The organism is Streptomyces sp. NPDC033178, from assembly GCF_055577685.1.
Genome location: NZ_JBVIPT010000027.1, coordinates 1 through 56,466, shown reverse-complemented (window position 1 = coordinate 56,466; position 56,466 = coordinate 1). Strand labels below are relative to the sequence as shown.

Genomic DNA, 56,466 nt, shown 5'->3' with positions numbered 1-56,466 from the left:
CTTCACGGCGCCGTCGAGGGCGTCGGTGACCTGCCGTACGACGGTCTGTCCTGCGCGACGGCCGGGGGTGAGCAGTTCGTACTCTCCCACCGTCCGCCCCGTCACATCGGCGACGGCGGCGAGGATCCGCTCGGGCGTCACGTCGAGTCCTGCGGCGTAGGCGGCGGCCGGGTTCACCGCGTACAGCTGTGCGTTGGGCCCCGGCCGGCCCTCGCTGGTGCCGGTGACGAGGACGAGCCCCGCCGCCTCCAGGCGGGCCAGCAGCTGCGAAGCGGTCGGCTTCGACAGGCCGGTCAGCTTGCCGATCCGGGTCCGGGACAACGGCCCGTGCTCCAGCAGGAGATCGAGAGCGGCACGGTCGTTCATGGCGCGCAGAACGCGAGGGGTGCCCGGCGTACCGGCGGTTCCTGCCATGAGTGTCGACACCTGCCTTTCGGCTGCACAGCTTCCCAGTGGTGCCACCGCGAAGTCCACCGCGGAATCACTGTTAGGAAACTTTCCTATCGGTGGGAGGAAGGTAGGCCCGGGGTGGGGGACGCGTCAATACCGGCCACTGGCGGGCAATGAAGTCGTTACCCGGCGGACGGTGCGGGGACACGCGCGGGGGACGGCACCCGGAGCGACACGCGCGCGGGACGGCATCCGGGGAGCGACATGCGTGTCAGGCGGCACCCGGGGAGTGGCACGGGTGTGGGGCGGCACCCGAGCGACACGTGTGTGGGGCGGTACCCGGAGTGACCCGGATACCGCCCCACGGGGCCGTGCGCGTATGAGAAAGCTCTCGCCTCTACTTCGTCACATTCGTCGGGACCGCCGCCGGCGCGATGGGGGACGCCGTCTGCGACTGGGGGGACGCGGAGTTGGAGTAGGCCGACGGGGCCGCCATGCCCGCCGTCGGATCGGGGGCCGGGTCCTCGTCCGACGGGGCGGGGAGGCCGCCGACGATGCGGATGCCGGCCCCGTCGAGGGCGTGCTTGATGCGCCAGCGGAGCTCGCGCTCCACGCTGAGCGCCTTGCCGGGCATCGTCTTCGCGGCCACGTGGACGACCATCGAGTCGAGCAGGACGCTGTCGAGACCGAGGACCTCGATGGGACCCCAGAGCCGTTCGTTCCAGGGCTCGGCCTTGCTCATGTCCTCGCCGACCCGGTTGAGGACGGTCTTCACCCGGTCCAGGTCCTCCGAGGGATGGACCGTCACGTCGACACCGGCCGTCGCCCAGCCCTGGGAGAGGTTGCCGATGCGCTTGACCTCGCCGTTGCGGACGTACCAGATCTCGCCGTTGTCGCCGCGGAGCTTGGTGACACGCAGGCCCACCTCGATGACCTCGCCGGAGGCCACGCCCGCGTCGACCGTGTCGCCCACCCCGTACTGGTCCTCAAGGATCATGAAGACACCGGAGAGGAAGTCCGTGACCAGGTTGCGGGCGCCGAAACCGATGGCCACGCCCGCCACACCCGCGGAGGCCAGCAGCGGGGCCAGGTTGATCTCGAACGTGCCGAGGATCATCAGCGCGGCCGTGCTCATGATCGCGAAGGACGCGACCGAGCGGAGCACCGAACCGATGGCCTGGGAGCGCTGGCGGCGGCGTTCGACGTTGACCAGGAGGCCGCCGAGGGCCGTCCCGTCGACCGCCTGGGCCGTCCGGTTCATGCGGTCTATGAACTTCGTGATCGTCCGCCGTATGACCACTCTCAGCACGGCCGCTATCACCAGGATCAGCAGCACGCGCAGGCCGATGCTGAGCCATGTGGACCAGTTCTGCTCGACCCAGCTGGCGGCGTTGGTCGCGCCTTCCTGGGCGTCCTGGAGCGTTGGCGCCGTCGGTTCCTCGGTGGGATCGGCGGCCGACAGGACGGACAAGAACACGGCAGGTACCTCCAGGCGTAGCGGTCCGCCCGCGGCAGGGACATCGGGAAAGGGGCACCGACGGGCAGAACCACCACACTAACGGGGCACCATGTGCGGATCGTTGCAATGTTCGAGGGAGAGACTGTGCTCACCTGGGGATGAAGAAGGTGTGGTCGAAAACACTCCCAGCCCGTTACCGGGACATGGTGGCGCTTCCACCAGGCATGAGGGGAGACTGACTACAGATCGTCCCGGCGCGAGCCACGCGCCGCCGGCGTACAAGGAGGCCATCCGTGCCGCATGTCCTGGTCCTCAACGCGTCGTACGAGCCCCTCGGCGTCGTACCGCTCCGCCGCGCGCTCGTCCTCGTCCTCGAGAACAAGGCTGTCTGCCTCGAGGAATCCGGCGCCTTTATGCATAGTGCAACCGTTACTGTCCCCGCACCCAGCGTGGTCCGGCTGAAGAGGTTCGTACGGGTCCCTTACCGGGGGCCCGTTCCGCTGACCCGTCGGGCGCTCTTCGCCCGCGACGGCGGCCGGTGCATGTACTGCGGTGGCGTCGCAACCAGCGTCGACCACGTCATCCCGCGCAGCCGCGGGGGTCAGCACGTCTGGGACAACGTGGTGGCGTCCTGCCGCCGCTGCAACCACGTCAAGGCCGACCGTCACCTGGTCGAGATCGGCTGGCGCCTGCGCCATAAACCGGCCCCGCCGACGGGGCTCGCTTGGCGCATCATCGGAACCGGGCACAGGGACCCGCGCTGGCTGCCATACCTGCAGCCGTACGGCGCGGAGGACGCGATGGCCCGGATCGACGGCATTTCCGCCTGACGATCCGGGCCTTCGTCTTGCCTTGTGCGAGCCGGTTCCGCTTCTTTCGCGCGGGCCGGTTCGCCGCTTTTTCCGGCGCTCCGGGAAGTCCCCTCGTGCCTTCCGGAGCGCCGGAGTCCTGTCGTGCGCCGGGCGGCCCGGCGCGGCTACGCGAAGCGCAGCTCCGCCGGATGCACCGAACGGCGCAGCAGCGGCAGGGAAGTGGCGGCGGCCAGGAGACAGGCCGCGTAGACGGCCACCGGCACGAGCAGCGGCACCAGAACCGGGATGGTCTCGGCCTCCACGGCGCTTCCGTACGCGATGTACACCGCCGCGCCGCCGAAGCCCGCGAGCAGCATCGCCGGGGCCAGCGGCAGCGCGGTCTCCAGGAGCAGCGCCCGGCCGAGCACCTTCTGCGGTACGCCCGCCGCCGTCTGCGCGGCAAGTCCCCGGCGCCGGTTGGCGAGCGACTCGGCGGTGCCCACGGCGAGACCGCCCAGGCTGATCAGCAGCGCCACCAGGACGGCGACGCCCGCCAGATTGACGCCGGTGGTGTAGAACGCCAGGTCCTCGGCGCTGTGGGGCAGGCCGTGCCGCGGGTGATGCACGGCGTCGAGGAACATCTGACGCACGCCCATGAAGCCCACGCCCACGACGGACACCAGGAGCACCGCCGCGTTGGTGCGCGCGGTGGCCCACGGGTCGGCCTGGAGTCGTTCGGCGGCGATCAGGACCGCGGGGTTCTCGGTCCGGGCGGCGAGCCGCCTGCCGATGGCCCGCGCGGTGAACCCGGCAACCGCCACCGAGCCCGCACTGGTCAGCGCCACCGCGGAGAACACCAGCAGGGGGAACGCGGTGGCCCCCGGCCCGGTGCCCCGCATCACGATCAGCAGGGCGGCCAGGCCCACCAGCACCGCCGGCACCACCAGGGCGAGAGCGGCGACCCGGCCGTGGCCCGGCCGCACCCGGCGCACCCAGCCGAGCGGCGAGGCCACGACCCGGCGCAGCGCGACCACACTCACCAGCACGGCGAGCAGCGGCACGGCGAGCGCCACCAGGGCGAAACCGCCCCAGGCCCGCAGCGGAGGCCGCTGCTCCAACAGGTTCACCATGAGGAGCGCGGAGAACACCGCGGCGACCACCGCCCCCAGCAGACAGGCGAGGCCCGACTCCAAGGCCGCGATGCGCCGCACCTGCCTCGGCGTCGCCCCGGCGAGCCGCAGCCCGGCCAGCCGGCGGTCGCGGTGCACGGCGCCGATGCGCGCGCACTGGGCGAGGAAGCCGAGCACCGGCACCCACAGGAGCACCAGCGTGACGACCACCCCGGCGCGCTGCCCGGGCTGGTCCAGGAGACCATGGAAGTACGAGATGGACACCCGCCCCTCCACCGAGGCGATCGCCACCGCCGCGAGCCCGAGGCCGGTGGCCAGCGCGGCCCCCACCGCCGTCAGCGTCACCCGCCACCACTCCCGCCGGTCCGAGCCCCGGGTCAGCAGCAGCGCGAGCCGCAGGTCGGCCCTCATCGCGACATCTCCACGACGGCGTCCGCCCCGGAGACGACGACTCCGTCGCGTATCTCCACCTCACGGTCCGCGTACGCCGCGACCTGCGCGTCGTGCGTGATCAGCAGCACCGCCGTGCCGGACTCCCTGGCCGTGTGCACCAGCGCCGTCATCACCCCCTCGCTCGCGAGGGAGTCGAGTGCGCCGGTGGGCTCGTCCGCGAAGACGACCTTCGGGCCGGTCACCAACGCCCGTGCCAGCGACACCCGTTGGGCCTGCCCGCCGCTCATCTCCCCGGGCCGCAGCTCCCCCTGGCCGCGTACGCCGAACCGCTCAAGCCACTCGCCCGCCCGCTCGTGGGAATCCTTGCGGGAGGCCCCCGCGAGCAGCAGCGGCAGCGCGACGTTGTCGAGCGCGGTCAACTCGGGGATCAGCTGCCCGAACTGGAACACCACCCCGAACTCCGTACGCCGCAACTCGCTCAGCCGCTCTTCCGGCAACTGGTCGAGGCGCTGCTCGGCGTAGACGACCGAGCCCTCGTCCGGGCGGACGATGCCCGCCAGGCAGTGCAGCAGTGTGGACTTGCCGCTGCCGCTCGCGCCGGTGACCGCGAGGATCTCCCCCGGGCGCAGTTCGGCGGAGGCACCCCGTAGTGCCCGGGTCATGCCGTGTGTCTTGGCGAGGCCGCGGGCCGTCAGGATCGGCAGGGCCTTGTGCGTACTGCTCATGGGCGGGCTGCTCATGCTCCGTCGACCTCCGCGGTCAAAGTGGTGAGCCGGGCCGCGGTGGTGGTCATCCAGCGCAGATCGGCGTCGAGGTGGTTGAGGGCGTAGTCGGCCGAGAGGACCGTCGCGAGATCGGCGCCGGGCGCCGTCTTGACCGCCGTGAGCTCCCGCATGCGCGCCATGTGCGCGGCGCGCTGGGCGCTCAGGTACCCGGCGGGGTCGGCCGAGGCGAGGATCGCGCAGACGACCTTGGCGAAGATCTCGTTCGTCACGAAGGGCGCGGGCGGGGTGATCTCGCCCGTCCACGCGGCGAGTTCCTTCGCCCCCTCGTCGGTGGACCGGTACAGCGTCCGCTCCGGACCGCCGTCCGAACCGGTCCCGTCGACCTCCGCGAGACCGTCGCGGACCAGGCGCTGCAACGTCGTATAGACCTGGCCGTAGGCCAGCGGGCGGGCTTGCGGGAAGCGTTCGTCATGGCGTCGCTTGAGGTCGTAGCCATGGCTCGGCCCTCCGGCGAGCAGCCCCAGCAGGATGTGGCGGGTGCTCATGGGCGTCATTATGTACTCAGTATATGTAGTGAGTGAATAGTGGCAGCGGAAAAACCTCGGCCGCGCTCCGGGGAGGGGCTCCGGGGAGGGGCTCGGGTGAGGGGATCTCGCGGGAGAGACGGGAGGGAGAGAGGGGGGCTTGATCGCGGGGGGTGGTCGTCCAGGCGCCCTTGGTCACCTGGCGCATCCGGGACAGAATGTGAACAAGGGCACGCTGTCCGGGCTGTCACGTCTGCGCGCCCGCCCACTGGGTAGGGCTGCCCTGACCCGCCGTACGGCTACCCGGGACGGATGCCGTACGGCAACCCGCGACGACCAAGGAGGCCCCCGTGGCCGCATCAGCACAGCTTCTGCTCTCGGCCCTCTCCAAACGCCCGGCGGACCAGCCCGCCGACCTCGACCCGTACATCTGTGTCTTCACCGCCGAAGGACCCTGCGCGGAGGCGCCGCTCACCAGCGAGCCGCCGCTGCCCGACGCCGCCCCCCTCACCAGCGAACCGCCTCTCGCCGACGCCGCGCCCCTGACGAGTGAGCCCACCTCCACGGGCGCCGCCGCGGGCCTGGACCCATCGGGGGTCTGATGCCGCTCTCCCGGCTCGCCGCGCTGCACGGCGTCGCCACCTCCTTCAGCCCGTCCCCCGGGCGCACGGTCGCGGCCTCGGACGCCGCGGTCGTCGCCGTCCTCGCCGCACTGGGCGTCGCCGCCGGCACACCGGATGCCGTCCGCACGGCGCTCACGGCCCGCGAGACGGAGCTACGGGAACGACTGCTCCCACCGACACTGGTGTGCTGGAGCGGGCCGACGACGGCCGCCGGGAGCGACCACGGTCCCGGGGCGCACGAATCCGCCCCGGGGGCGGACGAGGACGAGCGCGCGCGGGGTGAGAACCGCTCCGAGCCGGACGAGGCCCGCTCCGAGCCGGACGAGAACGGGCACGGGGCGGGGGAGAACGGGCACGGGGCGGGCGAGAACCCTCCCGGGCCAATTGAGGGCCGACCCGCGCCCGACGGGGATGCGCCGGTGCCGGGCGACTCGCCGTCCGCGGCCCGTGCGTCCGCAGCCGACGGTTCCGGTGGCTCCGCGCCCGCGCCGGGCGACCATGACCCGACCAGCCCGACCAGCCCGACCAGCCCGACCGGATTGCCCGGATTGCCCGGATTGCCCGGAGACTCCTCGCTCGTCTCCGTCCTCGCCGCGTTGCCCGCCGGGACCCGGCTGCGGATCCGTACCGAGCAGGGGGAGACGCGTGCCTCCGCCGAGCAACTGCCCCTCGGTGTCCATGAGTTGGAGGCCACGGCTCCCGACGGGCGGACCGCCCGCGCCCATCTCGTCGTCGCGCCGACGCGGCTGCCCGCGGCACCGGGGCGTACGTACGGGCTGCTCGTGCAGGTCTACTCCCTGCTGTCGCGGCGCTCCTGGGGCATGGGCGACCTCGGGGACCTCGCGGAGCTGACGGCCTGGGCAGGACGGGCGCTCGGCGCCGGGTTCGTACAGGTCAACCCGATGCACGCGGCCGTGCCCGGCGCGCCCACCGACCCCTCCCCGTACCGGCCCTCGTCCCGCCGCTACCCCGACCCCGTGTACCTGCGCGTCGAGGACGTCCCCGAGTTCGCGTACGTCGGCGAGCGGGACCGCGACCGCGTCCGTACGCTCCTGGAGCGGGCCGAGCGGCTGCGTGAATCCGTGCTGGACAAAGGCGCGTTGATCGACCGCGACGCCGTGTGGGAACTGAAGCGCGAGGCCCTGGAGCTGGTACGGGACGTACCGCTCGGACCCGGACGCCGCGCCGCCTACTGCGACTTCCTCGCCGAGGAGGGCGAGGCACTGGAGGACCACGCCACCTGGTGCGCGCTCGCCGAGGTGTACGGCTCCGACTGGCAGAAGTGGCCGGCCGCCCTGCGCGACCCCCGCTCGGCCGAAACCGCCCGCGCCCGGGGCGAGTTGATGGACCGCGTCGACTTCCACAGCCGCCTCGCCTGGCTGACCGACGCCCAGCTCGCCACCGCCCAGCGCAGCGCGCGCGACGCGGGCATGGGGGTCGGGCTCGTGCACGACCTCGCCGTGGGTGTCCACCCGGGCGGCGCCGACGCCTGGGCGCAGCAGGAGTACTTCGCGGCGGGCATGTCGGTCGGCGCGCCCCCGGACGCGTTCAGCGTGCAGGGCCAGGACTGGGGGCTGCCGCCGTGGCGCCCGGACCGCCTCGCCGAGTCCGGCTACGCCCCCTACCGCCGCCTCCTGCGCGCCCTCTTCCGCTACGCCGGCGCCCTCCGTATCGACCACGTCATGGGCCTCTTCCGCCTCTGGTGGATCCCACAGGGCCGCCCGGCCACCGAGGGAACGTATGTCCGATACGACGCCGAGGCCATGCTCGCGATCCTCGCGCTGGAGGCCTATCGCGCCGGGGCGCTGGTGATCGGCGAGGACCTCGGCACCGTTGAGCCGGGCGTCCGGGAGAAGCTGCACCAGCACGGCGTACTCGGCACCTCGGTGCTGTGGTTCGAACGCGACTGGGACGGTACGGGGCTGCCGTTGCCGCCCGAAAGCTGGCGCGCCGACTGTCTCGCCACCGCCACCACCCACGACCTGCCGCCCACCGCGTCCCGCCTCACCGGCGACCACGTCGAACTCCGCGACCGGCTGGGCCTGTTGACCCGCCCCGTGGAGGAGGAACGGGCCGAGGCGGCCGCCGACGTGGGGGAGTGGCTGGCGCTGCTCGCCCGTCTCGGACTGCTCCAAGGCGCGGCCGGCGGGCTGTCGGAGGACTCGGAGGAGGCGCAGATCCAGGCCCTGCACCGGTTCCTGCTGCGCACGCCCGCCCGCATGATCGGCGTCTGGCTCCCGGACGCGGTCGGCGACCGCCGCCCGCAGAACCTGCCCGGCACCTGGGACCAGTACCCGAACTGGCGCCTGCCCGTCGCCGACTCCGAGGGCCGCCCCGTCACCCTGGAGGAACTCGCCGCCTCACCCCGGCTGTACGCCCTCATCGACGTGGTGCGCGCGAGCCGGGCGGTGGGCGGATGCGCCCCGAACGCGGGAGTTTCCCGGTCGGACGCCGGAGTTTCCGTCCCGGACCCGGCGGAATCCGGGACGGATCTCGCAGAATCCGGACCGGACTCGGGAGGCGCTCCGCCCCGTACGGCACCCCCGGGCGCGCGGCCGGATTAGGTGTTCGCTACGTTTGCACCGTGGACAAGAAGAACGCCCTGCGCGCCGGCGCCCTGGCTGCCGGTACGACGCTGATGATGCTGCTGATGTCGTCCCCCGCGCTCGCGGTGACGCCTGACGACGGCGACGACCCCGGTCCGGGCCTGAGCGTCATCGAGACGCTGGGGCTCTTTGTCGTGGCGCCGATCGGGCTGTTCCTGCTGATCGCCGGTCTGGTCTGGGTTCTCGACGGCTCGACGGACCGTCACCCGAAGGCGAAGGCGAAGGGCAACGCCAAGACGAAGGCGGCCGTGAAGGCCTCCTGACCTCGGCCCGCTCCGGCCACTGAGGTTTTCTGCGGCCACTGAGGCTTTCTGTTTCGAGGGCACCGTCTTCGTGTACGTATGGCAGTCGTCGTACGTGCCCGAGGACGGTGCCCTTGACGTGTTCCCGGCCGGTACGGGCACCGTGTTCGGCGGCTTGCGGCCGCGGCCGCGGTTGCGGTTGCGGCTTCAGCGGGAGGGCCCCGGGTGCGGGGCCGTCAGATAGCGCTGGACCGTCGGTGCCAGCCAGGCCACGATCTCCTCGCTGGACAGGTCCACGGCGGGCGGCAGGCGCAGGACGTACCGGGTCAACGCCATGCCCAGCATCTGTGACGCGACGAGCGCGGCGCGGGCCGGGACCTGCTCGGGGTCGGGGCAGACGCGCAGGGCCACCGGCACCAACTGCTCCTTGAAGATGCCCTGCATGCGCTCGGCCCCGGCGGCGTTGGTGACCCCGACCCGCAGCAACGCCGTGAGCACCTCGTCGTTCTCCCAGAGCGCCACGAAATGCTCGACGAAGATCCGGCCGACCTCCTCCTTCGGCACCTTCTCCGGTACCGGCAGCCGCAGATCGATGTCGACGGCCGCCGCGAACAGGCCCTCCTTGTTGCCGTAGTAGCGCATCACCATCGAGGGGTCGATCTTCGCGTCGCGGGCGATGGCGCGGATGGTCGCGCGCTCGTATCCGTCGGCGGCGAAGCGTTCGCGCGCGGCGGTGAGGATGGTGGCGCGGGTGGCGTCGGAGCGGCGGGCGGGCTGCGGGGACTGTGCGGGCCGGGTTGGCTGCGCGGGGGAGTCGGTGTCGGTCATGCCAACAAGCGTAGGCCAACAGTTGTTGACGGGCCAGGGGTGTCGCTCTATGATGGCAAACGGGCGTTGGCCTACAAGCGTTGGCCAACGAGTGTTGGCACCCGGACCGCCCGGTGCTTGCTTGCCAACAGCCCTTGACCAACAACCGTTGGCACCAGGAGGCCGTCATGACAGGTACGACCGGCACGACCGACAGCAACGGCACCCCCCGTACCTCCGTCGCCGGTTCCCGCGACGTCATCGTCGTCGGCGCGGGCCCCACCGGTCTGCTGCTGGCCGGCGACCTCGCCACCGCCGGCATCCCCGTCACCCTCGTCGAGAAGCGCCCGCACAGGACCAGCAACCTCTCCCGCGCGTTCGCCCTGCACGCCCGCACGCTGGAGCAGCTCGACGCCCGAGGTCTCGCCGACGAACTGGAGAGCAAGGGTCAGACGCTCGACCGGCTCCGGCTCTTCTCCCGCCTGACCATCGACCTGACCACCCTCCCCTCCCGTTTCAACCACCTGCTCGTGCTGCCGCAGTACGAGGTGGAGCGCGCGCTGGAGCGGCGGGCGGTGGAGGCCGGGGTGCGGTTCGCGTACGAGACCGAGGTGACCGGGCTGGTCCAGGACGCGGACGGGGTGACCCTCCGGGTGCGCGCGACCGCCGGGGCCGAGCGGGCCGACGGGGAAGCGCGGGAGCTGCAGGAGTTGCGGGCGGCGTACGTCGTCGGGACGGACGGGATGCGCAGTGCCGTGCGGGAGGCCGTGGGGCTGCCCTTCCCGGGGCGTTCGGCGATCCGTTCCGTCGTACTCGCCGATGTCCGGCTCGCCGAGGAGCCGGAGACGCTGCTGACCGTGAACGCGGTCGGGGACGCGTTCGCGTTCCTCGCGCCCTTCGGGGACGGCTACTACCGGGTGATCGGCTGGGACCGCCGACGCGACGTCCCCGATGACACGCCCCTGGACCTCGAAGAGGTCAAGGAGATCACCCGCCTCGCCCTCGGCCGTGACTTCGGCATGCACGACGCCCGCTGGATGTCCCGCTTCCACAGCGACGAGCGGCAGGCTCCGGCGTACCGGGTGGGCCGGGTCTTCCTGGCCGGGGATGCCGCGCACGTGCACACCCCGGCCGGTGGCCAGGGCATGAACACCGGCCTCCAGGACGCCGCCAACCTGAGCTGGAAGCTGGCGGCGACGCTCAACGGCCACGCCCGCGCCGACCTGTTGGACACCTACCAGTCCGAACGCCACCCCGTCGGGAAGTCCGTCCTCCGCAGCAGTGGCGGACTCGTACGGCTCGCGATGGCCAAGCGGCCCTGGACGCTCGCGGCCCGCACCCTGCTCACCACGTTCGTGAACCGCGCCCGCCCGGCCCGCACCCGCATGCTCGGCCAGATCGCCGGCATCGGCTACGCCTACCCGGCCCCACGCGGCGCCCACCCCCTCACCGGCAAGCGCGTCCCGGATGTGGCCCTTCAGGGCGGCCGCCTGTACGAGGCACTGCGCGGCGGCAGGTTCGTACTCATCACCCCGTCCGACGCACCCACGGACCTCGACACCGGGACCCGCAAGGACCGCCTCACCGTGGCGAGTTGGGCGAGCCCCCGCCGCACAACCCTCCTCGTCCGCCCGGACGGCTACACGGCCTGGGCGGCGGAGAATCCGACCACCGGGGAACTTGAGGCGGCACTGACGGCATCGATGGGGCAGGACTGACCACCCCCCCGGCCCTCGCCACCACCCGGTAAGGGGCGCGGTGAACTGCGCGCCCAGCCACGCCGACCCGCAGGCGGCAACGAACGGGAACCCCTCTCCGGCGAGTCGGCTAGTGACTCGTCCGGCCCGTGGCGGCGAGCAACTGACGCAACAGGTCGGCCAGTTGGCCGGCCTGTTCCGTGTCGAGGGACGACAGCACCTCCGTCTGGACGGCGAGACCGGCCCCGACCGCCTCGTCGACGAGCGCCAACCCCTTGTCCGTGAGCGTCACTTGGAGGGCGCGGCGGTCGTGGGGGTCGGGGGACCTGCGGAGCAGACCGGCCCGTTCCAGCTTGTCGAGGCGGCCGGTCATGCCGCCCGTGGTCAGCATCAGCGTCGCCGAGAGCTGGCGGGGCGAGAGGGCGTACGGGTCGCCGGACCGCCGCAGGGTGGCCAGTACGTCGAACTCGCCGCGCGAGATGCCGAGCCGCGCGTACGTCTTCTCCATCCGGTCGCCCATCGCCCGCGAGAGCCGGAAGACGCGGCCGAATACCTCCATCGCGGCCGTGTCCAGGTCGGGCCGGACGGCGGCCCACTGGTCGATGATCGCGTCGACGGGGTCCGCGGGGGTCCTGGCGGCCTTGGATGTGCTCATGGGGCGAGTATCCGCACCGTATCGCCCGGCTGCAAGAAGGTGGCTTGACGATAAGTAGCTTAGCGCTAAGCTAATTACTACCAAGCGACCCCGCGCGCCACCTCCCCCATGGAGCCGGTCATGAACCGCAGCACCGTCATCGCGCTCACCGCCCTGGCCCCCGTCTCCTGGGGCAGCACCTACGCCGTCACCACGGAGTTCCTGCCGGCCGACCGACCCCTGTTCACCGGTCTGATGCGCGCACTGCCCGCCGGGCTCGTCCTGCTCGCGCTCGCCCGCACGCTGCCCCGCGGGGTCTGGTGGTGGAAGGCGGCGGCCCTGGGCGCGCTGAACATCGGCGCCTTCTTTCCGCTGCTCTTCCTCTCCGCGTACCGGCTGCCGGGCGGTATGGCGGCGGTCGTCGGTTCCGTCGGCCCGCTCTTCGTCGTGGGCCTCGCGGCGGCCCTGCTCGGCGAACGCCCGACCCTCCGTACGCTCCTCACGGGCATCGCGGCGGCCCTCGGCGTGAGCCTGGTCGTACTGAAGGCGGCCGGGGCGCTGGACGCCGTGGGTGTGCTCGCCGCCCTCGCCGCGACCGCGTCGATGTCCGCGGGCACCGTGCTGACGAAGAGGTGGGGGCGTCCCGAGGGGGTCGGCCCGCTGGCCCTCACCGGCTGGCAGCTGACCGCGGGCGGGCTGCTGATAGCCCCGGTCGCGCTGCTAGTGGAGGGTGCGCCGCCCGCGCTCGACGGCCGGGCGGTCGGGGGCTACCTCTACCTGGCGCTGGCCAACACGGCGGTCGCGTACTGGCTCTGGTTCCGCGGCATCGGCCGGCTGACCGCCACCCAGGTCACCTTCCTCGGCCCGCTCTCCCCGCTCACGGCGGCCGTCATCGGCTGGGCGGCGCTCGGCCAGGCGCTGGGTCCCGTGCAGCTGGCGGGCATGGCCCTGGCTTTCGGGGCGACGGTGTTCGGCCAGCTTGGGGTACGCCCCGTGCGTGCAGCCCAAACGTTCAGCTCAGATGAAAGGAATGGTCGAAAAGATTCGATGGACGTGACGGTTCCGGCCCTGCGACGATAGCTCCACGTAGATCCACATCGACAGCGACCGAGCGTCCTGACGGGAAGAGGGATGGGGGTCGCGCTGGTGCCCCCGATGGCTGTGGCTGTGGCGGGGCGAGGGGACGGCGTGGTGATGTGGGCCCTTGACGCCGATCCGCCTCGGCGCCATGTGGTGGCCGCGGTGCGGCGCGGGAGTGAGGGGGCGCCGGCGGTGGCGTGCGTTTCTTGAAGCCCTGCGGACGGAAGCGCGGGCGTTGACGGCTCGCCGTCCTGGGTCGCTTTGACTCCTGCGACTGTTGTGGAGCCGCGACCGAGGTAAGCAGCCTCGCCCGGGTTGGCTCCGTCAGCGGTCACATGCCCGCGTGTCTGAGAAGGGTCTTCAAGTCCGCAGCGCGCACCCCGATGACGCCTTGGGGGCGTTGGTTGCTCAGCGCTGAAAGCGGGACGGGGTTCGCGTTCAGGGCGCGCGTCGCGATGAGGTCGAGTACTGCTGGAAACCTCCACGGGTAGTCAGCGTCTCCCTGCACCTCGTACGGCTCATCCTCCACCTCTGCCATGGCAGCGATCACGGCATGCGGGGCAGTGAAGTAGAACCAGATACGGTCGCCGGGCGCCATGTGCCGCTTTGCGGCGAGCCACCAAATACCTCGTGGAGTCGTTTCGCCACGCTTCAACATGTTTGCCGGCGTGGAGAGCTGACCATCCGTAGTCGTGGCTGTCGTCTTCAGCGTGTAGAGCCAGTCCCGCATTCTCGGCTTGTCCTCTCCTGCTGCGGCACAGTGCGCGCGGTCTTATTCAACAGGGCGGGGGCCTGGGCGGCCACGACGGCCACGTGGGGAAGAGGCCGAGCGGCGGTCTCACTGGTGACCAGCCTCCCGTGCGCGGATGCGGGCCAGTAGGAGGAGCGGGGCCAGGGGCGGGTTCACCTGGTGGGTGTGGGTCGTGTGGGCGTAGACGTCCCATCCGGAGCCGTCCAGTCCCGGCTCGTGCCAGAGGAACACAGCTCCTTCCGGGTCCGTGATCAGTTCGTCGCAGTAGCGGCAGATGCGTGGCGTCGCAGTCATGAGTGCTGACCGCCCAGGTTCTCGTAGTGGTCGCACAGGGCATTGACCGACCGGGCGAGACGCTGCGCGTGGGCGATGCCTGCCGGTAGGCCATGGTCGGGCTCAAGACCGAGGCGCATGCGAGCCTCGCCGACGCATGCGAGCGCGCAGTAGCGCGGCACATCGTCCTTGGGCAGATTCCCGGCGGCGGTCTCGACCTCGGGGATGGCGACCATGATGTGCCCGCGCAGCCGGAGCGTGAGCGTTTCCAGCTCATCGTGGCTGGGCAGTTCGGCGCCTTCCGTGAGCAGACGGCGCGCGCCGGCCCGCATCGTTTCGACATCGAGTAAGTACTGACTGCCTGTGGTGCCGAATCCGGCGCTGTCCTGGGCATTCATCGGGCATCGCCCCATGGGTTTGCCTGGGTGCCGGTACGTGCACGTCGAGGCGCCTCACGCAGGCGCGCCACGTACGGCCGGACCATGGCGTCCGTTGCCTCCCAGGGCCGTGGCGAGAACCACGTGGCTCGCGCATGCCGCTGTGACTTCTGCACGGGTCGTGCTTGCTGTTCCCAGCGGTGCCTTCGCGCAGCGATCAGCCGGGCGCCCCACACGTCGGCGGTGGGCTGGTTACGGTCCGCGGAGGGCGCTACGGGGGCCACCGTGAGGCTGTGCTTGTCTGGCGTACGGGACCCGAACAGTAGGGCTCTCGCCCATTCGAGGGCATGCGATACGAAAGTCATCGTCGGCGCTCCTGGTCGGCGTTGGCCACGCCCCGGGACCGTAGTGAGCGGTCGCCGGGGTTTTCGTGGTTCTTTGTCGTCTTTGACCGTAGGAGCGGTAGGAAGGGGGCAGGGGCACAGATTGTGCCCCTGTCGTCATGCGGCCAACAGGCCGATCCTCACCGCGAGTTCGGACGCTCGGCGGCGCCGGGCCGGATCCTTCGACTCGGCCTCTTCGAGGACGATGCGCTTCGCGTATCCGTTGTACTTGATCGTCTCCGGTGCCGCCTCGTGCGCTTTCTCCAGCGTGGCGAGGGCGACGTCGGGCTGAGCGTCGAGATGGTAGCCGCGGGCTTCCTCGATACGGTGCCGGGCTCGTCGTGGCCTCGACCTGATCGTGACCCCGTCCGCGGCGGCGGCCTGCCGTACGGACTCGCCGCCCTGGCGCAGTTCAACAGCGACGGTGACCGCGTGCGCGCCCATGATCGCGCGGGAGAACGACGTCACGGGGTGGTAGTAGTCCTCCGGAAGCCGCCGTGCCATGGAGCGCGCCTGGTCCCAGTACCGCCAAGCCGTGCCGGTCTCCGCCCGCCGGGCCGCCGTGTATCCGGCCTCGAAGGTGAGGGCGCCCGCGATCGCGAGGACGTCGTCGGAGGTGTCGGGAAGGAGCGGTTCGAGGTACGCCAGAGTCTCCAGAGTGACCGCGTCGGCCGCGTCGAAGTGCGCAGGACCCGAGTCGCGGTGTGCCTGCGCGGCCAGCCAGCCGGCCATCCCGATGGCATGCGGGTCCTCGGACTCCTGCGCGGCGACGAGGCCCCGGTCGGCGACGCGCCACAAGAGGGCGGCATCCGGCTGGTAGGCCACGAAGAACTGACACAGCGAGTAGACCTCGGCGAGCACGGCCTGGGCCGCCCTGCGATCCGGGGCGGTCTCGGCCTGCCGCACGGTGAGTTGGGCATCCCGGATCAGGTCCGGCAGTTGCGCGCCGATCACCTCGCGGTGGTTGGGCGCCTCGTGCCGCGTCCTCCAGGCTCGGGTGAGTCGGGCCTGAAGATGCGCGGTCGGGGGCGCCTCCTGCCGCGTCGCGAGGGGAAAGGCATCGACCGTGGCTTTGACCGCGGCGAGGCGGGGGTGACCGGGTCCGGTGAACAAGTCGATGTGTACGGACTCGTCGCCCGTGAGATCCGACAGGTCGCGGACACGCAGCAACTCGGCGATGCGCAGGATCGTACTCAGCTTGGGCGTCTTCAGGCGTCCGGTCTCGATGCCCTTGACCCAGGACCCGGACTTGCCCAGCAGTCCGCCCAACTGGTCGCGTGTCATGCCCTTGCGGGTACGCAGGATCTGCAGGCGTTGGCCGAACACCAGCGGATCGGCATACGGGTCCGGGGTAGCACCTTCAGACACCACGGCCTCGCCCCTCTCTGAACAGCCCGACACCGTCAGGGTATGGGGCGGGGCCACTCCTGTGTGAGGATCCTGCCGCGCACCTGCCGAGGCGAAAACGCACCCGGCATATTCGCACAAGTTGATCTCCGTCGCGGCCGCCCCAAGGGCCCCTTGACACCCTGACCCGGCACATCGAGCCTTGACGGGGCGCGCTCCCCGGACCCCCGGAACCGCCCGTTCGAGACGCTCAACGGCCGTATCGAGGTGAGGAGTTGGCGTGAGGGCAGAGGGCGCTCGCAGCCGGGGAAACCCGTATCCCACCGTCGACGAGCTGGCGGACCGCGCGCGGGCGATGGTCGCGGAGCGGCCCGGGACGTTGCGTCTGCGTACCGTCGGAACGTCCCGCGCCGGCCGGCCACTGTGGCTGCTCTCCGCGGGCCACGGCGAGCACCAGATACTCACCGTGGCCGGCGCCCACGCCAACGAACCGGTCGGCGGTGCCTCGTCCCTCACCCTCGCCGAGGACTTCGTACGCGACCCGCGTGTCCTGGACGAACTCGGCTGCACCTGGCACTTCCTGCTCTGTCTGGACCCGGACGGCACGACCCTCGGCGAGCGCCGGTTCGCCGAACACCCGGCCTCGGCGCCGACCCTGGACGGCTACTACCGCGGCTTCTACCGGCCCGCGTTCATCAGCCAGCCCGAGTTCCCGCCCGTGGACACGGACCCGCACACCGCGATGCCAGAATCCCGCGCGCTGACCCGGCTCATCGACGAGCTGCGGCCCCTGATCCAGTTCTCCCTGCACGGCGTCGAAGTAGGAGGATCGTTCCTGCAGCTGACCCGTCCCGTGCCCGGAGCGCCGCGTGCCTTCCGTTCCGTGGCGGCGGAGCTCGGTATCCCGCTGGAGTACCGGCCGTTCGACGGCATGGGCTGGTTCGTCGACAGCCCCGGTGTGCTCGTCCTGCCCGACGGCAGCCCCGCCGACGAACGCGACCCCTCCGGCTACACCTCCCAGGCGACCTGGATGTACGCGATGCGGCACGGGACGGTCTCGGCCGTCGTCGAGGCCCCCTTCTGGAGCGTGGCCGGCGTGAGCGATCCGAGCCCCGTCACCCGGCCGCAGCGGGAGATCTCCCGGGCCGCCGAGATCCTGCTCAGCCGCGCCAAACAGCTGGAGAGGGTGCTCGGCGCGCTCGCCGACCGGCCGCCCGCGGACGAGCGCCGGCTGCCGTTCCACACCGCCGCGCGCGAACTCATGGACATCGGCCCCGGTGTCGTCGACACCTGGAACACCCATGACGCGCACGGCCTCGGCGATGCCGAACTCGCCACCACCGTCGGCAACTCCGTCTCCCTCGGCATTGCCGCCCGCCGCATACCCCTGCGCGCGGCCGCGATGATGCGCAGCGCCCTCGACGAACCGCCCGAGGCCCTCGACACCCTCGTACGCGACTGGAGCCAGGAACTGGAGACCACCTTCGTCGCGCGCTGGGTGCCGGTCCACCGGCAGACCGCCCTGCACATCCGCACGATGCTGCACCTGACCCGGCAGCTGGTCGGCACATGAAGAAGGGCGCCCGGTGTCACACCGGGCGCCCCATCTGCGTACTGCTGCTTACCGGGTCGTGACCGCCGCGTCCGCCGCCTGGGCCCTGAGCGCGCGCTCGATGCCCGCGCGGGACTCCGAGATCAGCCGGCGCAGCGCCGGGCCGGGCTCGGCGGAGGCCAGCCACTCGTCCGTCTTGCGGAGCGTCTCCTCGGAGACCTGGACGGACGGGTAGAGCCCGACCACGATCTGCTGGGCCATCTCGTGCGAGCGAGAGTCCCAGACGTCCTTGACCGCCGCGAAGTACCTGTCCGTGTACGGGGCGAGCAGCTCGCGCTGGCCGGTCTGGACGAAGCCGCCGATCACGGCCTCCTGCACGGCGTTCGGCAGCTTGTCGGACTCGACGACCGACGCCCAGGCCTCCGACTTCGCCTCATCCGTCGGACGGGCGGCGCGGGCGGACGTCGCGTGGCGCTCACCGGCGGCCGTCTTGTCGCGCTCGTACTCGCCCGCGATCTCCGCCTCGTCGAACCGGCCCACCGCCGCGAGCCGCTGCACGAACGCCCAGCGCAGCTCGGTGTCGACGGCCAGGCCCTCGATGGTCTCCCGGCCGTCGAGCAGGTGCTCCAGGAGGTCCAGCTGCTCCGGCGTACGGGCCGTCGCCGCGAAGGCGCGCGCCCAGGCCAGCTGGTGGTCGCTGCCGGCCGCGGCGGACTTCAGGTGGGCCAGGGTGGCGTCCGTCCAGCGGGTCAGCAGGGCCTCGCGCGCGGTCGGGTCGGCGTACAGCTCGATCGCCAGCTTCACCTGCCGGTGCAGCGACTGCACGACGCCGATGTCCGACTCCTTGCCGATGCCCGACAGGACGAGGGACAGGTAGTCGCGGGTCGCCAGCTCGGCGTCGCGCGTCATGTCCCAGGCCGAGGCCCAGCACAGGGCGCGCGGCAGGGAGGACTCGAAGTCGCCGAGGTGCTCGGTGACGAAGGCCAGGGACTGCTCGTCGAGACGGACCTTCGCGTACGAGAGGTCGTCGTCGTTGAGGAGGATCACCGCCGGGCGGCGCCTGCCCACCAGCTCGGGCACGGCGGTCAGTTCGCCGTCGACGTCCAGCTCGATACGGCTGTTCTCGTCGTCCCGCAGCAGTTTGCCACTGTCGTCGTCGAGGTCGTAGAGGCCGATCGCGATCCGGTGCGGACGCAGCGTCGACTCGCCCTTGGCGCCCGCGGGTAGGGCGGGAGCCTCCTGGCGGATGGCGAAGGCGGTGATGACGCCGTCCGCGTCCGTCTCGATCTCGGGCCGCAGGACGTTGATGCCGGCCGTCTCCAGCCACGCCTTCGACCAGGTCTTCAGGTCCCGGCCCGAGGTCTCCTCCAGGGCGCCCAGCAGGTCGGACAGGCGCGTGTTGCCGAACGCGTGCCGCTTGAAGTAGGCCTGCACGCCCTGGAAGAACTCGTCCTCACCGACATAGGCGACGAGCTGCTTGAGAACGCTCGCGCCCTTGGCGTACGTGATGCCGTCGAAGTTGACGAGCACGTCGTCGAGGTCGTTGATCTCGGCCATGATCGGGTGCGTGGACGGCAGTTGGTCCTGCCGGTACGCCCACGTCTTCATGGAGTTGGCGAACGTGGTCCAGGAGTGCGGCCAGCGCGACTGGGGAGCGTACGCCTGGCACGCGGCCTCGGCGTAGGTGGCGAACGACTCGTTCAGCCACAGGTCGTTCCACCACTCCATGGTGACCAGGTCGCCGAACCACATGTGCGCCAGCTCGTGCAGGATCGTGGCGGCCCGCACCTCGTACGCGGCGTCCGTGACCTTCGAGCGGAACACGTACTGGTCGCGGATGGTGACCGCGCCCGCGTTCTCCATCGCGCCCGCGTTGAACTCCGGCACGAACAGCTGGTCGTACTTCTTGAACGGGTACGCGTAGTCGAACTTCTCCTGGAACCACTCGAAGCCCTGCCGCGTCACCTCGAAGATTGCGTCCGAGTCGAGGAACTCGGCGAGCGAGGGCCGGCAGTAGATCCCGAGCGGGACCGACTGCCCGTCCTTCTCGTACACGCTGTGCACCGAGTGGTACGGGCCCAGGATGAGCGCCGTGATGTACGTGGAGATACGGGGCGTCGGCTCGAAGACCCAGATGTCGTCCTTGGGCTCCGGCGTCGGCGAGTTGGAGATGACGGTCCAGCCGGTGGGCGCCTTCACGGTGAACTGGAAGGTGGCCTTCAGGTCCGGCTGCTCGAAGCTCGCGAAGACACGGCGGGCGTCCGGGACCTCGAACTGCGTGTAGAGATAGGCCTGCTGGTCGACCGGGTCGACGAACCGGTGCAGGCCCTCACCGGTGTTGGTGTACGCGCAGTCCGCGACGACCCGCAGGATGTTGCGGCCCTCCAGGATCCCGGGCAGCGCGATCCGCGAGTCCTTGAAGACCTCGGCCGGGTCGAGGGAGTCGCCGTTGAGGGTGACTTCGAGGACGGCGGGGGCCACCAGGTCGATGAACGACTCGGCGCCGGTCTCGGCCGAGTCGAAGCGCACGGTGGTCACGGACCGGTAGGTGCCTCCCTCGCCCTGCGCGCCGGAGAGGTCGAGATCGATCTCGTACGAGTCAACGGTGAGCAGCTTCGCCCGCTGCTGCGCCTCTTCGCGGGTCAGGTTTGTGCCAGGCACGCGGTCATCTCCTCGTTATGTGTCGGTTGCGCCATCCTTCCACGGCTGATGCGGGGAATGCGATGTCCGTTTACCGCCGGTGGAAGGCGCCGGGGAGCGGGAGTCTGGAACGCATGACGACATATACCGCGCGGCCGATCGAGCCGGGTGTGCTGAAGGAACTCCGCGACGTCGATGACGCGGGGCGGCCCTGTGTTCCGTTCGTGGAGGGGGAGGGCGGGAGCCCGCTGCGGTGCTGTCTGCGGCGGAGTCGGAGTGGGGAGCGGGTTGCTCTTGTCTCGTACGCTCCGTTGCGGCGGTGGGCCGCGGGGGTGGGGGTGGAGCCGGGGGCGTACGACGAGCAGGGGCCCGTTTTCGTCCATGCCGAGGAGTGTGCGGGGGTTGTGGGGGGTGGGCGGTATCCGTTTGCTCGGCCCGGAGCTCTCCGTACCGTGCGCCGGTACTCCGCCGAGGGGCGCATCCTCGGGGGGCGGCTCCTCGATCTCCCGTCGACGCCCGACGAATCGCTGGACGCGGCCCTCTCCGAGGCTTTCGCCGATCCTGAGGTGGCTCTGGTGCACGTCCGGGCGGTGGAGTACGGCTGCTTCCTGTACGAGGTGCGGCGGCCGTAGGGCTTTTCTCGCCCCCGCCGCCCCTACCCATTCCCGTCCCTTACTCAGGGGCTGCGCCCCCGAACCCCCAAAAGATTGCGCAGTTCCCCGCGCCCCTAAAGAAGCGCGGGGAACTGCGCAATCAGCCACAACGAACCCGCACGTACGTCTCAGCCCGTCCGGCGTTTGAGGACGAGGCCGTTCAGGCCGAAGCGGGGGTCTGGGGGCGGCAGCCCCCAGGTTCGGGAAGGGGTGGGGTTGGGGAAGAGTTACGCCTTGAGGTCCGCTGCCACCAACTCCGCGATCTGGACCGCGTTCAACGCGGCCCCCTTGCGGAGGTTGTCGTTGGAGACGAAGAGGGCGAGGCCGTGGTCGACGGTCTCGTCGGCGCGGATGCGGCCGACGAAGGACGGGTCCTGGCCGGCGGCCTGGAGGGGGGTCGGGATGTCGGAGAGGGCCACCCCCGGGGCGCCCGCCAGGAGCTCCGTCGCACGCTCCACGGACAGGGGACGTGCGAAGCGGGCGTTGACCTGGAGCGAGTGGCCCGAGAACACCGGGACGCGGACGCACGTGCCGGAGACCTTGAGGGCCGGGATCTCCAGGATCTTGCGGGACTCGTTGCGGAGCTTCTGCTCCTCGTCGGTCTCGTTCAGACCGTCGTCGACGATCGAGCCGGCGAGCGGCAGGACGTTGAAGGCGATGGGGCGCTTGTAGACGCCCGGCTCGGGGAAGTCGACCGCGGAGCCGTCGTGCGTCAGCTTGTCCGCGTCCGCCACGACCTTCTGCACCTGACCGTGCAGCTCCGCCACGCCCGCGAGCCCCGACCCGGACACGGCCTGGTACGTCGCGACGATCAGGGCTTCGAGGCCCGCCTCCTCGTGGAGCGGCTTGAGCACCGGCATCGCGGCCATCGTCGTGCAGTTCGGGTTGGCGATGATGCCCTTGGGGCGGTCGGTGATCGCGTGCGGGTTCACCTCGGAGACCACGAGGGGGACCTCCGGGTCCCTGCGCCACGCGGACGAGTTGTCGATCACGACGGCACCCTGGGAGGCGACCTTCTCGGCGAGGGCCTTGGAGGTGGCGCCGCCCGCGGAGAACAGGACGATGTCCAGGCCGCTGTAGTCGGCGGTGGAGGCGTCCTCCACGGTCACGGCCGAGCCCTTGTAGTCGATCGTCGAACCGGCCGACCGCGCCGAGGCGAACAGCCGCAGCGTCTCCATCGGGAAGTCCCGCTCAGCGAGGATCTTGAGCATGACCGTGCCGACCTGACCGGTGGCTCCGACGATTCCTACCTTCACGGCGACTCCTTTTGCCTGTGCATTACTGGCCAGTGTTTCCATCATGCGTCTCACCCCGGCCCGCCTGTCCAATCCTTTGACCTCGGAGACCGAGGACTGGGACGGGCCGGGGCGGGGTCCGGGCCGAGTGCTGAGCCCGGTTTCCGGACCGGTGTGACATTCGACTCCCGGTTCCGAAGATTCCCGCGATCGGGCCGAACGTTTCCCGCACCACCGGCGTCCTAGAGAAAACGCGGCGAGGGGAGGGGTGGCTGTGCTGCGCAGAAAAGCCCGTCGCGTCCAGGGGGGCGGGGAGAGCGCCGGGGGGACGCTCGACGACCCCCTGGACGCGGCCCAGGAGCGTCGGGTGCGTGCTGTGCTCGCGCTCGGCGGGGTGCCGCAGGCGGACCTGCCGGACGGGGTACAGCAGGTCCGGCTGCGGCTCCTGGAGCGCGCGGCGAGCGGGGCGGAGGCACCCCGTGACGTGTCGGCGTGGGCGGCGGTCGTCGCCTCGAACCTGGCGATGGACTGGCATCGCGCCCGGCGCCGCCAGGAGCGGATCGGCGAGCGGCTGGCCTCGCTGAGGCCGTCGGACCATGTCGCGGGGGAGTCGGGCGAGGACACGAAGGTGATGTCGCTCGCCGTGGCCCAGGGACTGGACGAACTGCCGGACGCCCAGCGGCAGATCCTCGTGCTGCGCTTCTACGCCGACCTGCCCGTCCGTGGCATCGCCGAGGAGCTCGGCATCCCGGAGGGCACGGTCAAGAGCAGGTTGCACACGGCGGTCCGCGCACTGCGCGCCCGCCTGCACGAGGACGAGGTGGTGTGACGTGGCCGAGTACGAAGGAATGGACGCGCTGATGGCCGCGCTCACGGACGAACCCCTCCCCGAGGACGCCCGGGACGACGCGGAGTTCCTGGCGGAGCACCGGTCGGCGCTCGCGGACGTCGCCCTGCTCAGGGAACAGCTGCGGATCATGGGGGACACGCTGGCCGCGGGGACACCGGGTACGGAGACACCGAGTACGGAGACAGCGGTCGCGGAAGGCGGCCGGCCCGATCCCGAATCCGAGCCGTCCCCCGCCTCCGCCCCGCGCAGAAGGCCGAAGCCGCTCAGGACACCCAAGCCGCTCAGGAAACCGAAGTCGCTCAGGGCGCCGAAACCGGCCAGGCCGTCCCAGCCGCCCTGGTACCGGCGTTACGCGGGCGTGGCGTTCGGCACCCTCGTGGTGGGCGCGGGCACGGCGATGCTCGGCGGGATGGTGTGGCTCGGGGTGCAGGGGGGCGCCAGTGACACCGGATCCTCCGACTCCTCGGCCGCGAAGCAGGAGGACAGCGGGGGCGACTCGTCGCTGTACTCGCCCGAGATGCACCTCGCGTGCTCCAAGGTCCTCGTCGAGGGGACCGTACGGAGCATCACGCCCACCGACGACGGGAACGTACGCGTCGTCCTGAAGGTGAAGCGCTACTACCGGCCCGAGCAGGCCGTGGTGGACCACCCGACGATCACCGTCACGCTGCTCGACAGTGCCAGGGAGGATCTGAAGGTCGGCACGTACACGCTGGTCCGGGTGCCGGTGTTCCCGCAGGACCGGCAGGACTGGGAGACCGGCTCGGGCGTCGCCGACGCCCGCAAGGGCATCGTGGACGCGCTGCCGGGAGCGCAGGGGATGGAGTGCGCGGGCCCGAACGGGGGATAGGGCCGGCGGACGACGAGAAGGGCGGGCGCCCGGTGGGACCGGGCGCCCGCCCTTCTCGTACAGAGAGCAAGCCGTACAGAGAGCAAGCCGTTCAGAGCGTCACGAAAGCTACGGCGTGAGCTACGGCGTGACCTTCTCGATCAGCACGCTGCCGGTACCGGCGACCGTGCCCCGGGCGTTCACGAGCTGCGCGCGCCCGAAGAACGTCCGGCCCTCCGGCGGCGCCGCGTTCGCGACGACCTTCGCCTCGACCGAGGCGGTGCCCCCGGTGCCGAGCTTCACGGGCGTCGAGTCGACCTGGACCTCGCCCAGCGAAGGCGCGAAGTACACGTCGAGGTAGTCGTACGCCGTGGAGCCCGCCGGGATCGCGTAGCCGACGACCTCGATGGTGTACGTGCCGGCGGCGGGCGACGGGACGGAGACGGACTCCTCGGAGTCGCCGTCCGCGGACTGGCCGACCTGGTTGCCCTGCGCGTCGTAGACGGTCAGGTCGAGGTCCGCCGCGGCGTCCGAGACGTTGCCGATGGTGACGTCGAGCGAACCGGCGCCCGCGGGCACGTCCACCGTGGTGGTGTCCGTGGCGCCGTCGGCGATGGTCGGCCGCGCGTTCTTGGAGGAGCCGAGCGGGCCGCCCTTCAGCGAACCGTCGACCGGGACGAGCTTGTTCGTCACCTTCCAGGAAACCGGGGCCGGCGTGCCGACCTTGGCCTCGGGGACGGTCACGACCGCCGGGTCGAAGTCGGCGCCGAGCACCTCGACGTTCAGCTTGTACGGGTTGTCGAGCACCGGCGACGTACGGCGCGACTCGACCTCGATCTCCCAGACACCGGGCTGCGGGTCGGCGTACGAACGCACGTCGGGCTTGCAGCCGTTGCCGTCGAGGTAGTTGTTGTAGCAGAACGGCGTCGAGGTGTTGTCGACCGGAACGCCGTACGGGTGGATGGCGATGAACCGGGTCTGGCTCTTGTCCTTCAGCCCGCCGATCGCGACCTCAAGGGCCTTGGCACCCTCGGGGACGGTCACGAAGTACGACTTGCTGGAGTTGCGCTGGACCGTGCCGGACGCCGAGTAGGTGTACTTCAGCGGGGCGGAGACCACGACCGTGGTGAGGACCTGCTTGTCGATGCCCTCGGTCTTCGGGTCGTCGACCTCCAGGATCGCGCTGCTGAGACCGGAGTTCTCGGCCTTGGCCGCGACCTTCACCGTCACCGGCTTGTTCAGCGGCAGGGACACCTCGTCGCTGCCGACGATCTTGAACGTGTCGTCCCGGTTGTTCTCCAGGTGCAGCTCGTGCCGGATCGCGCGGTCGGCACCGGTCGTACGGGTGATGGTGACGTCGTAGGTCTTCTTCTGGCCGACCTTGAGGCCGCCCTCGCGGTCGTAGAGGCCCGTGCCGAAGCCCGGGGTCTTGAGCGCGAAGTCGATCGCGGTGTCGACCGGGGCCTTCACCGTGTACTCGTGGGCGGTGGCGCCGTCACGGATCGAGTCCCAGGCGTCCGGGACGTTGACGAGGCCCGCGCCCTCCGCGTACGCCTGCGTGCCGCTGATGTGGTCCGCGGTCGAGGTGAGCGCGGTGCGCAGCTTGGCGGGCGTCAGGTCGATGTTCTTCTGCTTCGCGGCGCTCAGCAGCAGCGCGGACGCGCCCGCGGCCTGCGGGGACGCCATCGAGGTGCCCTGCAGCATCGAGTAGCCGGCCGGCAGGGAGTAGCCCGCCTCGGCGACCGGGCCGCCGGGCAGCCAGGTCTGCGTGGTGTTGATGGAGGCACCGGGTGCGGTCAGCGTCGGCGTGAAGCCGCCGTCCTCACGCGGGCCGCGCGAGGAGAAGGGCAGCATCGCGTACTTCTTCTCCACGGCCGAGCCGTAGTTGGAGGCCCAGGTCTCCTTGGAGATGGACGCGCCGACCGAGATGACCTTGTCGGCCAGGCCGGGGTCGCCGATCGTGTTGGCGCCGGGGCCCGAGTTGCCGGCCGAGATGACCAGCTCGACGCCGTAGGTGTCGATCAGGCGGGTGTAGAGCTCGGCGCGCGCGTTGTTGCCGTCGTTCAGCGCCGGGAGGCCGCCGATGGACATGTTGACGATGTCGACGCCACGGTTGGCGACGAGGTCGATCATGCCCTCGGTGAGCGCGACGTTGGTGCAGCTGGGGCCGAAGAGGCAGGCGCGGGAGGAGACGACCTTCGCACCGGGCGCGGCACCGTTCATCTTGCCGCCGAACAGCCCGTTCGCGGCGGTGATGCCGGCGACGTGCGTGCCGTGCTCGCTCGATATCAGGCCGATGTTGACGAAGTCGCGCTTCTGACCGACCCAGTCGCCGCCCAGCGGGTCCATCGGGACGTCCTTGCGGATCTCCACGACGAACGGCTGGCGCTCGACCACGTCGGTGGCCGGGTTGTCGGTACCGAAGTAGCCGATCTGGTAGCCGTCCTTGTACGGCTTCATCGGCGCGTCGTCGGTGAAGTCGCTGTTGCCGTTGGAGTCGACACGGACCGTGCCGGCCGCCGCGTCGTACAGGACACCCCAGGCGTCGGTGGTGTCGCCGTCGCGGTTCACGTCGCCGGCCGCGTCGCCGCCGGCGGTCGCGGACTCGCGGAAGAGGTTCACCTGGTAGCTGCCCGCGGGCGCGGTCCAGGTCTTGCCGCTGAAGGTGAACGTGGGCCCGGACACCGAGGTCAGCATCGCGCGCCAGGACGCGTCGCCGTCGATGATCGGGTCGGTGGACGTCACCCAGTCGACGATCTTGCGCTCGCCGGTGGTGGTCTTCTGCAGTGCCGGGTGCGCCAGGTCCACACCGGAGTCCAGGACACCGATGGTGATGCCCCGGCCGTCCGCCTTCGGGTTCTTCTTCACGAAGTCGACGGCACCCGTCTCGAAGGACGGGTTGTACGGGTTCTCGGCGGGGGTGTTCTTGCCGGGGGCCGGGTAGGCGCCGGCCGTCGGGGCCTTCTCGGCACCCTTGGCGGTGTCGGCGGACGGCGTCGGGTCGTCCAGCGCGATCTCCTGGCGCAGGTCGATGCCGTGCACGGAGGAGAGCTTGGCGGCCGCCTTGATGGCCGCGTCGGCCTTGGCGGTCGGGACGGTGGCGCGGACGTAGCCGAGCTTGTCGTAGGTACGGCCCACGGAGCCGCCCTTCACCGCGTCCAGCTGGTCCGCGACCTGCTCGGTCTGCCCCGGCGCGGTGGCGACCATCATCGTGACGTTCTTGTCGCCGCCGGCCTCGGCCTCGGCGAGGAGGTCGGCGTCGTCCGAACCGAGCTTGCCGCTCGCGGACTTGACCGACGTGTCGACGGGCGTGCCCGGGTCGTCCGCGGAGAAGGCCATGGGTATCGGCCCCGCCGCGGAGAGTGCGGCCACGAGACCGGCGGCCACGGCTATGCGCGCCGCGCGTCTCGCGCCGGTGATCGGAGCTCGCTGAGGGTTGGGGGTCATCAGCATCCTTGTAGGTAAAGGAAAGTCCGTTGACGATCGGAACGATCGCCCCAGTCCGGTATGTGAACCCGGATGACCGCTCAGCTTTACCCAAGTGATGGATGTTTGGGGAGGGTTGACCGTGGCGTGAAGTGCCCATGGCGTACTTCCGCCATACGCCACCGCGGGCATAGCGGCGTATGGCCGGACATTCCCGAGAGGGCTCAGCCCTCTCGCGTGCGCGCGTAGTGGCGGGACGCCTTCGCGCGGTTGCCGCAGGCGGCCATCGAGCACCAGCGGCGGGTGCCGTTCCGCGAGGTGTCGAAGAAGTGCAGGATGCACGCCTCGTGGGCGCAGTGCCGGATGCGGTCGGGGGCGGTGGACAGCAGTTCCAGGTAGTCGCGGGCCGCGAGCCAGGCCGGTCCCCAGGACGGGTCGCGGAACTCGGCCTCCTCGCCCGGCCCCGCGGCCGTCAGGGTCGCCCGGATCCGCCCGTGCGCGAGTACGGCGTCGACGCCGCCCGCGCCCTCCGCGAGGGATCCGTCCACGGCGGCCCGCAGCGCGTCCCGTGCCGTCAGGGCGTGGCGCAGGGTCGCCGCGTCGGCCGTGAAGTCCAGCGCGTTGGCGGCCAGCCACACCGCGAGCCCCTCGGTGTCCGCCAGCAGGTCCTGGGCCACGCCGTCGTGCATCCACCGCGTGTTGAGCAGGTCCAGCGAGAGCGGCTCCCCGGTGAGCGGACGTGGATCACGGGCGGCGACGGACATCTGGCGGCTCCCTGCTTCCCCGGCCGGGGTGCACCAACCGGCCCCTGCTAACCGGTCAAGAGTATGTGACCGGTTGACGTTCGCCGATTCTAACTCCTAAAGTCATTTACAACGGTTAGCCCATGCCGGGCTCGACGCAAGGGAGTGCCATGTCGACGACCGCCGCACTGCGCATCGGCCACACCGGCCTGAATGTCACGGATCTCGACCGCTCGCTCGCCTTCTACCGGGACGTCCTCGGCTTCCCGGTGATCGCCGAGGGCAAGGAGGAGGACCGGCGGTACGCGTTCCTCGGCGAGGACGGCCGCCCCGCGCTCACGCTGTGGCAGCAGGCCGATCACGGATACACGGCGACCGGCGCGGGGCTGCACCACCTGGCCCTGGAGGCCGACACGGTCGAGCAGGTCAGGGCGTACGAGACGGCGCTGCGCGCCCATGGCGTGGAGTTCGCCCACGAGGGAGTCGTCGCCCATCGGGAGGGCGCCGCGTCCGGGGGCATCTTCTTCCACGACCCGGACGGCACCCGCCTGGAGATCTCCACGGCCCACGGCGTCGAGGGGGCACCGGCCCCGTCGGGCGAGGCTCCTACCTGCGGCTTCTTCTAGCCCTGAGCGGGCCGGGCCGGCGGGAGCCGACCCTGACCCAGCCCGGACCCAGCCCCCGCCCTCACCCCTGGCCCCGCCCCAGCCCTCACCCCTGGCCCCGCCCCAGTCGTGACCGCCGCTTCGTCGTCGAGGAGGACACCGTGACCTACCACTCCGGCTCGCGTGCCGTGCAGGACCGGGTCGGCGTGCGTGATCTCGCCGACCACGTCGGACGGTCGATCGGGGAGGGGCTGCGACCGGTGGCCGCCGCCTTCCTGGAGCTCCAGCCGATGCTCGTGCTGGGCGCCGCCGACCCGGACGGCGGCTGGGTGTGGGCCTCCCCGGTCACCGGCGAGCCCGGGTTCGTACGGGCCACCGGTCCGCGGCAGATCTCGGTCGAGGGCGGCCCGCGCGAGGGCGACCCGCTCACCGCGGCGCTCGCCGTCGCCGGGACCCCGGTCGGCACCATCGCGCTCGACCCGCGCACCCGCCGCCGCATGCGGCTCAACGGCCGCTCCCGGCCCACGCCCCGCGGCCTGGCGGTCGAGGCCGACCAGGTCTTCTCCAACTGCCCCAAGTACCTCCAGAAGCGGGAGTCGTACGAGGCGGTCGCCCGCACTCCTGGCGAGCCGCGGCGCGGCAGTGAACTCGACGCGGCCCAGAGGGAGTTCGTCCGCGCCGCCGACACCTTCTTCCTCGCCACCGTGCACGGGGACGGCGCCGATGCCAGCCACCGCGGCGGCAACCCCGGCTTCGTGCACGTCACTTCGCCGTCCGAGCTGAGCTGGCGCGACTACCCGGGCAACTCGATGTTCCTCACGCTCGGCAACCTCGCCGCCGACCCGCGCGCCGGACTCCTCTTCCTCGACTGGGAGACGGGCGCGGCCCTCCAGGTCTCCGGCACGGCCCGCACGGAGTTCGCCCCCGACGGCACCCGCACCGTCCGCTTCACCGTCGAGGCCGTCGTGGACACGCCCGCGGCGAGCCCGCTGCGCTGGTCGCCGCCCGAGTACTCACCGGCGAACCCGTCGCTGCCGTATTAACGTCTGTGCATGCACAAGGAGTTGAGGGTGGCGGCCTACGCCGTATGCGTGCGGGACGATCGGATACTCCTCGCGCGTCTGGTGGAGAAGAACGGCACCAGGCCCTGGACGCTGCCCGGCGGCGGCATGGACCACGGCGAGGACCCGTACGACACCGTGATCCGGGAGGCCGAGGAGGAGACCGGGTACACGGTCGAGCCCCTCGCGCTGCTGGGCGTCGACTCCGTCCGGCGCACCCATGCGCGCCGCCTCGGGCCCGCCACCGACTTCCAGGGCCTGCGGATCGTCTACGAGGTCGGCGTCACCGGTGGCGAACTGCGCCACGAGACCGACGGCTCCACCGACCTGGCGGCCTGGCACCCCCTCGACGAGGTGCCCGCCCTGGACCGGGTCGGCCTCGTCGACGTCGGCCTCACACTCTGGCGGGAACGACCGGCGGAGGGACGGGTCACGGGAATCCCCGAGCACCGAACGCCCCCTGCCCCGTAAGGGGCGCGGGGAACTGCGCGACCAGCCGAAGCGGACCCGCAGGTTCATGACCGGCCCCCCCCCGCGGAGCGTGCACGTACCCAGCCAGGTGAACATGGAGTGACCGCCTCCCCTCGGTTCGGACAGGAGTCGGTGGACGCGGAGGGTAACCAAGATCCACGTACGGTGATCGGCGCTGCCCGTTGCTGTCGAGTTAACGCGCAGGTCATCCCTGGTGCCAACGATCCAGTATGAGCGGGCAGTTCGCGTGAGCGAACCGCCCGCGACCACTGCTGACGCGTTCGGACCCGGGGAGATCGCGCCATGTCGCGCATACGCTCTGTCGCCACCGCCACTGTTCGTGACCGCCGCGCCTTCCTGGCCGCAACAGGGGCGGTGTCCCTCTCCGCGGGCATCGGCCTCGCGCTGCGGCCCGGTTCCGGCGAGGCCGCCGCGCACACCGCCTCGACCCAGGGGCAGCCCCTCGCGGTCTCCCGCCCGGCGCCGGCCGCGCCGCTGGCTCCGTACACCCGCGGCACCACCCTCTCGACGGTCGCGGTCCCGCGCGGCGGCTCCGGGTACCGGCGGCTCGGCGACGGGCCCGCCTGGTCGCGCGTCGTCCGCGGCGACCTGGCCGCACCCAAGGCCGGCCGGGGCGAACGGCGTACCGCGCTCGCCGCGTTCGTGCAGTTCACCGACCTGCACCTGGTCGACGTACAGTACCCGCTGCGGTACGAGTACCTGCGCTCCCAGACCGCCAGTGCCTGGCGCCCCCAGGAGGCCCTGTCCGTACCCGGCGCGGTCTCGCTCGTGGAGCGGGTCAACGCGCTGCGCGGCGCCCCCGTCACCGGCTCGCCGCTGCACTTCGTGATGACCACCGGCGACAACACCGACAACAACGCCAAGACGGAACTGGACTGGTTCCTCAAGGTGATGAGCGGCGGCCGGATCACCCCCAACTCCGGTGACCCGAACCGCTACGAGGGCGTCCAGAACAGCGACCTCAAGCTGTACTGGCAGCCCGACGCGGCCCTGCGCGACGCCGACAAGCAGCTCGGCTTCCCGCGCATCGACGGTTTCCTCGCCGCCGCGATCCGCGAACTGCGCAGCCCCGGCCTCAATCTGCCCTGGTACTCCACGGTCGGCAACCACGACTCCCTGCCCGGCGGCTGCTACGCGCCCGGCGACTCCTTCTTCACCGACTTCGCGGTCGGCGGCAGGAAGCTGATGACCCTCGACGAGTCGGAGGGCGTCGCCATCTGGAACAACGTCAGGAAGGGCGGCGACCCCAAGGGCGCGGCCTTCAAGGCGATGCTCAAGTCCCAGGCAGGGAAGATGCGTTCGGTCACCCCGGACGAGGGCCGCGCCCCCTTCACCCCCGCCGAGTACCTCCAGGCGCACCTCGACCCCGCGCACACCGGAGCCGGTCCCATCGGGCACGGCTACTCGCAGGCGAACCTCGCCGCGAAGACGCAGTACTACACCTTCCGCATCGCCGACGGCCTGCTCGGAGTCAGCCTCGACAGCACCGACCCGGGCGGCCACTACGAGGGCTCGCTCGGCACCGCCCAACTGCGGTGGCTGGAGCGCACGCTGAAGGCGGCCGAGAAGAACAAGGAACACGTCGTCGTGTTCAGCCACCACACCAGCAAGTCGATGCGCAACCTCCGTGAGGACCCGGCCCACCCGGGCGAGCGGCGGCACGGCGGCGACGAGGTGCTCGCCCTCCTCGGCAGCTACCGCTCGGTACTGGCCTGGGTGAACGGCCACAGCCACAAGAACAAGATCACCCCGCACTCCGCCCCGGACGGCCGTTCCTTCTGGGAGGTCTCCACCGCCTCCCACATCGACTTCCCGCAGCTCGCCCGGGTGATCGAGATCGTCGACAACCACGACGGCACGGTCTCCCTGTTCACCACGCTCATCGAGTCCGGCGCCCCGCACGGCACGGACTTCGCCGACCTCACCCAGACGGGCCTCGCCGCCCTCTACCGGGAACTCTCCTTCAACGCCCCGGGCGCCCGCACGGACCTGAGCGGCGAGCCGGGCGACCGCAACACGGAGCTGGTACTGAAGAAGGGCTGAGCGATTCGCCCTCTGCGCGATCCTCCCGGCGGGGCACTCACGAGTTGTTCAGGTAAGCCAGCACCGCAAGCACCCGCCGATGCCCACTGTCACTCGGCGGCAACCCCAGCTTCAAGAACACATTCCCGATGTGCTTGCTGACAGACCGCTCGGTCACGGCAAGCGCCTTGGCGATCGTCGTGTTGTCATGCCCCTCAGCCATCAGCTGGAGAACCTCACGCTCACGAGGCGTGAGTGAATCGAGCGGCGAGTCCCGCCGCCGCACCAGCAGCTCCGACACCACCTCGGGGTCCAACGCGGTCCCCCCGGACGCGACCCGCTCAAGCGCGTCCAGGAACTCGTCGACCCGCCCCACCCGGTCCTTGAGCAGATAGCCGACCCCGCTCGCCCCACCGCCGAGCAACTCCGCGGCGTACGACTCCTCGACGTACTGCGAGAGCACGAGCACCGGCAGCCCGGGGATCTCCTTGCGGGCCGCGAGCGCCGCGCGCAGCCCCTCGTCGCGGAAACCGGGAGGCATCCGGACGTCGAGCACGGCGACATCGGGGCGGTGTTCGAGCAGCGCGGGCAGCACCTCGGGCCCGCTGCCCGCGACGGCCACCACCTCGTGCCCGGAGGAGGTGAGCAGCAGGACGAGCCCCTCCCGCAACAGGGCGTTGTCCTCGGCGATCACCACACGCACGGCAGCTCCACTTCGATCACGGTCGGGCCCCCGGCGGGGCTGGTCAGCCGAAGGGTCCCGTCGAGCGCGGCGACGCGGCGCTGCATTCCGAGCAGCCCGGAACCGCCTGCCTCGTCGGCGCCGCCCCGGCCCTCGTCCCGTACGGTCACCCGCAGCCCCCTGTCCACGCGGACGAGGCGGACCTCGGCCCGCTCCGCACCGCTGTGCTTCGCGGCGTTCGTCAGCGACTCGGCGACGACGAAGTACGCGGCGGCCTCGACCGCCGCCGGGGCCCGCGCCCCGTCCCGCTCGCTGTCTGCGTCCTCCAGGCCGTCCACGGTCACGGCCACGTCCAGGCCGCTGCTCGCGGCCAGTGCCCGGACCGCGCCGGCCAGACCGCGGTCGGTGAGGATCGGCGGGTGGATGCCCCGTACGACGTGCCGCAGTTCGGTCAGGGCCTCCTCGGCCTGGTCCTGGGCGTCGTCGAGGAGCCTGCGCGCGGCCTCGGGATCACGGTCGTACGCCCGCTTGGCCAGCCCGATCCGCATCGACAGGGAGACCAGCCGGGCCTGTGTGCCGTCGTGCAGGTCCCGCTCGATGCGCCGCAGCTCGGCGCCGTGCGCGGCGATCGCGCCGGCCCGGGTCTCGGTCAGCTCCTCGACCCGCACGGCGAGCTCCGCCTTGGGGGAGGGCTTGAGCAGGGCGGTCGACCACTTGGCGTCGAGGTCCGCGAGCCGGCCGATCAACGGCAGCACGACGGCCTCGCGGCGCAGCAGCCCGCACCACACACCGTCGACGAGCAGGCCGAGCGGCCACAGCGGGATCGCCAGATACGGCAGGCAGCCGTAGGCGTAGTAGGCGACCATCCAGCGCAGATCGGTGAACGTGCCCGGATCGCGGACGGCCGTACGCACCCGCTCGCGCACCGTGCCCTCGACGGGCTGGTAGGCCTCGGGGATCTCCTGGCCCGTCCACGCGGCCACCATGCGCCGCTTGGCCCCGGCGATCCGGCGCACCAGCAGCACCGTCTCGGGCAGCAGCCCGATGGCGACCACGCTGACCGCGCCGATGGCCCCGATCAGCAGGACCGTGACGAAGAGGTACGAGCCGAAGGACAGCACGGCGGCAGGCGCGAGCTGACGTGTGGCCCGCGCGGCCTCCAAGACTGTCTTCCGCATGGCGATCAGAGTAGGCGAACGGGCGCACGTGCGGACGCGTGGCCGGCTTCCTTTGACCAGCGGACACCTTCCCTTGACCTGCGGCCACCTCGCTGCCGACCTGCGGCGCCTACCTGCCGGCCCGCCCGTGGTGTAGCCCGCTACACCTCCGGTTCGGGAGGGCGCTCCCTCGTGGCGGCGGGCTGATCCCGGGATCGTTGATCTCAGTTGATCCCAGCCGAACTCGGCCTGTCGCGGGAGTTCTCAGCTCCCCCACCCGAAAGGAAACTCCCCATGAAGGCGCTGCTCTCCTCGAAGCCGGTCCTGTGGTTCCTGTTCCTGTTCAACCTCGTCGTCGCCGCGGCCGCGCCCTTGGTCGTGGACGGTTCGCAGGGCGTCATGACGGCCGTCGGCATGGGCGTCGTCTCCCTCGGGGCGGGCCTGAGCCTCCTCAAGGGGCGCGGACAGGGGCAGCACGCCTGAGCTGCTCCAGAAGGGCCGAAACCCGCTCAACCGCCGCAGTCGCAGGCAACCCGTACGACATGCCACCGGGTCCCTCCCGTCGGTTCACCACGACGGACACGACGGATGGGACACGACGACATGACTGCATCCCGCACGCTGCGCCTCGGACTGACGACCGCGGTCGCACTGGTTGCGGCCTCGCTCACGGCTCCGGTGGCCATGGCCTCCCCGGCCTCCTCCTCGGCCCCGGCCCCGGCCCCACTCAGAGACCACGGCGCGACCCAGCGGGCGATGGATGCCGCCGTGCAGGACGGCGTCCCCGGTGTGGCCGGGCAGGTCAAGGACAAGTACGGGACCTGGAAGGGCACTTCGGGCGTCGGCAACCTCAAGACGAACAAGCCGCGCTCGGCCGCCGACCGTTACCGCGTCGGCAGCATCACCAAGACGTTCGTGTCGACGGTGCTGCTCCAACTGGAGGCGGAGGGACGGCTCTCGCTCGACGACAAGGTGGAGACGTGGCTGCCGGGCGTGGTCCGCGGAAACGGCCACGACGGCAGCAAAGTCACCCTCCGCCAGCTCCTCAACCACACCAGCGGCATCTTCAACTACACCGACGACGAGGACTTCGGCCGGACCTACTTCCTGAAGGACGGCTTCTTCGAGCACCGCTTCGACCGGCTGTCGCCCGCGCAGCTCGTGAAGATCGCCACGGCCCACAAGCCGGACTTCGAGCCGGGCACCTCCTGGAACTACTCCAACACCAACTACGTACTGGCCGGGATGGTCATCGAGAAGGCCACGGGCCACGCGTACGGGGACGAGGTCAGGCAGCGCATCATCGAGCCGCTCGGCCTGAACGCCACCACGGTCCCCGGCACGAACCCGCACGTGCCCCGCCCCAGCAGCCGGGCCTACGGCAAGCTCGCTGAGACGGCGACGGGCCCGACCTACGACGTCACGGAACTCAACCCCTCCCTCGCCTCCGCGGCGGGCGAGATGATCTCCGACTCGGGCGACCTCAACCGCTTCTACTCGGCGCTGCTGCGGGGCAAGCTGCTGCCGAAGAAGCAGCTCACCGAGATGAAGACCACCATCAAGGTCGACGCGATCCCGAACGCCGGCTACGGCCTCGGTCTCATCGAACGCAAGCTGAGCTGCGGTGTCGTCGTCTGGGGCCACGGCGGCGGCATCCACGGCTCGAACTCGGAGGCCGTCACGACGGCGGACGGCCGCCACTCCCTCGCCTTCAACTTCAACGGCGACTGGTCGGGGGACAGCGAGGCGGTGATCGAGGCGGAGTTCTGCGCCGGGTAACCGCCCGGACGGACGGTGGGCCGGGTGGGCGCGCACAGGCCGCTCACCCGTTCCCGGGAACCGTGTAAGACCTCAACGGAGAATTCCGGGCGGGCAGTCGGCGACGAAGCGGAGATCCTCACAGCGCGAGCCATGAGAATCCTCCTCGTTCACGAGGGGGAGAAGTCAAGAGCTCGGAGTTCACCCAGCAGCCCAGCCGACCATATGGGCGACGGAGTGCTCCATGGGCGGTTCCTGGGTCGGGCAACATCGCCGAGCTGGAGGCCGCCGCCCCCGACCGCGCGTGAAGGGGCGGGCCCCCCCCGGTCTCTCGGGGGTCCGCCCCTTCACTCCCCTCCTGACGCCGTCCCGGTCCGTCACGACCGGGGCAGCACCACTACATACGCGGCCGGGTCGCGGTCCGCTGAAGCCATCAGGGCCGTACGTACGACCGTTGCCTGCTGTTCCATCGAGTCCCGGAGCTTCTTCGGGGTGATGTGGACGACCGTGATACCGAGCCGCTCCAGGTGCTCGCGCTTGCGGGCGTACTCGGACCACATGGCGTCGTCGTCCTGCCGATGGCCTTGGCGGGGCGCGCGGGTGTCGAGTTCGAGGGCGACGGCGTGGTCGGGCCAGTACGCGTCGAGGCCGCCGAGGTGCGGGCCGCCGGGCAGGCGGAGGTCCACGTTCCAGACCGGGTCCGGCAGACCGTGCTCGTGGACCATGCGGTAGAGGTGGTCCTCCGCGATGGCCCGCCCCTCGGCGAGCAGCGAGTCGACGGCGTCCACGACGTGCGGGCGGCTCAGCAGCCGCGCCTGCGTCAACTCCTTCACCACGGCGGCCGGTTCGCAGTGCCCGCCGCGTACGGCCTCGGTCAGCAGCCGGCGTACGACACCCGCGTCCGCGAGGTCGGCGACCGCGTCGGCCAGAGCGCGCGGGACGGGGGCCACCGGGATGCCGGTGATCTGCTGGGGTTCCGGCATGCCCGGCGTACGGACGATACGGACGCAGCCCGTCGAACGCAGCCGGCGCAGGCGCGGGACGAGAACGTCGATGCGGTCCAGGGAGAGAAGCGGGGGCGCCGAGGAGAAGCGGTGCAGGGCCAGCGCCGCCAGGCCGGTGATCATCGCGTCGGTGTACCGCTGCGGGGCGTGCGGCTCGCCCGCGCCGGGCTGGGCGGGGACCGCCGGTTCGGCGGCGGGGGAGCGGGCCGCGTACAGGAGAACCGCGTGCAGCCGCTCCTCGCTGGTGGCCGGGCCCGGACGGAGCAGGTACACGCCCGGCAGAAGCTGCTGCCAGGTGCCGCCCGGCCTGCACTGCGCGTTGATGTCGGCGGGGCTCACGCCCTGCGAGCGCAACTGGGCGGTGGTCAGGACACGGAGCTGAACTTCGGACAGGTGGCGGAGGGGCCGGGGGGAGAGCGGGGTGTTGTGGTTCATGACCCGAGGATTTCCCGCCCCCCATCCCCCTGCTAACCGCTGTTACACGCCCGTCGACAAAACCGGACAAGCTCGCCCTAAAGTGCAAGCGTTCGACTGCCGAAACCCCCTGGTCCGTACGGGGGTCACGGCACTGATTACCCGCATTCCGTAACTGTTATGGACGGGACGAAAGTCAACACGCCGAGCTCGTGGCCCCGTTAGGGGCGCGGGGATTAGGGGCGCGGGGAACGGCGCAATCTTTTAGGGGCGCGGGGAACTGCGCGACCAGTCCCCACGTACCCGCACGAGACCACGAACCGCACCCTTCATTCGCCGACGGCACCCGCACCGTCACACGCCTGCCCCCGCAGGGCCCGCCCCAGATCATCACGAGCCTCCAGAACCAGCCTCCGAAGCGCCGGCGCAGCCTCCCCCCGGGCGGCAAGCCACGCATCCGCCGCCTCCAAGGTCCCCCGAGAATCCTGCAGCGAAGGGAACAACCCCTTCACCACGTCCATCCCGATCTGGATCGACCGCTCACCCCACACCCGCTCGATCACCTCGAAGTACTTCGACGCGTACGGAGCGGTCAGCTCCCGGTGCGACGACTGGGCGAAGCCCGCAATCGTGGCCTCGACCAGCGCGTTGGACAGCGAGTCCGACTCGACGACGGACGCCCACGCCTGGGCCTTGACCGCCGCGGAGGGCCGCGCGGCCAGGCACCGCACCTGATGACGCTTGCCCGACGCCGTGTCGTCCCGCGCCAGCTCGGCCGCGACGACGCCCTCGTCCGCGACCCCGTGCGCGGCGAGCGGCTCCAGGAGAGCCCAGCGCAGCTCCTGGTCCACCTCAAGTCCGTCGATCTTCGCCGTGCCCTCCAACAGCCCCTGGAGCAGCTGGAGATCGGCCTCGCCGGACGCGACCGCCGCGAAGAACCGCGCCCAGGTCAGCTGGTGCTGGCTGCCGGGCTCGGTCAGCCGCAGCTCGCGCAGCGCGCCCTCGGCGAGCAGCCGTCCGCCCTCGCCCCGCCACTCGGGAGCCGCGTAGTGGGTGAGCGCGGAGTTCGCCCACGCGTGCAGCATCTGGAGCACGCCGATGTCGGTCTCGCGGCCCGCGAAGCGCAGAACCAGGTCGATGAAGTCCCGGGCGGGCATGAGCGCGTCGCGGGTCAGGTTCCACAGCGCCGACCAGCACAGGGCGCGGGCCAGCGGGTCGGTGATGTCGCCCAGACCGTCCCGCAGGGCCGCCAACGAGCCCTCGTCGAACCGGATCTTGCAGTACGTCAGGTCGTCGTCGTTCACGAGCACCAGGTCGGGAGCCTCCGTGCCCACCAGTTCCCCGACGACCGTGCGCGGTCCTTCGACGTCCACCTCGGCGCGCGCGTACCGCTCCACCACGCCCTCGGGCGACCGCCGGTACAGGCCCACCGCCACCCGGTGCGGGCGCAGTTCGGGATGCGACTCGGCCGCCTCCTGGAGGATCGCCAGCTCGGTGACGCGCCCCTCCGAGCTCAGAATCACCTGCGGTGTAAGGGAGTTGACCCCGGCGGTCTGCAGCCAGGACCGCGACCAGGTGGCCATGTCGCGCCCACTGGTCTCCTCCAGGACGGACAGCAGATCACCGAGCTGGGTGTTCCCGTACGCGTGCCGCTTGAAGTAGCGGCGGGCGCCCTCCAGGAACGCGTCCCGCCCGACGTACGCCACCAACTGCTTCAGAACAGAAGCGCCCTTGGCGTACGTGATCCCGTCGAAGTTGAGCTTGGCGTCCTCCAGGTCACGGATGTCGGCCGTGATCGGGTGTGTGGAGGGCAGCTGGTCGGCACGGTACGCCCAGGACTTGCGGTTGTTGGCGAAGGTGATCCAGCCGTTCGTGAAGCGGGTCGCCTCGACCATCGAGAACGTGCCCATGAAGTCCGCGAAGGACTCCTTCAGCCACAGGTCGTCCCACCACACCATGGTCACCAGGTCGCCGAACCACATGTGGGCCATCTCGTGCAGGATCACGTTCGCCCGGCGCTCGTACGACGCCTGCGTCACCCTGCCGCGGAAGATGAACTCCTCGCGGAAGGTGACGAGTCCCGGGTTCTCCATCGCGCCGAGGTTGTACTCCGGCACGAACGCCTGGTCGTACTTCCCGAACGGGTACGGGTAGTCGAAGTTGTCGTGGAAGAAGTCGAGCCCCTGCTTGGTGACGAGGAAGACGTCGTCGGAGTCGAAGTGCCGGGCCAGGCCCTTGCGGCACATCGCGCCGAGCGGGATCTCCAGGCGCGTACCGTCCTCGAAGACGCGCTCGTAGGAGTCCGTCACATAGTGGTACGGGCCCGCGACGAACGCCGTGATGTACGTCGAGATGGGCTTGGTCTCGGCGAACTTCCAGACCCCGTCGGCGAGTTCACCGACGCCGTTGCTCCACACGACCCAGCCCTCGGGGGCCCGCACCTCGAACCGGAAGGGCGCCTTGAGGTCCGGCTGCTCGAAGTTCGCGAAGACACGGCGGGAGTCGGCCGGCTCGTACTGCGTGTAGAGGTAGACCTCGCCGTCCTCCGGGTCGACGAAGCGGTGCATGCCCTCGCCGGTGCGGCTGTACGCGCACTGGGCGTCGACCACGAGCTCGTTGTCCTCGGACAGGTCCTCCAGGAGGATGCGCGAGCCGTCGAAGACCGCGCCCGGGTCGAGGTCCCTGCCGTTCAGCGAGACGGCCGTGACGCTCGGGGCGATCAGGTCCGCGAAGGTCGTGGCACCCGGCTCGGCGCTGCGGAAGCGGATCGTCGTCACCGATCGGAAGGTGCGCGGCCCGGCATCCGTACCGCCCACCGCGGAGCGCAGGTCCAGGGACACCTCGTACCCCTCGACGGACAGCAGTGCGGCCCGCTCGCGGGCCTCGTCGCGGGACAGATTCTCACCGGGCACGGGCGGCACTCCCTCGTGGCGTCATGGATACGCGTCGGGTACGCGTCTGGGTACGCGTGAACAGCACCGATCCTGCCATGTGCCCCTGACCCCGGACACCCGGGAATGGCACAGGTGACCGGTTGCGTTGGGGCTGAAGGACACGACTGAGAACCCCCAAGACCCGCACCGGGATCCGTACCGAGGAGAAGCATGTCCGAGCAGACCGCGCAGACCGCCGGCAAGACCCCCGTCGACTTCTGGTTCGACCCGCTCTGCCCCTGGGCGTGGATGACCTCGCGGTGGGTCCTGGAGGTGGAGAAGGTCCGGGACATCGAGGTCCGCTGGCATCTGATGAGCCTCGCCGTACTGAACGAGGACAAGCTCGACGACCTGCCCGAGGAGTACCGCGAGTTCCTCGGCACGAAGGCGTGGGGCCCGGTCCGCGTCGTCATAGCGGCCCAGGAGGAGCACGGCTCCGAGGTGCTCGGCGATCTCTACACCGCGCTCGGCACCCGCTTCCACAACCAGGGTGAGGGCCCCGGCAAGGAGATCGTCGCCGCCGCCCTGAAGGACGTCGGCCTGCCCGAGTCCCTTCTGGACCACTGGGACGACACCCCGTACGAGCCCCAGCTGCGCGCCTCCCACAAGGAGGGCATAGACAAGGTCGGCCAGGAGGTCGGCACCCCCGTGATAGCGGTCCCCGGCTCCGACGGCGAGCAGATCGCCTTCTTCGGCCCGGTCGTCACCCCGGCCCCCAAGGGTGACGAGGCCGGCAAGCTGTGGGACGGCACGCTGATGGTCGCCTCGATACCGGGCTTCTACGAGATCAAGCGCACGCGGACCAAGGGCCCGGACTTCAGCAACCTCTGACCGGGGGAGCCGGCAGCGGCGGGCTCGGTCGGCTCGGCTCGGTTCGGCTCAGCTCGGTTCGGGCAGGCGCAGAGGCTCCCTGAACGGCTTCTCGGTGAAGTAGGTCCGCAGGTTGCGGCACTGCTTGCCCTCGTCGTTCAGGGGCGCCAGGCACACCATGAATCCGTCCACGTTCTTCTCACCCGTCTCCTTCTTGAGCCAGGCCGCTTCCTGGGTTTCCAGGAAGCGGTGCTCTTCCTCAAGGCTCTTGCAGGTGAAGCAGCTTCGCTTGCGCATCCGGTAACCATCACCCGGAGCCTCCCGTACCGGAAGACCCCCGCGAGTCACGTCCTCGCGGGGGTCTTCCCTCTTGCCGCCTGCCCGCGCGAAAGGTGAGAAGACGATCACGAGGCAGGTCGCTTCGGGCCGCCCTCGGAGGGGCGGGTCGAGGCAGGTTCAGGGGGCGAGCAGCAACACATCGGCGCGGGACCTGGCGGCCCCGTAACGACGTGCCACGTCCTGCCAGTTGACGACCTGCCACATGGCGTCGATGAAGTCGACCTTCTGGTTCCGGTACTGGAGGTAGAAGGCGTGCTCCCAGGCGTCGAAGACCAGGATCGGCACCGAGCCCTGGCCGACGTTGCCCTGGTGGTCGTAGATCTGCTCGACGATCAGGCGGCCGCTGAGGGGCTCGTACGCGAGTACGCCCCAGCCGGAACCCTGAGTCGTCGCGGAGGCCTTCGTCAGCTGGGCCTTGAACGCGCCGAAGGAACCGAAGGACTCGGTGATGGCGTCGGCGAGCTCGCCCACCCCGTCCGACGCGAGGGGCTCACCGCCGCCCTCGCCCGTCATGTTGTGCCAGTAGATGCTGTGCAGGATGTGCCCGGAGAGGTGGAAGGCGAGGTTCTTCTCCAGCCCGTTGACCGAACCCCACGACTCCTTGTCCCGCGCCTCGGCGAGCTGGTCCAGGGTGTCGTTCGCCCCCTTCACGTACGCCGCGTGGTGCTTGTCGTGGTGCAGCTCGATGATCTCGGGGCTGATCACGGGTGCGAGCGCGGAGTAGTCGTACGGCAGTTCGGGAAGTGTGTAGACGGCCATGCCAGGTCCTCTCCGACCTCTTATTGCAAACTACTTGCAAGTGCACGCTAGCAGCAAGAGGGTGGGAGGGTGCGCGGGGCACACGAAAAGCGCCCCCGGGCGGGGGCGCTTCACTTGATGGCTGTTCGAGAGTGTGCGGGTGCGTGGGGGCTGGGCGCGCCTACGCGGCGGAGCCGTAAATCGTCACAGCCCCGAGCCCCTCTAGGGCTGCGCAGTTCCCCGCGCCCCTAAGGGGCGCGATCCGCCCTTGCCTTCTGCCAGGCGTAGCCGGCCGCCGCCAGTGCCAGTGTCATCCCGCCCGTCGAGTACAGCTGCACCCGGGTGTCCGGTTCCCGGACCATCAGGATGAAGATCGCCAGCATGCCCGCGAGGGCCACCCAGGTCAGTACCGGGAACGCCCACATCCGTACGACCAGCTTCTGTGGGGCCTCGCGTTCCAGGCCGCGGCGCAGGCGGAGCTGGGAGACCGCGATGAAGATCCAGACGACCAGGATCACCGCGCCGATCATGTTCAGCAGCCAGGGGAAGACGTCGTCGGGGCGCCAGTGGCTCAGCAGGACGCAGACGAAGCCGAAGACGGAGGAGGCGAGGACCGCGGTCCGCGGGACGCCCCCCGACACCCGGCCGAGGGCCTTCGGTCCCTGCCCCCGCTCCACCAGCGAGTACGCGATGCGCGAGGAGCCGTAGATGTTGGCGTTCATCGCCGAGAGCAGGGCGACCAGCACGACCACGTTCATGAGCTGGCCCGCGCCCGGAATGCCCAGGTGGTCGAGGGCGGCGACGTACGGGCCCTTCTCGACGACCGCCTTCGAGTCCCACGGGACGAGCGTGACGATGACCGCCATCGAGCCGATGTAGAAGAGCGCGATGCGCCACATCGCGGTGCGCACGGCGCTCGCGACACCCCGGACCGGGTCCTGCGACTCGGCCGCCGCGATGGTGACGGTCTCCAGGCCGCCGTACGCGAAGACCGAGGCGAGCAGGCCGATGACGAGCCCCTCGCTGCCGTTGGGCAGGAAGCCTCCCTCGCCGGTGAGGTTCGTGAGGCCGGGGGAGTCCGTGCCGGGCAGGACCCCGGCGATCGCCAGCACGCCGAGCACCAGGAACAGCGTGATCGCGCCCACCTTGAGCGCGGCGAACCAGAACTCGAACTCGCCGAAGTTCTTCACGGCGGCCAGGTTCGCTACGCAGAAGACGACCATGAAGAGGGCCACCCAGGCCCACTCCGGCGTACCCGGCAGCCAGCCCGTCACGATCTTCGCGGCGCCGATGCCCTCCAGGCCGACGGCCGTGCAGAGCAGCACCCAGAACGACCAGCCGGCGGTGAACCCCGCCCACGGCCCGATCGCCCGCTCGGCGTGCGCGGAGAAGGAACCGGACGACGGATAGGCGGCCGACATCTCGCCGAGCATCCGCATCACGAGCATGACGAGCAGACCGGAGACGGCGTACGCGACGACGATCGACGGGCCGGCGGCCGCGATGCCGGCGCCTGAGCCGACGAACAGGCCCGCGCCGATCACCCCGCCGAGGGCGATCATCGACAGATGGCGCTGCTTGAGGCCGTGCGAGAGCGAGACGTCCGCGTCGGGAGTGCCGGGCGCGGGGTCGTGGGTGGTACGGGACATGAGTGCGGGTGGGTCCCTTGCGTGCGAGGGCAAAAACGCCCACAGTCTGGGCAGCCCCTCCGCCCGCACGGAGAGGCTGCCCATCATGTGGACGAACTCGACACGGAGTGCGAGATTCCGATTACGCGGCCGTCGGGTACGTGGCGACGACGTGTAGTGCGAGGCGTCCCCCGCGATCGAGTAGCTCTCCTTGCCCTCGATGCCGACCGGCACGTCACCGGCGACCGTCACCCGGTTCAGGCGGCGCGGCAGACCGTCGTAGTTGTCGATGGCGTAGTGCTGGGTGATGCGGTTGTCGAAGAGGACGAGCTGGTTCGGGGACCAGCGGTGGCGCAGGACGTTCTCTACCCGTCCCTCCCTGGGGGCTCCGCCCCCAGACCCCCGTATCGCGCTGCCGCGCTCGTCCTCAAACGCCGGACGGGCTGGAGGTGTCGGCCCGGGCCGCGAAGCATTCAGCCCCTCCGGCGTCCGAATCTTCAGCCCCTCCGGCGTTTGAGGAGCGGGGGTTCGGGGGCTGGCCCCCGAAAAGGGACGGGAACGGGTAGGGGCGGCGGGGGCGAGAATCCTTTGGCGGGACCCTACAGATGGCGTCAGCCCGCATCCCGTCGGGAACCCCACCCCACCTCAGTGACCAGCATCACGCCCCCACGGGTGTACACCACACTCTTTGTAAGAGGTCCACCACACAGCGGATCCCCCCTTTGTCGACCGCTGACGGTGCTGCCCCCAACCCCCCTGGGATAGCGTCACCGTGTCCCGAACTGCCCACACCCGCCGGAGCCCCCATGACCACCGCCGTCGCCCCCACCCGCCCGGGCCAGGTAATCGCCGACCTGCTCCCCGCCTCCCGCGTAAGGGACGCCGCACTCGTGGTCGGCGGCGCCGCGCTCACGGGCCTCGCGGCCCAGATAGCGGTCCCGGTCCCGGGTTCCCCGGTCCCGGTGACGGGCCAGACCTTCGCGGCCCTCCTCGTAGGTACCGCACTCGGCACCGGCCGAGGCCTCGCCTCCCTCGCGATCTACGCACTGCTCGGCCTCGCAGGCGTCCCGTGGTTCGCCGAGGGCAGCGCCGGCGCCACCGTGTCCTTCGGCTACATCCTCGGCATGCTGCTCGCGGCCACCGTCGTGGGCGCCCTCGCCCGCCGCGGCGCCGACCGCTCGGTCGTACGCATGGCCGGCACGATGCTCCTGGGCGAGGCGATCATCTACGCGATCGGCGTCCCGTACCTGGCGCTCGCCGCCGACATGACGATGACCCAGGCCATCGCGGCCGGCCTCACCCCGTTCCTCCTCGGCGACGCGCTCAAGGCCGCCCTCGCGATGGGCGTGCTGCCCACCGCCTGGAAGTTCGTCAAGCGCGAGAGCTGACGGACACGTCGTAGTTCCTGCGGAAAAGGTTCGCCGGGTCGTACACCGACTTCAGCCCGGCGAGCCTCTTGTGCGTTGTGGAGTCGTACAGCCCCTCCGCCGCACGCCCGCCCGCCCCGAACGCGAAGTTCAACGCCCGCCCGATCGTCCACGGCTCCACCGCGGCGAGCGCCCGGTGCAACCGCTCCCGCGCCGGATCGTCGACGCCACCGAGGACCCGTACGAGGAAACGCCCCTCGCGATGCGGCACGGCGTTCGGCCGCGGCTCGGCCAGCGCTCCGCCGAGGTGGTTGATCTGGACGACGTACATCGAGGGCGCGTCCGGGCCGGTCAGCGCGAGGAGTTCGCCCGCCGCGGCCACGTCCAGCCGGCTCAGCACCGCGCTGTCCCCGTAGTACGCGTGCGGGAAGTCCGGGTCGGAGTGGATGGTGCGGCTGTCGGCGTACGGCATCTCGCGCAGCGAGTCCGAGAGCACCGGGCCGATCCCGCGCAGCGGCGCGACGAGCCGCTCACCATCGGCACCCGTGTACGCGACCCGCACCGACACGACGTACCGCCCACGCAGATGTGACGGCAACGCCGGAACGTCCGGACAGGGCACGGCCGCGAACGACGACGTCAGACCGTCCGGGGCGGTCGCCGTCCAGCGTTCGTACGCGCTCAGCGCCGCCACCGGATCCACCGCGCGCCCGTCGAAGGCGAGAGATCCGCCGTACAGCCGCGTCACCAGTACGAGCCCGATCTCCAACTCCGTCACCACACCCAGGTTCGCGCCGCCACCGAGCAGTCCCCAGAACAGCTCGGAGTCGTCGGAGCCATCGGAGTCGGGGGTCACGTGCCGGAGCCGGCCGTCCGCCGTCACGACATCCAGGGAGTGCACGTGGTCGGCCGCGTACCCGAACTCCCTTGCCAGGATGCCGAGTCCACCGCCCAGCGTGTACGCGACGGCTCCCACGCCCGGCGCCGAACCTCCCCCACTGCCTTAAGGGCGTGGGAGGTGCCCCCATTGCGGGGCGAGCCCGTACGGCTCGGCGGCCGCGACGACCTGGCTCCAGCGGACGCCCGCCTGCACACGGACCGTGCGTGCCTCGGCGTCGACCGCCACGCGGTCCATGCGCTTCGTCGTGATCAGCACACCGCCTTCCGACGCCTCCGGCAGGCCGTGCCCGGTGGCCTGCACACCGACCGGCAGCTCCTCGGCGGCGGCGTACGCGACCGCGGCGGCCACGTCGTCGGCGGAGCGCGCGGCGAACACGACATCGGGCCGCTGTGCGAACCCCGTCTGGAATCCGGCGAGTTCGTCCTCGAATCCGGGGTCGCCGGGCACGAGAACAAGACGGTCGGGGGTGATGAAGTCCTGCAGGCTCACGGGGTGTCTTCGCGGCTCTACGGCTCTACGGCTGAATGGCTGTGCGGCGCCATGCTGGCCGGATTACCTGACATCCGCCGTCAGCTTTTCCCCACGTCCTCCCCGGGCGCGACGGCGCCTCCGCGGTGAGACCGCGGAGGCGCCGTACGCGTACCTGTCGTGCAGTCGTGCAGTCGTGCAGTCGTGCAGTCGTGCAGTGGGGTGTGGAGGCCTACGACTCACTCCGCTGGGGCCGCCGCTGTGTCCACCACAGGCCCGCCGCGCCCGCGGAGATCAGCGCCGCGCCGACCGCGCCGAGCGGCAGGATCCGGTCGGCCGGGCCGGTCTTGGGCAGTTCCTTGCCGCCCGACTTGTCACCGCCGGCCTTGTCACTGCCCGGGGTGACCGGGCTGTTGTCGGTGCCGAGCAGGAGCGGTGTGGCCGGTGCGTTCGGCGACGGGTTGTTCGCGCCGAACGGGACCGGGCCCTGCTGCCAGAACGTCTGCTTGCCGTCGGCGTCCTGGACGGGCAGGCAGATCTTGCCCTCCTTCTTCAGATCGAAGGTCGCGTCCACGGCGTACGACTTCGACTTGCCGGCCGCGAGGTTGTCGATGGCACATGCGAAACCACTGTTCGAACCTTCGGGGAGGTCTTTCTCGGCGATTTCCGCACAGCCTTCTACACCCTTGACCGAGAGGCCATCAAAACCGACCACAAGCAGTCGGATTTCGCCGCTGTCCTTCGTCCCCCCGTTCTTTACCGTGGCGGTAATCGCCGTTTCCTGTGAGCTGTTGTCGACCTCGATCTTCTCGGGCAGCATGGTCGTCAGTTCGACACCCGCGGGCGCCTTGTCAATGGCCTTCCCACCCTTGCCACTCATCGGCCCTTCGTCGTCCGCGCCGGCGGAGAAGGAAAAGATCATCACTGCCGAGAAAGATGCAGTGAGCAGCGATCCAGTGGCGATCGTCATGCGACGAGAACTCATGTTCGTCCCCCTTGTATCCCCCTGACTGCGCCTGAATTCGCAGTCTTTGAAGTGGTACCACAAGATTTCTCCCCACTATGCTGGTGCGGCACGAAGTTGTGACCATTGTGCTTCTTTGCGGTTCTTGTGTGGCGGGTGTTGAAGGGGGGCATGGGGGTGCCGGAAATAACGAGGGGCGGTATTCCGGGATTGCTGGTGACGGGCCGTTACCGGCTGGCCGAGAGCATTGGTCAGGGGGGAATGGGACGGGTGTGGCGCGCCGTCGACGAAATCCTCGACCGACAGGTCGCCGTCAAGGAAATGCGCATCGACGGCATGGACCAGGAGGACAGCAGGACCCGCCGCGAACGAACCCTGCGCGAGGCCAGGGCAACGGCCCGGATCGACCACCCCAACGTCGTGCGCGTGTACGACGTGGTGGACCAGGGGGAACGGCTGTGGATCGTGATGGAACTGGTCGACGGCCGTTCCCTGGACCGGGTCCTGGCGGAGGACGGACCGCTGAGCCCGCGCGGCACGGCACGGATCGGGCTCGGACTGGTCGCCGCGCTCGGCCAGGTGCACGCGGGGGGCGTGCTGCACCGGGACATCAAGCCGGCCAACGTACTGGTCGAGCGGCGCGCTGGCCGGGTCGTCCTCACCGACTTCGGCATCGCCGCGATCCAGGACGCCGAGGCGCTGACGATGGCGGGAATGCTGGTCGGCTCCCCCGACTACATGGCACCCGAGCGGGTCTCCGGCCGCCCTCAGGGCCCGCCGTCCGACCTCTGGTCCCTCGGCGCCACCCTCTGCGCGGCCCTCGGCGGCCGCTCGCCCTTCTCCCGCGCGACCACCCTCGCCACCCTGCACGCCGTGCTGTACGAGGAGCCGGAGATCCCGTCCGCGGCGGGCGAGTTGAGGGAGGTCCTGACGGCCCTGCTGTTCAAGGACCCGTCGGTACGGCCCGGCCTGGAGGAACTGGCGGCAATCCTCGGGCCGGTGGCGGACGGCAGTACGGGGGCGTCCGCGCCGCCGGGTGCGACGGCGGGGCTGGGCACGGCGGTCGGTCCGGAGCAACTTGTGCCGGCTGAGCCGGCCGAACTGACCGAGTCGGCTCGGCCGGTCGGCCCGGCGCAGGGCGAGAGGACGGCTCCGGGAGCGGCGACGGAGCCCGGAGAAGGAGAAGGAGGAGTAGAGGGAGCAGAAGGAGAAGGAGGAGCGGGAGCGGGAGGAGAAGGAGCGGGAGCGGGTTCTGAATCCGGTCCGGCATCGGGGCCTGCTCCAGGACTCGGGTCCGAGTCCAGGTCCGGATGGGAGTCCGGATCCGGCTCCAGCTCCGGCTCAGGCCTCGGGTCCGGTTCCGGGGCGCGATCGGGATCCGTACCGGCGGCTGCCCGTACGGCCGAGTCCGCACCCGGTGCCGCCGGTCAGGCACCACCGGAGCCGCGCGTGGAGGCCCCGGCCCCGCCGGCCGAGCCTCCGCCGCCGACCGAGCACCCGACACCTCCGTTGCTCCGGATCCCGGTCCTGGAGCCGCCGCCCGTCACTCCGCCGACGGGCGAGGGCACCCCGAGGCCGGCGGAGCCGGTGGAGGACGCGGTGCCGGTACGGCGTACACCGACGCTGTGGAGTGCACCCGAATCCGAAGAGGCGGCCGACCCCGCCTCTGCCGCCGGCCCAAGCTCAGCCCCGACCCCGACCCCGACCCCGTCTCCGGAGGAACCGGCCGCCCCCGAACCGCTCCCCGCAGAGCCCGCAGAGCCCGCAGCGCCCACCGGCCCCGCACCCCCCGACCCCGAGAACGCGTCCTCCGAGGCCCCGCCCGAGGGAACTCCGGAGATCCCCTCCGCGGGAGCGGCCGTCGGATACCCCTTCCACGCGTCCGGCATCCGGCCGGAAGGGCCGGAACCGGCGGCCAACCGGAACAACTCACTGCCCACCAGGCCCAGGTCCGCCCCGATGCCGCCGGGCGAACCGCTCGGTCCCGCCGTACCGGCCGACCCGCGCCGCGGCCGGACCTGGAGCCGGAACCGTAAGGGAGTCGTGGCCGCCGCGGGTGTGGTCGTCGCCGGTGTCGTCGCAGCCCTGGTGATCCCGGCGCTCGGCGGATCCCCCGACGACAAGGACAAGGCCTCTCCGTCGTCCTCCTCCTCCGCCACCGGCGGCACCGCGTCCACGCCGCCCCCCACCGTCGCGGGCACCGCCCGGCCGCCCACCCTCCCGGAGGGCTCCCGTACGGAGGCCGGCATGTACGCGTGGGTCCCGCCCGAGGGCTGGGAACGGGTGGTGCAGAGCGGCGCCGAGGTCCACTACACCTCCCCGGACCGCCAACAGGAGATCCTCGCCAACGCGGCTCCGGCCAGGGGCGACCTGATGGACCAGTGGACGAAGACGGAGAAGGACACCAGTAAGGGCCTCGACTACCAGCGGATCCGGCTGGAGGAGACCACGTTCCGCGACGCGCCCGCGGTCGTCTGGGAGTACACGGTCACGGCCAAGGGACTGCCCTGGCACGCCCGGCTGCTCGGCTTCAACGCGGACGGCAAGTACTACGAGATCACCACGTGGTACCGCCCCGACATCGAGGACCGAGCACTCCCGGTCTACGAGGAGGTCAAGGACAGCTTCACGCCCCTGTGACGCACGAGCCGGAGACCCATCAACAACGACGACGCCTCCGTGGAGAATCCCACGGAGGCGTCGTACAGAGAACAGGTCTGAGCCGTCAGACCGTCAGACCGTGGAGTCCTGCTCCTCCTGCAGCTCGGCCCGGGCCTTCCCGCGCCGCACCTTCTCCAGTACCAGCGCGATGCCGACGACGACGGCCGCGACGAGAAGCGACAGCAGTACCGTCTGGCGGCCGTCGTGCTCGGTGTCGGTGAGCATGTAGCCGAGGACGAAGACGATCAGCGCGATCGTCGCGTACGTCAGATACGGGTACAGCCACATCCGCACGACCAGCTTCTCCGGAGTCTCGCGCTCGATGATCTTCCGCATCCGCAGCTGCGAGAGGCAGATGACGAGCCAGACGAACAGGGCGACCGCACCGGAGGAGTTGACCAGGAAGAGGAAGACCGAGTCGGGGAACTCGTAGTTGAAGAACACCGCCACGAAGCCGAAGACGACGGAGGCGATGATCGCCGTCAGCGGCACACCACGGCTGGTGGTACGGGCGAAGGCCTTCGGGGCGTCACCGCGCTGGCCGAGGGAGAAGGCCATGCGGGAGGCCGTGTAGAGGCCGGAGTTGAGACAGGACAGCACGGACGTCAGCACGATGAACTTCATGATCTCGCCGGCGTTCGGGATGCCGAGCGAGTTCAGGGCGGCGACGTACGAACCGTCCTTCTGGATGGCGTCGGAGTCCCAGGGCAGCAGCGTGACCACGACGAAGATCGAGCCGAGGTAGAAGACGCCGATCCGCCAGATGATGCTGTTGGTGGACTTGGTCACCGCGCGCTGCGGGTTCTCCGACTCGCCCGCCGCGAGGGTGGCGATCTCGCTGCCCATGAAGGAGAAGACGACGAGCAGGATGCCGGTCAGGATCGCGCCGGGCCCGTTGGGCAGGAATCCGCCGTGGTCGGTGAGGTTCCCGAGCCCTGCCGTGTCGCTGTCGACACCCGGCAGTACGCCGAAGACCGCGAGCCCGCCGATGACGATGAACGCGCCGATCGCGACGACCTTGATCCCGGCGAACCAGAACTCGAACTCGCCGTACGAGCCGACGGAGACCAGGTTCGTCGCAGTCAGGACGACCATGACGATGAGCGCCCAGCCCCACTGCGGTACGGCGGGGATCCAGCTCTCCAGGATCACGGCACCCGCGGTCGCCTCGATGGCGAGCACGACGACCCAGAAGAACCAGTACAGCCAGCCGATCGAGAACCCGGCCCAGCGGCCGAGCGCCCGGTCCGCGTGCGCGGAGAACGAACCCGAGGTCGGATTCGCGGCGGACATCTCGCCGAGCATCCGCATCACGAGGACGACCATCGTGCCGACGAGGGCGTACGACAGGAGGATGCCGGGGCCCGCGGTGGCGATGCCGGAGCTGGAGCCGACGAACAGGCCGGCGCCGATGACTCCGCCGATGGCGATCATCGAGAGGTGACGGTTCTTGAGCCCGGCCTGGAGACCGGCGTCGGGTCCTCCGGGTTCTCCGGGTCCGTCGGGGCCGTTTCCGGCCTTCGTCAGGGTCGGCTGCGAGGTCATAGGACGGTGTTCCTTTGCGCAGGGGACTGTGGGGGAGGGGACTGCGTGGGGGACTGCGAGCCACCGCAGATTCTGCGGATTCCTACGGGAAGCCCGTACGAGCGGTGTACGGGCGATGCACACGAGGTGCACAAGCCGGTCCAGTGAATCCCAGGTGAATGGATTCGTGAACCTTTGAATCCAGATCGTTACTTGAGGTTTCCTTGAGGTTCTGTAGTGTTACTCACACTTTTCCGTCATGCGACGCGGCGCATTTCGTGCGCCTGCCCCGACGGGGCCGATCGGAAACAGGCGTGTCACACTCGGACCATGCGCGTGTATCTCGGCTCCGACCATGCCGGTTTCGAACTCAAGAACCACCTCGTCGAGTGGCTCAGGGCGGCCGGGCACGAGCCCGTCGACTGCGGGCCCCTCATCTATGACGCCCAGGACGACTACCCGCCGTTCTGCCTCCGCGCCGCGGAGCGCACGGCGGCCGACCCGGGCTCGCTGGGCATCGTGATCGGCGGCTCGGGGAACGGGGAGCAGATCGCGGCGAACAAGGTCGAGGGGGTTCGGGCCGCTCTCGCGTGGAGCGAGCAGACCGCGGCGCTCGGGCGGGAGCACAACGACGCCAACGTGGTGGCTGTCGGTGCGCGGATGCACACCGAGGAGGAGGCGACCAAGTTCGTCGAGATCTTCCTCGGTACTCCGTTCTCCGGCGACGAGCGCCACATCCGCCGCATCGACATGCTGTCGACGTACGAGACGACGGGCGCCCTCCCGGAGATCCCGGCCCACCACCCGCAGGGCTAGGACTTTCTTCGCCCCCGCCGCCCCTACCCATTCCCGTCCCTTTCGGGGGCGCTGCCCCCGAACCCCCGCTCCTCAAACGCCGGAGGGGCTAAAGATTGCCTGGACTGGGCTGAGCTTCTATAGCCCAGTCCAGGCACATCTCAGCCCGTCCGGCGTTTGAGGACGAGGCCGTTCAGGCCGAAAGCGGGGGTCTGGGGGCGCAGCCCCCAGTTTCGGGAAGGGGTGGGGCTGGGGAAGAGAAACCGCTCGTACCGCACCCCAACCAGGAGGCCCCGTGCCCGAAGGGCACACCATCCATCGGCTGGCCGAGGACTACCTCTCCGGCTTCGGTGGGCGCAGGGCGCACGTCACCAGCCCCCAGGGCAAGTTCACAGACGCCGCAGCCCTGCTGAACGGCACGGAATTCACCACGGCGGAAGCCCACGGCAAACACCTCTTCCTCCGCTTCGAGTCCGAGGACTGGATCCACATCCACCTCGGCCTCTTCGGCAAGGTGAACTTCGGCACCACCCCGGCACCCCCGCCCACGGACACGGTCCGCCTGAGACTCGCGAACGACACCACGTACGTGGACCTCCGCGGCCCCACCACCTGCACACTGATCACGGACACGGAGAAGCAGGCGATACACGCCCGCCTGGGCCCGGACCCCCTGCGCGAGGACGCGGAACCGGCCGGCGCGTACACCCGCATCGCCCGCAGCCGTACGACGATCGCCGCCCTCCTCATGGACCAGAAGATCATCGCGGGCGTGGGCAACGTCTACCGCGCCGAGGTCCTCTTCCGGCACGGCATCGACCCGTACAGAGCGGGCAAGGACATCACGGCGGCCGAGTGGGACGCGATCTGGGCGGACCTGGTCGCGCTCATGCGCGAGGGCGTCCGCAACAACCGCATCGACACCGTCCGCCCGGAGCACGAACCGGAGGCGATGGGCCGCCCGCCGCGCAAGGACGACCACGGCGGCGAGGTCTACGTGTACCGCAGGGCCAACCTGCCCTGCCTCATCTGTGGCGGCGAGATCCGCACCGCCGATCTCGCCGCCCGCAACCTCTTCTGGTGCCCGACCTGTCAGAAGGCCTGAGGGCCGGTGCCGGCCTGAAGCCGTCGGATCCGACTGCCGACTGCCGACAACTGACAGGGCCCGATACGGCTCAGAAGCCGTGCGGCAGCCAGGGCGCCACGACGGAGGAGAAGCCGAGCGAGGCCTCCGCGAGGGCGCCCTGGCGCAGCTCCCGCACCCGCCCCGCCGCGGCGAGCGAGGCGAGGGACACGCCACCGAGATAGGCCGAACCCAACTCCCTTACGGACAGGGTGAGATCGGCCGCGTCGGCCGTCCGGGCACAGGACGCTCCCTTCGCGTCACCCGTGAGCCGCCAACGCCCCTCGTTCCAGGGGCAGAAGGCGTCCTCGACCTCGAACACGACGTCCACGGGCGCCTGGTACGTCCGTGCCTCCAGCGCCGCGCCGACGTCGACGAGCCGTACGTACAACGAGTCCCGGAACGACACACCGCACCGCCGGACGTCGGAGACCAGATGCTGCCAGGCGTCGTCGACGGGACGGCTGTGCGCCTTCACCGTCGACGTCAGGTCGATGCCGAAGAGGTGCTGCCACAGCGCGGCGTACGCGGCCGGGTCGAGCGCCTCCAGGTCGCGCAGTTCGACGGCGCCGCTGGGGCCGGCCGAGTCCCACTCCGGCTTGATGAAGTACCGGGCGTAGCCGACCACTTCGCCGTCCCGCTCCGCGAGCACGCACTGCAGTGGCGACGTGCCCTTGCGGTCGCTCTCCGGGTCGAGCAGCGGCAGCCGCTCCCAGCCGGGCCTGCGCTCCAGCATCCCGGGCCGGGCGGCCACGTGACGCGCGTACACGGCCTCGCAGGCGTCGCCCACGGCCGGTGCGTCCGGCGCCACGAGCCGCAGCCGTACGTCGTCCGTGCCCTGGGGCACCGACAGCCGCACCCGGGACGTGTCGATCTCGGCGCGCAGTTGGTGTGTCGCCACGCCGTAGCCGAACCGGCCGTAGATGACGGGCTCGGACGCCGTGAGCACGGCGAGCGACTCCCCCCAGGACCGTACGTCGTCCAGCTGGCGCCGCATCATCGACCGCAGCACACCGCGCCTGCGGTGCGTCGAGGAGACGCTCACCATCGTGACGCCGGCCGCCTGCACGGCGGCGCCGCCCGGGACGGTGACCCGGAACGTGAACGCCCCGGCCGTGCCCACACAGTCGTCACCGTCCCAGGCGCCGACGAACCGGTCGTGCTCCGTGAGGTCGCTCCACAGCGACCTCTCCTCGGGGGATTCCGCGACCCCGCCGAACGCGAGCTCCAGGTTCCCGTACCACTTGTCCCAGTCGTCCGGGCGCAGCACGCGCAGTTCTGTCGTCATGTCCTCATGCCTACCAGGGCAATCCGGGATGAGCGACTGTATTTCTCACCGCCCGGGGATGTCGGGTCCGCATCCGGCCGTACGCTCTGCGAGGGTCGGAATTCCCTGTGACTTCCGTCCCCGGACGGGGGACAAGTGGGACCTCCCGTGCCAAGCACCTGGTCCGATGGATAGGGTCCCGAACTAATGGCAGCAGGACGAGAGCGGCGCGCTGAAGCCGATACGTTCACGGCCCGGTTGAAGAAGCAGGTTCACCGGGTCCGCACCGGCCTGCGCAGATCCGCTGTCGACTACTTCCGCGGCGACGGCTCCGACTGGGTCGCGCTCGCCGGACTGCTGCTGACCATTCCCGTGATCGCCTGCCTCACACTCATGAACTCGGTCTGGTGCTCGCCGGCTCTGCTGGTCCTGCCGATCGTCGCCGGCGGGCTGCTGCTGCGGCCGTCGAGTCTGCTCGGGCTGTACGCCGCGGCCGCCACCGCGCTGATCGTGGAGTCCGTGAAACTCGGGCCGTACACGGAGGGGCCTTCCCGGGTGACGCCCGGGATCGTGCTGGTCGTGGCCGCGTGCGGGTTCTTCGGGTTGCTGATCGCCCAGTTCCGCAGCCGGGTGGGTGTGCCGTGGCGGCGGGGCGGGACCATGCTGTTCGATCTGCGTGAGCGGATCCGGGTGCAGAGCAAGTTGCCGAAGCTGCCGATGGGTTGGCATCGGGAGATGGCCCTGCGGCCGGCCGGTGGCCAGTCGTTCTCCGGCGACTTCGTCGTCGCGGCCCGTACGAACGGGGGCCGCACCCTTGAGGCCGTCCTGACGGACGTCTCCGGCAAGGGGATGGACGCGGGGTCGCGTGCGCTGCTGTTGTCCGGTGCGTTCGGGGGGCTGCTGGGCTCGCTTCCCCCGCACGCGTTCCTGCCCGCGGCGAACGGGTACCTGCTGCGCCAGGACTGGGACGAGGGTTTCGCCACGTCGATCCATCTGGTCCTGGACCTGGACTCGGGCGACTACGAGCTGTTCTCGGCCGGACATCCGCCCGGGCTGCAGCTCAGCGCGGGGAGTGGGCGCTGGGAGGAGAAGGCCGCGGAGGGGCCGCTGCTGGGGGTGTACGACGGGGCCCAGTTCGACCCCGTGAAGGGGTCGTTGCGGCCCGGGGACGTTCTGATGCTCTTCACGGACGGGCTGGTCGAGACGTCCGACCGGGACATCGTCGAGGGCATCGACCGCCTGACCGGCGAGGCCGACCGGTACGTGGCCGGGGGCTTCCACGGCGCCGCCTGGCACCTCATCGAGGCGGTCGCGAAGGACGTGAACGACGACCGGGCGCTGTTGCTGATCTGCCGCGAGGGGGCGACGACGGGGCCGACGACGGTCTGAGTCGTTCGTCTGCGTCTGCGTCTGCGGGTGCGCTGTGGCTGGGTGCGCAGTTCCCCGCGCCCCTGGGTGGGTGGGGGTTGCGGCTTGTCTCCTGGGTGCGGGGCCGTGTCGGGATGTGTGTCCGCAGCCGGTGACGTAAGGCGCAGTTGTCGCACGGTGGCCGACCACTGGTGTCTTCGTAAGCTGCGGACACACATCCCGCCA

47 protein-coding genes and 3 pseudogenes (1 of these 50 only partly in view) are annotated in these 56,466 nt (G+C 70.7%); 23 read left to right on the top strand and 27 right to left on the bottom strand.

Annotated elements, in window-relative coordinates; all coding sequences use genetic code 11:
- Both ACZ5VQ_RS44220 and ACZ5VQ_RS44215 read right to left on the bottom strand, forming a co-directional pair.
- Positions 1–414: the start of an ROK family transcriptional regulator gene (locus ACZ5VQ_RS44220; protein ID WP_469109949.1), read on the bottom strand. Its footprint begins 798 nt before the window's first position; 414 of the gene's 1,212 nt are visible here — the first part of the coding sequence; the start codon lies at positions 412–414; the stop codon falls past the left edge of the window.
- Positions 415–787: 373 nt separating this feature from the next.
- Positions 788–1,867: a mechanosensitive ion channel family protein gene (locus ACZ5VQ_RS44215; protein WP_469109948.1), complete on the bottom strand. Its 1,080-nt coding sequence runs from the start codon at positions 1,865–1,867 to the stop codon at positions 788–790.
- 275 nt (positions 1,868–2,142) lie between these two features.
- On the opposite strand from ACZ5VQ_RS44215, the gene ACZ5VQ_RS44210 reads away from it, so the two are divergent.
- Entirely contained in the window at positions 2,143–2,679 is a 537-nt protein-coding gene (locus tag ACZ5VQ_RS44210) for an HNH endonuclease (RefSeq protein WP_055611422.1), read from the top strand.
- 146 nt (positions 2,680–2,825) lie between these two features.
- Here ACZ5VQ_RS44210 and ACZ5VQ_RS44205 read toward each other — a convergent pair whose 3' ends face one another.
- The 3 genes from ACZ5VQ_RS44205 to ACZ5VQ_RS44195 are packed head-to-tail and all read right to left on the bottom strand — an operon-like array spanning position 2,826 to position 5,433.
- On the bottom strand, positions 2,826–4,181 hold the full coding sequence (locus tag ACZ5VQ_RS44205; protein WP_469109947.1) for an FtsX-like permease family protein: 1,356 nt from the start codon (positions 4,179–4,181) through the stop codon (positions 2,826–2,828).
- A complete protein-coding gene (locus tag ACZ5VQ_RS44200; protein WP_469109946.1) occupies positions 4,178–4,888 on the bottom strand; it encodes an ABC transporter ATP-binding protein in 711 nt (236 codons plus the stop codon). The genes ACZ5VQ_RS44205 and ACZ5VQ_RS44200 overlap by 4 nt, the downstream gene beginning before the upstream one ends.
- Positions 4,889–4,899: 11 nt before the next feature.
- The gene (locus ACZ5VQ_RS44195) at positions 4,900–5,433 is read right to left on the bottom strand and encodes a PadR family transcriptional regulator (RefSeq protein ID WP_469109945.1); all 534 of its coding nucleotides are present in this window, start codon (positions 5,431–5,433) and stop codon (positions 4,900–4,902) included.
- Between the two features lie 329 nt (positions 5,434–5,762).
- On the opposite strand from ACZ5VQ_RS44195, the gene ACZ5VQ_RS44190 reads away from it, so the two are divergent.
- From ACZ5VQ_RS44190 to ACZ5VQ_RS44180, 3 genes are read left to right on the top strand one after another with little or no spacing between them, the layout of a single operon-like run.
- Positions 5,763–6,014: a hypothetical protein gene (locus tag ACZ5VQ_RS44190; protein ID WP_362079601.1), complete on the top strand. Its 252-nt coding sequence runs from the start codon at positions 5,763–5,765 to the stop codon at positions 6,012–6,014.
- Positions 6,014–8,599: a 4-alpha-glucanotransferase gene (gene malQ / locus ACZ5VQ_RS44185; RefSeq protein WP_469109944.1), complete on the top strand. Its 2,586-nt coding sequence runs from the start codon at positions 6,014–6,016 to the stop codon at positions 8,597–8,599. Before ACZ5VQ_RS44190 ends, malQ begins: the two co-directional genes overlap by 1 nt.
- Positions 8,600–8,619: 20 nt before the next feature.
- A complete protein-coding gene (locus tag ACZ5VQ_RS44180) occupies positions 8,620–8,904 on the top strand; it encodes a hypothetical protein (protein WP_469109943.1) in 285 nt (94 codons plus the stop codon).
- Between the two features lie 186 nt (positions 8,905–9,090).
- Here ACZ5VQ_RS44180 and ACZ5VQ_RS44175 read toward each other — a convergent pair whose 3' ends face one another.
- The gene (locus tag ACZ5VQ_RS44175) at positions 9,091–9,711 is read right to left on the bottom strand and encodes a TetR/AcrR family transcriptional regulator (RefSeq protein ID WP_469109942.1); all 621 of its coding nucleotides are present in this window, start codon (positions 9,709–9,711) and stop codon (positions 9,091–9,093) included.
- A 167-nt stretch (positions 9,712–9,878) separates the two neighbouring features.
- Here ACZ5VQ_RS44175 and ACZ5VQ_RS44170 point away from each other — a divergent pair, with 167 nt between their 5' ends.
- Positions 9,879–11,408, top strand: a complete 1,530-nt coding sequence (locus tag ACZ5VQ_RS44170; RefSeq protein WP_469109941.1) for an FAD-dependent monooxygenase — start codon at positions 9,879–9,881, stop codon at positions 11,406–11,408.
- A 109-nt stretch (positions 11,409–11,517) separates the two neighbouring features.
- Here the strand turns inward: ACZ5VQ_RS44170 and ACZ5VQ_RS44165 are convergent, their stop codons facing one another.
- Positions 11,518–12,042: a MarR family winged helix-turn-helix transcriptional regulator gene (locus ACZ5VQ_RS44165; protein ID WP_469109940.1), complete on the bottom strand. Its 525-nt coding sequence runs from the start codon at positions 12,040–12,042 to the stop codon at positions 11,518–11,520.
- Between the two features lie 120 nt (positions 12,043–12,162).
- Between ACZ5VQ_RS44165 and ACZ5VQ_RS44160 the strand changes: the two genes are divergently transcribed.
- Complete coding sequence (locus ACZ5VQ_RS44160) at positions 12,163–13,101, top strand: EamA family transporter (RefSeq protein ID WP_469109939.1); 939 nt, start codon at positions 12,163–12,165, stop codon at positions 13,099–13,101.
- A 48-nt stretch (positions 13,102–13,149) separates the two neighbouring features.
- A pseudogene (locus ACZ5VQ_RS44155) lies at positions 13,150–13,311 on the top strand (LysR substrate-binding domain-containing protein); the annotation flags it as partial.
- A gap of 121 nt (positions 13,312–13,432) precedes the next feature.
- Here the strand turns inward: ACZ5VQ_RS44155 and ACZ5VQ_RS44150 are convergent.
- From ACZ5VQ_RS44150 to ACZ5VQ_RS44135, 4 genes are all read right to left on the bottom strand, one after another.
- A complete protein-coding gene (locus ACZ5VQ_RS44150) occupies positions 13,433–13,831 on the bottom strand; it encodes a hypothetical protein (RefSeq protein ID WP_469109938.1) in 399 nt (132 codons plus the stop codon).
- Between the two features lie 108 nt (positions 13,832–13,939).
- The gene (locus ACZ5VQ_RS44145) at positions 13,940–14,146 is read right to left on the bottom strand and encodes a hypothetical protein (protein WP_469109937.1); all 207 of its coding nucleotides are present in this window, start codon (positions 14,144–14,146) and stop codon (positions 13,940–13,942) included.
- Entirely contained in the window at positions 14,143–14,523 is a 381-nt protein-coding gene (locus tag ACZ5VQ_RS44140) for a DUF6415 family natural product biosynthesis protein (RefSeq protein WP_469109936.1), read from the bottom strand. The genes ACZ5VQ_RS44145 and ACZ5VQ_RS44140 overlap by 4 nt, the downstream gene beginning before the upstream one ends.
- A gap of 479 nt (positions 14,524–15,002) precedes the next feature.
- Positions 15,003–16,253 carry a helix-turn-helix domain-containing protein gene (locus ACZ5VQ_RS44135; RefSeq protein ID WP_469109935.1) on the bottom strand — a complete coding sequence of 417 codons (1,251 nt, stop codon included), beginning with the start codon at positions 16,251–16,253 and terminating at the stop codon, positions 15,003–15,005.
- A 259-nt stretch (positions 16,254–16,512) separates the two neighbouring features.
- Between ACZ5VQ_RS44135 and ACZ5VQ_RS44130 the strand changes: the two genes are divergently transcribed.
- Positions 16,513–17,805, top strand: a complete 1,293-nt coding sequence (locus ACZ5VQ_RS44130; RefSeq protein WP_469109934.1) for a M14 family zinc carboxypeptidase — start codon at positions 16,513–16,515, stop codon at positions 17,803–17,805.
- A 48-nt stretch (positions 17,806–17,853) separates the two neighbouring features.
- Here ACZ5VQ_RS44130 and pepN (ACZ5VQ_RS44125) read toward each other — a convergent pair whose 3' ends face one another.
- A complete protein-coding gene (gene pepN / locus ACZ5VQ_RS44125) occupies positions 17,854–20,445 on the bottom strand; it encodes an aminopeptidase N (RefSeq protein WP_469109933.1) in 2,592 nt (863 codons plus the stop codon).
- A 113-nt stretch (positions 20,446–20,558) separates the two neighbouring features.
- On the opposite strand from pepN (ACZ5VQ_RS44125), the gene ACZ5VQ_RS44120 reads away from it, so the two are divergent.
- On the top strand, positions 20,559–21,056 hold the full coding sequence (locus ACZ5VQ_RS44120; protein WP_469109932.1) for a DUF1203 domain-containing protein: 498 nt from the start codon (positions 20,559–20,561) through the stop codon (positions 21,054–21,056).
- 248 nt (positions 21,057–21,304) lie between these two features.
- Here the strand turns inward: ACZ5VQ_RS44120 and ACZ5VQ_RS44115 are convergent, their stop codons facing one another.
- Positions 21,305–22,333: an aspartate-semialdehyde dehydrogenase gene (locus tag ACZ5VQ_RS44115; RefSeq protein ID WP_469109931.1), complete on the bottom strand. Its 1,029-nt coding sequence runs from the start codon at positions 22,331–22,333 to the stop codon at positions 21,305–21,307.
- A gap of 247 nt (positions 22,334–22,580) precedes the next feature.
- Between ACZ5VQ_RS44115 and ACZ5VQ_RS44110 the strand changes: the two genes are divergently transcribed.
- Positions 22,581–23,141: an RNA polymerase sigma factor gene (locus ACZ5VQ_RS44110; RefSeq protein ID WP_469109930.1), complete on the top strand. Its 561-nt coding sequence runs from the start codon at positions 22,581–22,583 to the stop codon at positions 23,139–23,141.
- Between the two features lies 1 nt (position 23,142).
- Complete coding sequence (locus ACZ5VQ_RS44105) at positions 23,143–24,012, top strand: hypothetical protein (RefSeq protein WP_469109929.1); 870 nt, start codon at positions 23,143–23,145, stop codon at positions 24,010–24,012.
- 120 nt (positions 24,013–24,132) lie between these two features.
- Here ACZ5VQ_RS44105 and ACZ5VQ_RS44100 read toward each other — a convergent pair whose 3' ends face one another.
- A complete protein-coding gene (locus ACZ5VQ_RS44100; protein ID WP_469109928.1) occupies positions 24,133–27,438 on the bottom strand; it encodes a S8 family serine peptidase in 3,306 nt (1,101 codons plus the stop codon).
- Between the two features lie 203 nt (positions 27,439–27,641).
- The gene (locus ACZ5VQ_RS44095; RefSeq protein WP_469109927.1) at positions 27,642–28,181 is read right to left on the bottom strand and encodes a CGNR zinc finger domain-containing protein; all 540 of its coding nucleotides are present in this window, start codon (positions 28,179–28,181) and stop codon (positions 27,642–27,644) included.
- A gap of 149 nt (positions 28,182–28,330) precedes the next feature.
- Here ACZ5VQ_RS44095 and ACZ5VQ_RS44090 point away from each other — a divergent pair, with 149 nt between their 5' ends.
- The 4 genes from ACZ5VQ_RS44090 to ACZ5VQ_RS44075 all read left to right on the top strand — a co-directional run bounded on the left by ACZ5VQ_RS44090 (position 28,331) and on the right by ACZ5VQ_RS44075 (position 32,361).
- On the top strand, positions 28,331–28,786 hold the full coding sequence (locus tag ACZ5VQ_RS44090) for a VOC family protein (RefSeq protein ID WP_469109926.1): 456 nt from the start codon (positions 28,331–28,333) through the stop codon (positions 28,784–28,786).
- Between the two features lie 140 nt (positions 28,787–28,926).
- Complete coding sequence (locus tag ACZ5VQ_RS44085) at positions 28,927–29,808, top strand: pyridoxamine 5'-phosphate oxidase family protein (RefSeq protein WP_469109925.1); 882 nt, start codon at positions 28,927–28,929, stop codon at positions 29,806–29,808.
- A gap of 9 nt (positions 29,809–29,817) precedes the next feature.
- Positions 29,818–30,297, top strand: coding sequence for an NUDIX hydrolase (locus ACZ5VQ_RS44080; RefSeq protein ID WP_469109924.1), 480 nt, complete (start codon positions 29,818–29,820; stop codon positions 30,295–30,297).
- Between the two features lie 303 nt (positions 30,298–30,600).
- Positions 30,601–32,361 (top strand): TIGR03767 family metallophosphoesterase, encoded by a 1,761-nt coding sequence (locus tag ACZ5VQ_RS44075; RefSeq protein ID WP_469109923.1) that lies wholly within the window; start codon positions 30,601–30,603, stop codon positions 32,359–32,361.
- Between the two features lie 37 nt (positions 32,362–32,398).
- Here the strand turns inward: ACZ5VQ_RS44075 and ACZ5VQ_RS44070 are convergent, their stop codons facing one another.
- Both ACZ5VQ_RS44070 and ACZ5VQ_RS44065 read right to left on the bottom strand, forming a co-directional pair.
- Complete coding sequence (locus ACZ5VQ_RS44070) at positions 32,399–33,043, bottom strand: response regulator transcription factor (protein ID WP_469109922.1); 645 nt, start codon at positions 33,041–33,043, stop codon at positions 32,399–32,401.
- Entirely contained in the window at positions 33,031–34,200 is a 1,170-nt protein-coding gene (locus tag ACZ5VQ_RS44065; protein ID WP_469109921.1) for a sensor histidine kinase, read from the bottom strand. Before ACZ5VQ_RS44065 ends, ACZ5VQ_RS44070 begins: the two co-directional genes overlap by 13 nt.
- Before the next feature lie 273 nt (positions 34,201–34,473).
- Here ACZ5VQ_RS44065 and ACZ5VQ_RS44060 point away from each other — a divergent pair, with 273 nt between their 5' ends.
- Both ACZ5VQ_RS44060 and ACZ5VQ_RS44055 read left to right on the top strand, forming a co-directional pair.
- On the top strand, positions 34,474–34,662 hold the full coding sequence (locus ACZ5VQ_RS44060) for a hypothetical protein (protein ID WP_469109920.1): 189 nt from the start codon (positions 34,474–34,476) through the stop codon (positions 34,660–34,662).
- Positions 34,663–34,782: 120 nt separating this feature from the next.
- Positions 34,783–35,958 (top strand): serine hydrolase domain-containing protein, encoded by a 1,176-nt coding sequence (locus tag ACZ5VQ_RS44055; RefSeq protein WP_469109919.1) that lies wholly within the window; start codon positions 34,783–34,785, stop codon positions 35,956–35,958.
- A 356-nt stretch (positions 35,959–36,314) separates the two neighbouring features.
- Here ACZ5VQ_RS44055 and ACZ5VQ_RS44050 read toward each other — a convergent pair whose 3' ends face one another.
- Complete coding sequence (locus ACZ5VQ_RS44050) at positions 36,315–37,376, bottom strand: hypothetical protein (RefSeq protein ID WP_469109918.1); 1,062 nt, start codon at positions 37,374–37,376, stop codon at positions 36,315–36,317.
- 308 nt (positions 37,377–37,684) lie between these two features.
- Positions 37,685–40,267 carry an aminopeptidase N gene (gene pepN / locus ACZ5VQ_RS44045; protein ID WP_469109917.1) on the bottom strand — a complete coding sequence of 861 codons (2,583 nt, stop codon included), beginning with the start codon at positions 40,265–40,267 and terminating at the stop codon, positions 37,685–37,687.
- Between the two features lie 192 nt (positions 40,268–40,459).
- On the opposite strand from pepN (ACZ5VQ_RS44045), the gene ACZ5VQ_RS44040 reads away from it, so the two are divergent.
- Entirely contained in the window at positions 40,460–41,119 is a 660-nt protein-coding gene (locus ACZ5VQ_RS44040; RefSeq protein ID WP_469109916.1) for a mycothiol-dependent nitroreductase Rv2466c family protein, read from the top strand.
- Between the two features lie 48 nt (positions 41,120–41,167).
- Here the strand turns inward: ACZ5VQ_RS44040 and ACZ5VQ_RS44035 are convergent, their stop codons facing one another.
- From ACZ5VQ_RS44035 to ACZ5VQ_RS44020, 4 genes and pseudogenes are all read right to left on the bottom strand, one after another.
- Positions 41,168–41,395: a hypothetical protein gene (locus ACZ5VQ_RS44035; RefSeq protein WP_190227907.1), complete on the bottom strand. Its 228-nt coding sequence runs from the start codon at positions 41,393–41,395 to the stop codon at positions 41,168–41,170.
- A gap of 159 nt (positions 41,396–41,554) precedes the next feature.
- Positions 41,555–42,196, bottom strand: a complete 642-nt coding sequence (locus ACZ5VQ_RS44030; RefSeq protein WP_469109915.1) for a superoxide dismutase — start codon at positions 42,194–42,196, stop codon at positions 41,555–41,557.
- A gap of 227 nt (positions 42,197–42,423) precedes the next feature.
- Positions 42,424–43,824: an amino acid permease gene (locus tag ACZ5VQ_RS44025; RefSeq protein WP_469109989.1), complete on the bottom strand. Its 1,401-nt coding sequence runs from the start codon at positions 43,822–43,824 to the stop codon at positions 42,424–42,426.
- Positions 43,825–44,061: 237 nt separating this feature from the next.
- Positions 44,062–44,442, bottom strand: a pseudogene (locus tag ACZ5VQ_RS44020) (TauD/TfdA family dioxygenase); the annotation flags it as partial.
- Positions 44,443–44,609: 167 nt separating this feature from the next.
- Here ACZ5VQ_RS44020 and ACZ5VQ_RS44015 point away from each other — a divergent pair.
- On the top strand, positions 44,610–45,191 hold the full coding sequence (locus ACZ5VQ_RS44015) for a biotin transporter BioY (RefSeq protein ID WP_469109914.1): 582 nt from the start codon (positions 44,610–44,612) through the stop codon (positions 45,189–45,191).
- On the opposite strand, the pseudogene ACZ5VQ_RS44010 reads toward ACZ5VQ_RS44015, so the two are convergent.
- Positions 45,175–46,518: pseudogene (locus ACZ5VQ_RS44010) on the bottom strand (FAD-binding oxidoreductase). The gene ACZ5VQ_RS44015 and the pseudogene ACZ5VQ_RS44010 overlap by 17 nt on opposite strands.
- A 253-nt stretch (positions 46,519–46,771) precedes the next feature.
- Positions 46,772–47,524 (bottom strand): hypothetical protein, encoded by a 753-nt coding sequence (locus ACZ5VQ_RS44005; RefSeq protein ID WP_469109913.1) that lies wholly within the window; start codon positions 47,522–47,524, stop codon positions 46,772–46,774.
- A gap of 240 nt (positions 47,525–47,764) precedes the next feature.
- Here ACZ5VQ_RS44005 and ACZ5VQ_RS44000 point away from each other — a divergent pair, with 240 nt between their 5' ends.
- Positions 47,765–50,143 carry a serine/threonine-protein kinase gene (locus tag ACZ5VQ_RS44000; protein ID WP_469109988.1) on the top strand — a complete coding sequence of 793 codons (2,379 nt, stop codon included), beginning with the start codon at positions 47,765–47,767 and terminating at the stop codon, positions 50,141–50,143.
- Positions 50,144–50,236: 93 nt separating this feature from the next.
- Here the strand turns inward: ACZ5VQ_RS44000 and ACZ5VQ_RS43995 are convergent, their stop codons facing one another.
- Complete coding sequence (locus ACZ5VQ_RS43995) at positions 50,237–51,709, bottom strand: amino acid permease (protein ID WP_469109912.1); 1,473 nt, start codon at positions 51,707–51,709, stop codon at positions 50,237–50,239.
- A gap of 309 nt (positions 51,710–52,018) precedes the next feature.
- Here ACZ5VQ_RS43995 and ACZ5VQ_RS43990 point away from each other — a divergent pair, with 309 nt between their 5' ends.
- Complete coding sequence (locus ACZ5VQ_RS43990; RefSeq protein ID WP_469109911.1) at positions 52,019–52,504, top strand: ribose-5-phosphate isomerase; 486 nt, start codon at positions 52,019–52,021, stop codon at positions 52,502–52,504.
- Positions 52,505–52,778: 274 nt separating this feature from the next.
- Positions 52,779–53,588, top strand: a complete 810-nt coding sequence (locus tag ACZ5VQ_RS43985) for an Fpg/Nei family DNA glycosylase (protein ID WP_469109910.1) — start codon at positions 52,779–52,781, stop codon at positions 53,586–53,588.
- 70 nt (positions 53,589–53,658) lie between these two features.
- Here the strand turns inward: ACZ5VQ_RS43985 and ACZ5VQ_RS43980 are convergent, their stop codons facing one another.
- Positions 53,659–54,894, bottom strand: a complete 1,236-nt coding sequence (locus ACZ5VQ_RS43980) for a GNAT family N-acetyltransferase (RefSeq protein WP_469109909.1) — start codon at positions 54,892–54,894, stop codon at positions 53,659–53,661.
- Between the two features lie 186 nt (positions 54,895–55,080).
- Here ACZ5VQ_RS43980 and ACZ5VQ_RS43975 point away from each other — a divergent pair, with 186 nt between their 5' ends.
- The gene (locus tag ACZ5VQ_RS43975) at positions 55,081–56,262 is read left to right on the top strand and encodes a PP2C family protein-serine/threonine phosphatase (protein WP_362083467.1); all 1,182 of its coding nucleotides are present in this window, start codon (positions 55,081–55,083) and stop codon (positions 56,260–56,262) included.
- Positions 56,263–56,466: the final 204 nt, after the last annotated feature.

What these genes read in the sequence shown, in the direction of transcription:
- ACZ5VQ_RS44015 (WP_469109914.1), top strand. Translation starts at nt 44,610, where the DNA reads ATGACCACCGCCGTCGCCCCCACCCGCCCGGGCCAGGTAATCGCCGAC.
- ACZ5VQ_RS43980 (WP_469109909.1), bottom strand. Translation starts at nt 54,894, where the DNA reads ATGACGACAGAACTGCGCGTGCTGCGCCCGGACGACTGGGACAAGTGG.
- ACZ5VQ_RS44100 (WP_469109928.1), bottom strand. Translation starts at nt 27,438, where the DNA reads ATGACCCCCAACCCTCAGCGAGCTCCGATCACCGGCGCGAGACGCGCG.
- ACZ5VQ_RS44060 (WP_469109920.1), top strand. Translation starts at nt 34,474, where the DNA reads ATGAAGGCGCTGCTCTCCTCGAAGCCGGTCCTGTGGTTCCTGTTCCTG.
- ACZ5VQ_RS44040 (WP_469109916.1), top strand. Translation starts at nt 40,460, where the DNA reads ATGTCCGAGCAGACCGCGCAGACCGCCGGCAAGACCCCCGTCGACTTC.
- ACZ5VQ_RS44145 (WP_469109937.1), bottom strand. Translation starts at nt 14,146, where the DNA reads ATGACTGCGACGCCACGCATCTGCCGCTACTGCGACGAACTGATCACG.
- ACZ5VQ_RS44160 (WP_469109939.1), top strand. Translation starts at nt 12,163, where the DNA reads ATGAACCGCAGCACCGTCATCGCGCTCACCGCCCTGGCCCCCGTCTCC.
- ACZ5VQ_RS43990 (WP_469109911.1), top strand. Translation starts at nt 52,019, where the DNA reads ATGCGCGTGTATCTCGGCTCCGACCATGCCGGTTTCGAACTCAAGAAC.
- ACZ5VQ_RS43975 (WP_362083467.1), top strand. Translation starts at nt 55,081, where the DNA reads ATGGCAGCAGGACGAGAGCGGCGCGCTGAAGCCGATACGTTCACGGCC.
- ACZ5VQ_RS44075 (WP_469109923.1), top strand. Translation starts at nt 30,601, where the DNA reads ATGTCGCGCATACGCTCTGTCGCCACCGCCACTGTTCGTGACCGCCGC.
- ACZ5VQ_RS44055 (WP_469109919.1), top strand. Translation starts at nt 34,783, where the DNA reads ATGACTGCATCCCGCACGCTGCGCCTCGGACTGACGACCGCGGTCGCA.
- ACZ5VQ_RS44205 (WP_469109947.1), bottom strand. Translation starts at nt 4,181, where the DNA reads ATGAGGGCCGACCTGCGGCTCGCGCTGCTGCTGACCCGGGGCTCGGAC.
- ACZ5VQ_RS44165 (WP_469109940.1), bottom strand. Translation starts at nt 12,042, where the DNA reads ATGAGCACATCCAAGGCCGCCAGGACCCCCGCGGACCCCGTCGACGCG.
- ACZ5VQ_RS44200 (WP_469109946.1), bottom strand. Translation starts at nt 4,888, where the DNA reads ATGAGCAGTACGCACAAGGCCCTGCCGATCCTGACGGCCCGCGGCCTC.
- ACZ5VQ_RS44090 (WP_469109926.1), top strand. Translation starts at nt 28,331, where the DNA reads ATGTCGACGACCGCCGCACTGCGCATCGGCCACACCGGCCTGAATGTC.
- ACZ5VQ_RS44175 (WP_469109942.1), bottom strand. Translation starts at nt 9,711, where the DNA reads ATGACCGACACCGACTCCCCCGCGCAGCCAACCCGGCCCGCACAGTCC.
- ACZ5VQ_RS43995 (WP_469109912.1), bottom strand. Translation starts at nt 51,709, where the DNA reads ATGACCTCGCAGCCGACCCTGACGAAGGCCGGAAACGGCCCCGACGGA.
- ACZ5VQ_RS44095 (WP_469109927.1), bottom strand. Translation starts at nt 28,181, where the DNA reads ATGTCCGTCGCCGCCCGTGATCCACGTCCGCTCACCGGGGAGCCGCTC.
- ACZ5VQ_RS44005 (WP_469109913.1), bottom strand. Translation starts at nt 47,524, where the DNA reads ATGAGTTCTCGTCGCATGACGATCGCCACTGGATCGCTGCTCACTGCA.
- ACZ5VQ_RS44140 (WP_469109936.1), bottom strand. Translation starts at nt 14,523, where the DNA reads ATGAATGCCCAGGACAGCGCCGGATTCGGCACCACAGGCAGTCAGTAC.
- ACZ5VQ_RS44170 (WP_469109941.1), top strand. Translation starts at nt 9,879, where the DNA reads ATGACAGGTACGACCGGCACGACCGACAGCAACGGCACCCCCCGTACC.
- ACZ5VQ_RS44150 (WP_469109938.1), bottom strand. Translation starts at nt 13,831, where the DNA reads ATGCGGGACTGGCTCTACACGCTGAAGACGACAGCCACGACTACGGAT.
- ACZ5VQ_RS44050 (WP_469109918.1), bottom strand. Translation starts at nt 37,376, where the DNA reads ATGAACCACAACACCCCGCTCTCCCCCCGGCCCCTCCGCCACCTGTCC.
- ACZ5VQ_RS44120 (WP_469109932.1), top strand. Translation starts at nt 20,559, where the DNA reads ATGACGACATATACCGCGCGGCCGATCGAGCCGGGTGTGCTGAAGGAA.
- ACZ5VQ_RS44000 (WP_469109988.1), top strand. Translation starts at nt 47,765, where the DNA reads ATGGGACGGGTGTGGCGCGCCGTCGACGAAATCCTCGACCGACAGGTC.
- malQ (WP_469109944.1), top strand. Translation starts at nt 6,014, where the DNA reads ATGCCGCTCTCCCGGCTCGCCGCGCTGCACGGCGTCGCCACCTCCTTC.
- ACZ5VQ_RS44080 (WP_469109924.1), top strand. Translation starts at nt 29,818, where the DNA reads ATGCACAAGGAGTTGAGGGTGGCGGCCTACGCCGTATGCGTGCGGGAC.
- ACZ5VQ_RS44065 (WP_469109921.1), bottom strand. Translation starts at nt 34,200, where the DNA reads ATGCGGAAGACAGTCTTGGAGGCCGCGCGGGCCACACGTCAGCTCGCG.
- ACZ5VQ_RS44195 (WP_469109945.1), bottom strand. Translation starts at nt 5,433, where the DNA reads ATGAGCACCCGCCACATCCTGCTGGGGCTGCTCGCCGGAGGGCCGAGC.
- ACZ5VQ_RS44030 (WP_469109915.1), bottom strand. Translation starts at nt 42,196, where the DNA reads ATGGCCGTCTACACACTTCCCGAACTGCCGTACGACTACTCCGCGCTC.
- ACZ5VQ_RS44025 (WP_469109989.1), bottom strand. Translation starts at nt 43,824, where the DNA reads ATGTCCCGTACCACCCACGACCCCGCGCCCGGCACTCCCGACGCGGAC.
- ACZ5VQ_RS44035 (WP_190227907.1), bottom strand. Translation starts at nt 41,395, where the DNA reads ATGCGCAAGCGAAGCTGCTTCACCTGCAAGAGCCTTGAGGAAGAGCAC.